The sequence below is a fragment of the Deltaproteobacteria bacterium genome, assembly GCA_016874755.1.
Lineage (GTDB): Bacteria > Desulfobacterota > Binatia > UBA9968 > UBA9968 > DP-20.
In genome coordinates this window covers 1-57149 of sequence record VGTH01000018.1, presented here as the reverse complement: position 1 = coordinate 57149, position 57149 = coordinate 1, and the positions used below count along the sequence as shown (strand labels likewise).

The window sequence follows — 57149 nt, the reverse complement described above, 5'->3', positions numbered from 1 at the left end:
TACCCCTACCCACGTTTTTCCATCGCTGAGCGCGACCGCCGCTGGGCGGCGGTGCGCGCGCACATGCGCAAAGAAAATCTCGATGTCATCGTCACGCCGCAAAACAGCGGCCACTCGGCCGACTATCAGGCCAACACCCGTTACCTGACGCACTGCGGCGGCGGCGAGCCGGATTTGGCGGCGGTGTTTCCCATTGAGGACCAAGTCACGGTGGTCGCCACCTCGGCCGGCCCGCGATGGCCGACGGTGCAGGACTGGGTCAGCGATGTGCGCGAAGCGCGGCGCAACTACGGCAAAGTGATTGTCGAGCGCTTGAAAGAACTAAAGCTCGAGCACGGCCGCATCGGCATCACCGGCCTCGGCGAAGTCGAAGGCACGCGCACGCCGGAAGGGACAATTTTTTACGGCACCTGGAAACAGATTCGCCAGGCGTTTCCAAGCACGCAGCTGGTGGATGCCACGGCGATCCTCGACGAAGTGCGCTACGTCAAGAGTCAGGAAGAGCTCGACGTGCTCGCCAAGTCGAACGAGATCAACGAGCTCGCCGTCGACGCGGAAATCGCCGCCGCCAAAGTCGGCGTGAAAGATTGGGAAGTTTGGGCGGCGATGCACTATGCCATGACGCGCAACGGTTCCGAGCTGCCGGTGCATTGTTTTTGGGTGTCGGGAAAAAATCCCAAACGCACGCTAACCCGCCCGAGCATGCGCCTGCTCGAGCGCGGCGATGTGATCATCAACGAAATCGAAGCCTCATGGATCGGCTATCGCTCTCAGATCGTGCAGCCGGTGTATGTCGAAGTCATCAACCCGGCGCAAGCCGAGTTGATCAAAGTACAGCGGGAAATTTTCAATCGCCTGCTGGAAAACTTAAAACCCGGCGTCACCGTCGGCGAGTTGGCAGAGCTGACCAAGAAAACCGCCGCTGAAGTCGCGCCGCAGACTGGCCCAGCCGCGGGTGCGGTCGGCGAGCTCAACATGCACGGCCGCGGCCAGGGCGACGATGGTCCGATCATCACGCCGCACGCCAAGAGCCCAAAACAACTAGCCGTTGCGATGCGCGAGAATATGGTTTTTATTTTGAAGCCGTCGGCAATTTCAGCGGACGGCGAGTATATTTGCCAGTGGGGCGATACCGTCGCGGTGACGAAAAACGGCGGACGAAGATTTGGCAAACGGCCCCATGAGCTCGCGGTGGCAAGATAATTTCGGCGAGACCAACATGAGCACCCTTCCGGTGAAGATGGTGTCGCAACTGCCATTTTGAGCCGACGGCGAAGAATCTGCTTCACGCAACCGCGCGAAGAGCAGATCCTTCGCTCACGCTCAGGATGACAAATAACGGAGAATTTCCCCATGGCGACACAGTCCCAGTAAGATCGGAGTTTAAGAATGCCTCTATTACTCAGCCGCGACGAACTGTCCCCCTTGCTCGATCTCGCCAAAGCCATCGAGCTGATCGAGGACGCGCACCGGCAACAGGCCGCCGGCCAGCTCGTGCCGCGCGCGCCCTATAATCTCACCGTCGGACCGAGCAAGACTTTGCGCATCGTTTCCGGCGGCGTGCTCAAGCAGCGCCGGGTCGGCGTGCGCATGGGCCCCAACAGCGGGCTCGGCGGCGGCGACAAAATGTACTGCAATTTGTTCGACGCCGACAGCGGTGAGCTGTTGGCGTTCATGGGCTTTCCCTTTGGCACCCTGCGCACCGCGGCAGTCGTCGCCCTTGCCGCCAAGCACATGGCGCGCGAAGATTCCAAGAAGCTTGGCTTGTTCGGCGTCGGCCGCAACGCTTTTGGGATCATCAAAGCGCTGCAGTCGGTGCGACCGATCAGCGAGATTTACGTGTCGAGCCGCGATCCCGAGCGGCGCAAGAAATTCTGCGAGGAAGGCGAAAAACGCCTTGGCATCAGCGTGCGCGGCGTCGACAAGCCGGAACAAGCGGTGCGCGGCATGGATGTGATCCTCACCGCGACCAATTCGCTGACACCGATTTTTCCTGCTGACTGGGTCGAAGCCGGCACGCATGTTAGCAGCATGGGCAAGCCCACCGAGATGAGCCGCGAGCTGCACTTGAAAGCCGCGCGCACCGTGGTCGGCAGCCAGGAACAGGAACGCGAGTATCCCGACAAATCGGCGATGCTGCCATTGCTCGAGCTGGTCGCTGAAGGCAAACTGTCATGGAGCCGCGTGCCGGAGCTCGGCGACGTCGTTTGCGGCCACGCCGCGGGCCGCGCCAGCCGCGACGAGATCAACGTTTTTCGCGAGTCGCAGGGCGGCTACGGCGACATCGCATTTGCAGCGTGGCTATACGATGAAGCGAAGCGCAGAGGCCTCGGAAAAAACATGGAGCTTTAAAATCTTTAAGTCGCACGCCCTTTGTCGAGGCCTGCTCCAACATACTAAAGTCTCTAAGCCGGAGGGTTTTCATGGTTGATAGTAAGAAATTGATCCTCAGCATCCTGTTTTTCTACATCGCGATCCCGACCGCAAACAGTTCGTTTGCCCAAACAAAGGCGCAACTGCTCGAAGGCGCCAAAAAAGAGGGCGAGCTGATCCTCAGCTGGGGCACCGGCACCATGGGCGGTATCGAAGGCGCCGCCGAGATGGAAAAGGCTTTCAACAAAGCCTACGGCTTGAACCTGCCTTTCAAGTTTACCCCGGGACCGGCCATGCCGCAGTTTGCCAGCCGGGTCATTCAAGAGGCCAAGGCCGGCCAGCCGGCGTCGACTGATTTGTTTGTCGGCTCGGAGAATCACGTGGCGCGCATGCCGCTCAAAGGGTTTGAATGGAGCAAAGCGTTTCCCCATATCACCAAACCGATGATCGACTTCGACAACAAAGTCATCATCGTCACGACGCGCACACCGGGCTTTACCTACAATTCCAAAATGGTCGCCGGCAAAGACATTCCGCAGCGCGTCGAAGACGTGCTCAACCCAAAATGGAAAGGCAAGATCGCTTCGACGCCCTACGCCGCGTCGTTCGACCGCTTGTCGATGATCTGGGGCGAAGAAAAAACCACGGCGTTTCTCGGCAAGTTCGTCAAACAAGTCTCGGGTTTGATTCGCTGCGGCGAAGACGACCGCATCGCCGCCGGCGAATTTGCCATGCTGGTTTTTAACTGCGACTTGGCCGCGCCTCAAGAAGCGAAAGAGAAAGGCGGCCCCGTCGACGGCAACGTCTTCAAAGACGCCGGTATTCTGTCCTATTGGTATCTCACGGTGCCGAGCAACGCGCGCAATCCCAACGCCGCGGCGCTGCTGGCGGCTTTTCTGTTGACCAAAGAGGGCCAAGATATTCTCTACAAAACCGACCGCAGCAGCTCCCATTTGGTCAAAGGCACGCAGATGCAGCAGTTCGTTGCCGAACAGGAAAAGCGCGGCGTCAAGTTCACTTCCTATTCTGTCGCCGACGTGATCAAAAATTCCGAAGAGCACACGCGCATCCGGCAGAAGTTCCAAAAAATATTGGCCGGGAATTGACCGCGTAATCGAACTTGAAGGCATACGCCGATGATCAGCCGAGAGGAAAACCAACTACTGACGCAGACCGGGCCCGGCACGCCCTGCGGCGAACTGCTGCGCCGCTATTGGCAGCCGGTGGCGTTATCGGAGGAATTGAAAGCCGACGGTGCGCCGCTGGCGGTCACATTGATGAATGAAGAGTTGGTGATCTTTCGCGATGACAAAGGCCGCGTCGGCGTGCTCGATGCCCACTGCTGCCATCGCGGCGCCGACTTGAGTTACGGTCGGTTGGAAGACGGCGGGCTGCGCTGCATTTATCACGGCTGGCTTTACGACGTGACCGGCAAGATTCTCGAACAGCCCGGCGAACCGAATGGCGGCGAGCACCGCCATGACTTTTGCCAACCGTCGTTCCCCTGCCGGGAAGCCGGCGGCGTGATCTTCGCCTACATCGGCCCGGGGGAACCGCCGCTCTTGCCCAAGTACGAATTTCTCAACGTGCCCGACGACCACCGCTTCGTCTCGAAGATTCACCACTCGTGCAACTATCTGCAATCCAACGAGGGCAATATCGACCCGGTGCATCTGTCGTTTTTGCACCGCAATCTTGAAATGACCGAGTCCGACAAGAAGCGCCGCGTCACCGGCAGCGAGAGCTCGCCCAATTCGCTCTTCGGCGCCGATTTGGCGCCGCGCATCGAGCTCGAACTAACCGACTTCGGCGTGCGCATCTTCACGGTGCGCAACATCGCCGACGATCGGATCTATTTTCGCACGTCCAATTTCATCATGCCCAACTTCAGCACCTTTCCCGGCCAAACGGCGGCGGAAGGCTACTCAGTGAATTGGCATGTGCCCATCGACGATGAAAATCACTGGAAGTTCGTCATCGTCTTTAGCCGCGAGCGGCCGCTGGCGCGCGAGATGATGCTGCGCGGCCGCGACGAATTGACGGCGAACTATCACATGGTCCGCAACAAGGCCAATCGCTACCTGCAAGACCGCGAGTCGATGAAGAACAAATCCTTCAGCGGCATCGGCTACAACTTCCAGGCGCAGGACGCCTGCGTCATCGAAGGCGCCGGCGCCGTCCAAGACCGCAGCAAAGAACATCTGGTGTCGTCGGACAAAGCGATCGTCGCGGCGCGCAAGCTGCTGCTCAAGGGCATCGAAGACGTCAAGGCCGGGCGCGATCCGCTCCATGTCGTGCGCGATCCCAAAGCGAATCATTTCTCACACCTGGCGGTGATCTCGGAAGTGGCGCCGAAGTCGGCCGATATTCGCGCCATCGTGCAGGGAAAAATCAAACGGCAGAACGCGCCGGCGTGATCGCGAAAAGTCAACATCGACCGACTTTCCAAAGCGATTTCAACCTCCGACCCGTTCGCCCTGAGCTCAGTCGAAGGGCTCCGAAGAGTCTTACACGCTGTTAAGATATAGGACCCACCTGAACCCCGCCGCCGGACTCCTGGCCGCGATATTGTAAATCGTACAAGCGCGCGTACAACCCGCCCTGCGCAAGCAGCTCGTCGTGGCTGCCCTGCTCCCAGATTTCTCCTTTGTGAATGACCAGAATCCGGTCGGCGTTTTTGATCGTCGATAAACGATGGGCGATGATCAGCGCCGTGCGATTTTTCAGCAGCTCGTCCAAGGCGCGTTGAATCAAAATCTCCGTCTGTGTGTCCACCGAGCTGGTCGCTTCGTCCAAAATCAAAATGCCGGGATCGAACGCCAACGCGCGCGCGAAGGACAACAGCTGGCGCTGCCCCTGCGACAGCGTCGAGCCGCGCTCCTGCACTTCTTCTTTGAACTGATTGGGCAGTTTTTCGATGAACGGCGTGATCTGCGCCCGGCGCGCGGCGGCAAAGACTTGGTCTTCGGAAATACGCTCGTCGCCAAGCGAGATATTTTCCGCGACGTCGCCGGAAAATAGAAACACGTCCTGCAGTACCAATCCGAGATGGCGCCGCAGCTCCTGCTTGTTCCACTCGCGCACGTCGATGCCGTCGACACGAATGGCGCCGCGCTCGACGTCGTAGAAACGGCAGAGCGCCGAGATGATCGACGTCTTGCCGCCGCCGGTGGCGCCGACGAGAGCGATCTTTTCGCCGGGCCGGGCGCGAAACGACACGCCCTTGAGCACCGGCTCGCCCGGCCGATAGGAAAGCCACACATCGTCGAACTCCACTTCGCCGCGAAACGATTCGACGGTTTTCGGTCTGTCGGGATTGCCGATCGTCTCCGGCGTGTCGAGCAACGTGAAGATGCGCTCCGAAGAGGCCATCGCCGCCTGCATAATGTTGTATTTCTCGGCGAGATCGCGAATCGGCTGGTACATTCGCTGGATGTATTGAATGAACGCAACGAGCACGCCGGGCGCCACGGCATTTTGCAGCGTCAGCCCGCCGCCGTACCAGAGCAGCAGGCCGATGGTGACCGCACTAAAGATTTCCACCACCGGAAAGAAGATCGCGTTGTTGCGGATCGCCTGCAGCTGCACGCCGCGATAGCGCGTGTTGATCTCCTGGAAGCGACCGTACATTTTCGCTTCCTGACCGAAGGCCTGCACGGTGGCGACACCGGCAATGCTTTCCTGCAGACCGGCGTTGAGCTGCGCCAAGATCAGCCGGCTCTCGCGATAGACCTCGCGGGCGCGGCGTCGATAGAAGCGGCTGGCGTAGAGAATCACCGGGAACACGGCCAAACACACCAGGCCCAAACGCCAATCGAGCCAGAGCATCATCCCGGCGATACCGAAGACAATGCAAAGATCACCCAACAGGCCAACCACCCCCGTGCTGAAAAGCTCATTCAATGTCTCGACGTCGTTCACCGTGCGCGTCATCAGGCGGCCGAGCGGATTGCGGTCGAAGTAGGCCAAATCCTGCTTTTGCAGATGCGCAAAGATTTCCATGCGCAAGTCGTGCATGGCGCGCTGGCCGGTGTATTCGGTCGTGTAGGTTTGGACGAACAAGACGATGAAACCGAAAAAGACGTTGGCGAGATAGAAAAGCGCCATGCGGTCGAGCCCCGCTATATCGCTGTTGGCGATGTAGCCGTCGACCGCGACCTTGGTGATATACGGGCCGAGCAGCTGGCTGCCGGTTTGCAGCATCAAGAACGTGAACGAAACCGCCAAGAGCTTCCGGTACGGCTTCAAGTAGCGCAGAATGCGCGCCATCAAGCGCGCATCGTACGCCTTGCCCAGGATCTCGTCTTCGGGATGGACTTCGGTAGCCAAAATCTAAACCTCTTGGAACCAGATCGAGTTGCTACTCGCTTTTTCAAAGGGGGACACATACAGGCTGACTCCGAATTCCCCTCTTTGGAAAAGAGGGGCTAGGGGAGATTTGAGGGGTGCGGTGTGAGCGTTCATAATTTTCCACGGCTCGAGGAGAATTGAGGGGGCCTATTCCTGCGCGAGTAGACAATCTCCCCTTCCCCTCTTTTGCAAAGGGGGTAATCCAGATTCAAGAGTGTGCAACAAGCCCACCGTCGTGACTCATTACCTCCACCTCATGCGCCAACTGCTGCCGATGATAAAGCTCATAATAGGCGCCGCCCTGCGCCACCAGCTCGTCGTGCGTCCCTTGCTCGATGATTTTTCCGTCCTGTAAATAGATGATCATGTCCGCCGCGCGCACGGTCGAAACCCGATGCGAAATGAGCAGCGTCGTGCGCCCATGCATGAACTGCTTGAGCTCTTTGAGAATCTCTTCTTCGGTCTCGACGTCGACGCTGGAAAACGCGTCGTCAAGAATCAAGATCGGCGGGTTCTTGATGATCGCCCGCGCCAACGCGGTGCGCTGCTTTTGCCCGCCCGACAGGCGCACGCCGCGCTCGCCGACGATGGTGTCGAACTTTTCGCTAAACGACTGTATCGCCGGCAAAAGCTGCGCGATGCGCGACGCCTCTTCAACACCGGCGCCGCTGCCGTTTTCGGCGCCGAACTGAATATTTTCGCGGATCGTGCCGGAGAAAAGAAAGATATCCTGCGTCACCAGCCCGACGCCCGCCAAAAGTTGCTTGAGCGGCACCTGATTGACGTCGACACCGTCGATCAAAACGGTTTGCGGCGGCGGATCGTAGAGGCGCACGAGCATATTGACCAGCGTGCTCTTGCCGGAACCGGTGGCGCCGACGATACCGCAAATCTTCCCTGCGGGCACCGCCAGCGAGACATCGTGCAGCACCGGCGCACTGTGCTTATCGTAGGCGAAGGTCAAATGGCGAATCTCGATATTGCCCTTGAGCGCTGGGCGCGAGTCGGTTGTCGGCGCGGGCGCGAAACGCTGCGCCGGTGGCACGTCCAGCACTTCACCGAGACGGCTCAGCGCCGCGATGCCGCGCTGGTAGGAGTTCACCACATAGCCCACCGCCATCAGCGGCCACGCGAGCATCGCGAGATAGCCGTTGAACGCGACAAACTGGCCCAGCGTCATGGTGCCCGTGAGCACCTGCCTGCCGCCGTACCAGAGCACTATCGTCGCTGCGATGCCGGATAGCACCTGAATGAGCGGCCAAAAAATGCCCCAGAGCGTCGCCAGCCACATGGTTTTATGGCGATAGTCCAAACTGCGAGAACGGAACGCCGCGATCTGGTTTTGTTCTTGCGCGTAGGCCTGCACCACGCGCATGCCGGCGAGGTTTTCCTGCACGAAGGCGCTCATCTCGCTCAGCTGCTCTTGGGTCTCGTGCGACCAGCGAAAGATTCGCCGGCCGAAGACGCGCACGGCGACTGAGATCAGCGGCATCGAGCACATCGACCAGAGCGTCAGCCACGGATCGATGGCAATCATCATGGCGACGCTAAAGATAATCACCACCAGCGCGTCGACAATCGCCAGCGTGCCAAAACCGACCAGCTCACGGACCGCCTGGATGTCGTTGGTCAAGCGCGACATCAAGTCGCCGGTCTTGGTGTGTTGAAAATAGCTAACCGGCAGTTTTTGCAGATGGGAAAAAACCAGATCGCGCAGGTCGGCCTCGGAGCGGCGCGACATGCCGTTGATGTTGATGCGCCAGCAGTAGCGAAAAAATCCCTGCAGGCTGGCGGCCAGCAGGATCAGCAGCGGATATTTGAGCAGCGACGCGTCAGCGCCGTTTTTTTGCAGGGCGGTGTCGATGCCGCCCTTGATCAACCACGGCAGCGCCATCCCCGCCAAATCGGTGGCAATCAGCCCGAGAATGCCGAGGATGAGATAGCGGCGATAACGCTCGATGAGAAACCGAATGCGGCGATAATGGCGAAGAATCGGTCGGCCTTTCCATTAACTGCTTAGTCTTTCTTAACCCCGTGCGCGACCGCAACTTCAGCCCACTCCCCCGCCATCAATTTTTCCATCACCGCCGCCATGGCGCTGAGATCGACGCGCACCTGTTGCATGGTCACACGGTCGCGAATCGTAACCTTATTGTCGGCCGCCGATTTGTCGTCGCCGACGGTTTGCACGTCGACGGTCACACAAAACGGCGTGCCGACCTCGTCCTGGCGGCGATAGAGCCTACCTATGGACGCCGTGTCGTCGTAGACCGTGTGCCAGCGCTTACGCAGGTCGGCCATCAATTTTTTCGCGGTCTCGACAATCCGATCGTTTTTCTTCAGCAGCGGCAGCACGGCAATCTTGATCGGCGCCAGCTCAGGATGAAAATTCAGCACCACGCGCTTTTCGTTTTTCACTTCTTCTTCGCTGTAGGCATCGACCAGAAAGGCCAGCGTGCCGCGGTCGGCACCCGCCGAAGGTTCGATCACGTAGGGCACGATTTTTTGCTTCGATTCCTCGTCGAAATACTCCAGCGACTTGCCGCTGAACTGCGCGTGCTGCTTCAAATCGAAATCCGCGCGATTGGCGATACCTTCCAACTCGCTCCAACCCATTGGAAAGAGATACTCAATGTCCGCCGTGCGCTTGGCGTAGTGCGCCAGCTCGTCTTTATCGTGCTCGCGCAGACGGATGTTCTCCTTGCGCATGCCATATTTGGGATACCAGGCGAAGCGCTCGTCAAGCCAACGCTGATGCCACTCCTCGTCGGTGCCCGGCATGACGAAAAACTCGATCTCCATCTGCTCGAATTCTCGCGTGCGAAATGTAAAGTTGCCCGGCGTAATCTCGTTACGAAACGATTTACCGATCTGGGCGATGCCGAAGGGCAGCTTCATGCGCATCGATTGCAAGACGTTTTCGAAGTTGACGAAAATCCCCTGCGCGGTTTCCGGCCGCAGATAGGCCACCGCTGCATCATCCTCCACCGGCCCCATGAAGGTCTTGAACATGAGATTGAACAGCCGTGCTTCGGTGAGCTGGCACGCGTCATGCTGCCCGGGCCGTTTCGACGGCTTTTGCAGGCAATTTGCGTCCTCGAGTTTGTCGGCGCGAAACCGGCCCTTGCAAACTTTGCAATCGACCATCGGGTCGGTGAAGTGATCGAGATGACCGCTGGCTTTCCAGACCCGCGGGTGCATCAGGATGGAAGAATCGAGTCCCACCATGTCGGAGCGAAATTGCACGCAATCGCGCCACCAGGCGTGCTTGACGTTGTTCTTCAGCTCGACGCCCAGCGGCCCGTAGTCCCAACAGGAGCCCGTGCCGCCGTAAATTTCGCTCGATTGAAAAATAAACCCGCGCCGCTTGCACAGCGACACGATCTTGTCCATGTCGACCATCGCTCGTTCCTACCTAAGAATGAATCTCAACAATGTAATGGATAGGGGGGGAGGAGTCAAAAAGCGTCGACCGACGGGAAATGCGAGGCGAAGCCAGTCCGGTCGCGCTACAACCCGAGCATGTCCTGCATGCTATAAAGGCCGGGCTTTTTCTTTGCCAGCCACTGCGCGGCGCGGATAGCGCCGTGGGCGAAGGTGTCGCGGCTGTGGGCGCGGTGGATGAACTCCAGGCGCTCGCCGATGCCGCCAAAGATGACCGTGTGCTCGCCGACGATATCGCCGGCGCGAACGGACAGCAGCGCGATCTCTTTTTTCGAGCGCTCGCCGACAATGCCCTTGCGGCCGTTGAGACTTACCTTATCCAGATCGCGATCAAGCGCCTGCGCCACCGAACGACCGAGTGCTAGCGCCGTGCCGCTCGGCGCGTCTTTTTTGAAGCGGTGGTGCGCTTCGATGATCTCGACGTCGTAGTCGTCGCCGAGCATCTTGGCCGCTTTGCCAAGCAGTGAGACAAGTACGTTGACACCCAAGCTCGTGTTGGCAGACAGCAGAGTGGGAGTTTTTTTGGCAAGCCGCTGAATCTCCGCCAACTGCGAGGCATTGAAACCTGTGGTGGCGATCACCACCGGCGTTTTTACCTTCGCCGCAGCTTGTAGATAGCTCAATGACGCTTCGGGATTGGTAAAGTCGACCATCACCGTCTTCGAGTTGAGAAATGATTCGATGCGATCCGTGATCGCGACGCCGGCAGCGCCCGCACCGGAGCTCTCTCCGGCATCTTTGCCGAGCCGCGCACTGCCGGGCTTGTCGATCGCAGCGACGAGCTTGGCACCGGGGTGCTGTGAGAGTGCACGGATGACCGCGCCACCCATCCGCCCGCCGACGCCGCAGACGATGATGTTCAAGGGCATGGATTAGTGGAGCAATCCGAAATGGGTCATGCTCTCGCGCAATTTCTTGACGTTGCCTTCGGCCATCGCCGTCATTGGCAAGCGCAACTCGCCGGAGCATTTGCCCATCATGGCAAGCGCGGTCTTCACCGGGATCGGATTGGTTTCGATGAAAAGAGCGCGAATCAGCGGAATTAAATCGAACTGGATTTTTCGTCCTATGTTCCAGTCGCCCTTCAGACAGGCTTCCGTCAATTGCGCGGTTTGTTTGGGTGCGACGTTGGCGACGGTGGAAATCACCCCTTTGCCACCGAGCGTCATGAGCGAATAAATCAGCGAATCCTCGCCGGAATAAACCGCGAGCTTGTCACCGCAGAGGCGAATGACATCGATCGCCTGGTCCACCGAGCCGGTGGCTTCTTTCACGCCGGCGATATTTCCAATTTCCGCCATGCGCGCCAGCGTCTCCGGCTCAATCTTTGAGCCGGTGCGGCCAGGGATGTTGTAAACAATGATCGGAATACCGACTTCCGAGGCAACTTTTTTGTAGTGCTGGTAGATGCCTTCTTGAGTAGGCCGGTTGTAATACGGTGAAATCATCAGCGCGCCGCTGGCGCCGGAGCGCTCCGCCTCTTTGGTCAGGCGCACCGCTTCGTCCGTGGAATTGGACCCGGTGCCGGCGATCACCGGCACGCGTCCGCGCACGGACTTGATGACCGTGCGTATGACCTCGTCATGCTCGGCATGGCTGAGCGTGGCCGACTCGCCGGTCGTGCCGCACGGGACGATCCCATGGGTGCCGTTTTGAACATGAAATTCGACCAGGCTTTCCAAGCTCTGCCAATCGACTTTGTCGTTCTTGAACGGCGTGACTAATGCGACCATCGAACCGGTAAACATAACGACTCCTAAACCTTCACGCTCCCGTGAAAAACCTCTTCCGCGCCTCCCGTCATATAAACCCGATTATTGCTCTCGCGCCACTCAATGGAAAGATCGCCGCCCTTGAGATGCAGCGTCAGCTGACGATCGGTCTTGCCAGCTAAGACTCCCGCCACCGCCACGGCCGAAGCGCCGGTACCGCATGCCCAGGTTTCCCCTGCACCGCGCTCCCAGACGCGCATGTTCACTTCGTCACGCTTCAAGACTTTGATGAACTCGGTATTCACCCTTTTGGGAAAGAAAGCATGGTGCTCGAAGCGCGGCCCGATTTTTTCCAGATCGAGGGAATCGATGTCGTCGAGATAAAGCACACAGTGCGGGTTGCCCATGGACACGCAGGTGACCGTGTAGGTCTTGCCGTCAACAGTCAGCGGACGGTTGACAATCTGGCCGTCGGCATCCGCCGGAATTTTGCGGCCATCGAGAATTGGCTCGCCCATGTCGACTTCGACAAGCTCACCAACGATGCGCGGGCGAATGATGCCCGCCAAGGTTTCAACCTCGAGCTCGCGCTTTTTGGTAATGCCATGATCGTAGACGTACTTGGCAAAGCAGCGAATACCGTTGCCGCACATCTCCACCTGGCTGCCGTCGGCGTTGTAGATCTCCATCTTGAAGTCGGCGACCTTGGACGCGTGCACCGTCAAAAGCTGATCTGCACCGATGCCGAAGCGGCGGTCGCAAAGTTTCTTTGCAACGGCTTCGAGCGAGCCATAGTCCTGCTTCAGGCAATCGAGGAAAACAAAATCATTGCCTGCGCCATGCATTTTTGTGAAGAGGATTTCCATGGGGACCTTCGGTCCAGTTTCGAGTTTCGTGTTCCGAGTTACGGGTTTTCGCTCAGTTGATAGCCTCTGATTCGTGTTGAAACAGCGAACCGACTTCTCAAACGCTAAAGGTTTGTTACTGCAGCGTTGCCGGTATCACCTCGCCATTGATCAAGTCATCGAAAGTCTCGCGCTTGCGCACCACGTAATACTTGTCGCCGTCGACCAACACTTCGGGCGGCTTGGGATGCGAATTATAATTCGACGCCATGGTAAAACCGTAGGCGCCGGCGCTCATCACCGAAAGCAGATCGCCGCGCTGCGGCCGGGCGATCTCGCGGTCGTGGGCGAAGAAGTCACCGGTCTCACAGATAGGTCCGACGACGTCGGCGGTGATTCTCTCCGCCCTCGACTCGGCCACCGGCTTGATCGCCATGAATGAGCCGTACAGCGCCGGACGAATCAGATCGTTCATGCCGGCGTCGATGATGACAAACTTTTTCGTATCCGTCTCTTTGATGTACTGCACTTCCGTCAAGAGCACGCCGGCATTGCCGACGATTACGCGGCCCGGCTCCAGCACCAGAGTCACATCCAACCCGTCCAGGCCTTTGATAATCGCGCTGGCGTATTCGTCCGGCAGCGGTGGTTTCTCATCGTTATAGTTGATGCCCAAGCCGCCGCCCAGGTCGAGATATTTGATCTGCGCCCCTTCTTTTTTCATCTCACCGACTAAGACACGGTCGAGATATTCGCGGACTTTGGCCAGCGCATCGACGAAGGGCGTCACCGAAGTCAACTGCGAGCCGATGTGGCAGTCGACGCCGACGACGTCGATATTTTTCATCGCCACCGCTTTCTTGTAGGTGTCGATGGATTTTTTGATATCGACGCCGAACTTGGCCTTCTTCATGCCGGTGGAAATATACGGATGGGTCTGCGGATCGACGTCGGGGTTGACGCGCAAACTGATCGGCGCCTTCTTGCCAATGCCGGCGGCAATCTCGTTCAACGCTGCAAGCTCATGCTCGGACTCGACGTTGAACATCAGAATGCTGCTATTGAGGGCGTACTCAATTTCATCTTTTTTCTTGGCGACGCCCGAGAAGACGATCTTCTTGGGATCGGCGCCTACTTTCAAAGCGCGAAACAGCTCGCCGCCCGAAACGATGTCAAAGCCGCTACCCTGCTTGGCGAAGGCGCGCAGCAAAGCGAGATTGGAATTCGCTTTGATGGAAAAACAGACGATATGCGGCACCTTGGCAAACGCTTGGTCAAAGACGTTGTAATGGCGCTTGAGCGTGGCCAGGCTGTAGACATAAGCCGGCGTGCCGACCTCTTTGGCGATGCGTTTAAGCGGAACCTCTTCCGCGAACATTTCGCCGTTGCGATATTCGAAATGGTTCATTAAGGACCTCGGACTATTTCAATTTCGTTGGACGGCTCGCCCAGCGTGCCGTCGGTTAGCTGCGACGTGACACGATAACGGTAGACCGACTTAGGCTGCACATTGGCGTCGACAAAACGGTACTGCCGCTGTTTGGCGAACTTGTCGCGATCTTCGACGGATACGGTGGTCAACTGCCGATAGGGCACCGGGCAGTCCAGGCAGTTCTGGGGGAGATCCTTGCGGAAAATCACAAAGCTCGCCAGATCTTTGAGCTCACGGCCGTCGACATATTGCGAAGGCCGATTCCATGAAAGACTTATGCCGTCCGCAGCGCTTTGAGCGCGCAAATTGGTGATGCGCTCCGGTGCCGCCAGCTCAGGTGCGCGCGGATCGGCTTTTTTACCGCAGCCGCCGGCGAACAACGCTAATGCAAGGGCCCACACAAATATTCTCATCTACGCCCCCAACTCCTTCAGGCGACGCAATACATTGGCGCGCGCCGTGCCCCCCAGCGAACGGCGCCGCTGCACCATCGCTTCCGCCGAGAGATAACCGTAAACGTCTTTGGCGAACTTAGCAGAAAATGCTTGGAGTTCCGAGAGCGGCAGCTCCTCGATGCGCCGCCGCTGCGCAATGCAGTGCTGCACCACGCGGCCGGCCACTGCGTGGGCCTCGCGAAACGGCACACCGCGCGGCACCAGGTAGTCGGCCAAATCCGTGGCATTCATGAAGCCGTCGCGCACTGCTGCCAGCATGTTGCCGCGCCGCACTTTCATGCCGCCGACGATCTCCGCCATCAGCTGCAAACAGGTTTTCACCGTGTCGACGGTGTCGAACAGCGGCAGCTTGTCCTCTTGTAGATCTCGGTTATACGCCAGCGGCAAGCCCTTCATGATCGTCAAGAGCGCGTTGAGATGGCCGAAGACCCGGCCAGTTTTGCCGCGAATCAACTCCGGCACATCGGGATTTTTTTTCTGCGGCATCATCGAGCTGCCGGTGCAGTAGCGATCGGGCAGCTCGACAAACGAAAACTCCTGACTCGACCAGAGAATCAGCTCTTCGGAAAGCCGGCTCAGGTGGACGAAGAGAATCGAGCTGGCGGCGAGAAACTCTAAAATAAAATCGCGATCGCTGACCGCGTCGATGCTATTGGGCGCCACACGCGGGAAACTCAGCAGCTGCGCCACGTAGTTGCGGTCGATGGGGTGGGTCGTGCCCGCCAGCGCGCCGGCGCCGAGCGGCAATACATTCGTGCGCTCGCGGCAATCTGCAAAGCGCGCGCGATCGCGCGCGAACATGTCGTGATAGGCCAGCAAGTGATGGGCGAACAACACCGGCTGCGCCCGCTGCAAATGGGTATAGCCCGGCATGATGACATCGATATTGCGCTTAGCAGCGCCGGCAAACGCCTGGCACAGCCGGCCCAAGCTTGCACCGATCTGCGCCAACTCTTCCCGCAGGAAGAGCCGCATATCGAGCGCCACCTGATCGTTGCGGCTGCGCGCCGTATGCAGCTTGCCGCCGGCGGCGCCGATTTTTTCGGTGAGCCGGCGCTCGATGTTCATGTGCACATCTTCGTCGGCCTGCGAGAACTTGAAGCGGCCCGACTCGATTTCCTGCTGCACGGCTTTTAAGCCGCGGACAATCTGCGCCGCTTCGCTGGATTTGATAATGCGCTGCTTGGCCAACATCTTCGCATGGGCGATGCTGCCCTCGATATCATGGCGATAGAGCCGCGAGTCGATATCGACCGAGGCGGTAAACGCCTCGACCGCATCGCTAGTCGCAGCCGTAAAGCGGCCGCCCCAAAGCTTTTTGGGCCGCGCCGCACGGCGGACCCCGCCTATTTTAGATTTTGGATTTTGGATTTTGGATTTCACGGAGGCATCTGCCAAGGGGTGGGGGTGGGATGCGCGTTCTCAGGGTTTTTAATCTTGAATTTTTACTTTTTACTTCGACTTTTCGCGATTTTTTGCAATCGCAGCCGCAGCGCATTCAAGCGAATGAAACCATCCGCATCCGCCTGCCGGTAGACCTGATCGGCCTCGAAGGTCGCGATATCGGGATCGTAGAGCGAGTACTCCGACTTTCTTCCGGCAACCATCACGTTGCCTTTGTAAAGCTTTAGCCGCACGCGCCCGGTGACGTTGGCTTGCGCCGCATCGATGGCGCGCTGCAGCACTTCGCGCTCCGGCGCAAACCAGTAGCCGTAGTAAATCATTTCGGCGTAGCGCGGGATCAGCGAGTCGCGCAGCCGCAACACTTCGCGGTCCAGGGTGATCGACTCGAGCGCTCGGTGCGCGGTGTGCAGGATCGTCCCGCCGGGAGTTTCGTAGACGCCGCGCGATTTCATGCCAACGTAGCGGTTCTCCACGAGATCCACACGGCCGACGCCATGCTTGGCGCCAATGTCGTTCAAGCGCGCCAGCAAATTCGCCGGCGAGAGTTTGCGGCCGTTGACGGCGACGGGGTTGCCGCGCAGATAATCGATCTCGACATACTCCGGACGGTTGGGCGCTTTCTCGACCGATTGACACCAGACGAACATGTCCGCCGGCGGCTCCGACCACGGGTCTTCGAGAATGCCGCCTTCGTAGCTAATGTGAAACAGGTTGCGGTCGGTGCTGTAGGGCTTGGCTTTGGTCACCGGCACCGGAATGTTGTGTTTCTTGGCGTAGTCGATCAGCGTCGAGCGCGCGTTCAGAGTCCATAACCGCCAAGGCGCAATGACTTTGATGCCTGGCTTCAGCGCGTAATAGGTCAGCTCGAAGCGCACTTGATCGTTGCCCTTGCCGGTGGCGCCGTGCGACACCGCATCGGCTTTTTCTTTTTGCGCGACGTCAATCTGCCCCTTGGCGATCAACGGCCGGGCAATCGAAGTTCCCAACAGATACGATCCTTCATACACTGCGTTAGCGCGCAGCATCGGAAAGACGTAATCTTTGACAAACTCCTCGCGCAAATCGCCAATGACCACTTTGCTGGCGCCGGTCTTGAATGCTTTTTCGCGCACCGCGCGCAGATCTTCGCCCTGGCCCAGGTCGGCGCAAAAGGCGACGACCTCGCAGCCGTACTCCTCGATCAACCAACGCAAAATCACCGAAGTATCCAACCCACCCGAGTAGGCGAGCACCACTTTCTTGACGTTCATGCTGTCTACTTATTCCCTCAATTATTCTAAGAATCAGAGCCGTGCGGTTAATGGTGTCGGAACGAAGTTTAAGCCGATCCAACCCGGAACTCGAAACTCGCAACCCGAAACCAATCTCACCCCTGCAGCAACCAAACCATGATCGCCTTCTGCACATGCAAGCGATTTTCCGCTTGATCGAAGGCGATCGACTGCGGCCCCTCCAAAACTTCGTGGGTGATTTCTTGGCCGCGGTGGGCCGGCAAGCAGTGCATCACCACCGCGTCTTTCTTGGCCATGGCCACCGTCTTGGCGTTGACTTGATAATCGCGAAACGCCAGCGCGCGCTCGATCGCCTCGCGCTCTTGGCCCATGCTCGCCCACACGTCGGTGTAAACGACGTCGGCGCCCGCCAGCGCCTCTTCGATCGACTGGGTGATCAGAACCTTGGCGCCGTGGGCGCGCGCCTCTTCGACGATCTTGACCGACGGCTCGTACCCCTTCGGGCAGGCCAGCGCAAAGGAGATCGGCAGTTTTTCACAGGCATCGATCCATGAATGGACGATGTTGTTGCCGTCGCCGATAAACGCTACTTTCAATCCGTCCAGACTACCTTTGTGCTCGATCAACGTCATGCAGTCGGCCAGCACCTGGCAGGGGTGCGACTCATCGGACAACGCGTTGATCACCGGCACGGTGGCGTAGTTGGCCATCTCGACCAGCGTCTCCTGAGAAAAGGTTCGCACCGTGATGATATCGACCCAGCGGCTCAAGCTGCGCGCGCAATCCGCCGGGGTTTCGCGCACGCCAAGCTGAACCTCATTGGGCCCCAGAAACACCGCGTGGCCGCCCAACTGGACCATGCCCGCTTCGAATGTCACCCGCGTGCGCAAACTGGGTTTTTCAAAAATCATCGCCAAGCAGCGATGCGCCAGCAGCGGGTGCGCAATGCCGCTTTTGAGCTGGTGCTTCAGGTCCGCGGCCAGCCGAAAAATCGCCTCGATGTCGGCGCGGCTCAGCCGGTGGTAGTTGAGCAAATCTTTTTTTGCCATGAAATCTCGCTGCGCGACGGTTAAATACGCGCCAGCACTCTTTCTAGAATTGCCAACCCGCGATCGATTTCTTTGTTGGTAATCGTCAACGGTGGCACGAAGCGCAAGATCTTGTACGCCGTGCAGTTGAGCAATAGCCCCTCTTTCATGCATTCGTCGACAATTTTCGCCCCTTCGATGTCGAGCTCCAAGCCAAGAATCAGCCCCTTGCCGCGCACGCCGCGTACAAATGGGAACTTGTCTTTGAATTTTTCCAGAGCGTGAGCGAAATACTTACCGGTCTTGATGCTGCTTCTGAGCACACCGCCGGTTATCAACGTCCGCATCACTGCCAACGCGGCGCTGCAAGCCAATGGGTTGCCACCAAAGGTCGAGGCGTGGCTGCCGGGACCGAAACTCTTGGCGACTTTCTCGCGCGCCAGCATCGCTCCCATCGGCACACCGCCCGCCAACGCTTTGGCCAGGGTCATGATGTCGGGAGCAACGCCGAAATGCTCGTAGCCAAAGAGCTTGCCGGTGCGCCCCATGCCGGTCTGCACTTCGTCGAAAATCAGCAAGATGGCGCGCCGATCGCACAGATCACGCAGCCCTTTCATGTAGGCGTCGTCCGGCACATGAACGCCGCCTTCGCCTTGGATCGGCTCGATCATGATACCGACGGTCTTGTTTGCATCGATGGCGTCCTCGGCGGCGGCCAGATCGTTGTAGGGGATCTGCCGGAAGCCCGCCGGCAGCGGATCGTAGCCGGCGCGAACTTTCTCTTGACCGGTGGCCGTCAGCGTCGCCAGCGTGCGCCCATGAAAAGAATTCTGCGCCGTTAGGATTTCATGTTTGCCGCCCAGGTGCTCGCCGCCGTAGCGGCGCGCCAGCTTGATGGCCGCTTCGTTGGCTTCGGCGCCGCTATTGCAAAAGAACACGCGGTCGGCAAACGAGTGGCGGCACAGCTCACGCGCCAGCTCGGACTGCGGTGGAATATGGTAGAGATTAGAAACGTGAATCAGCGTCTTGGCTTGCTGCTGGATCGCCCGCACCACCGCCGGGTGGCAATGGCCGAGGCTATTGACCGCGATACCGGCGAGAAAGTCGATGTACTCTTTGCCGTCGGCGTCCCAGACGCGCGCGCCTTTGCCGCGCACGAGCGCGATCGGATAACGTCCGTAGGTTTGCGCGACATATTGATCGGTGAGCTTGGCGACATCGCGGTTCTTCATCATTTCCGCACCACTTCCGTCCCGACTCCCTGCTTGGTAAAGGCTTCGAGCAGCACGGCGTGCTTTACGCGGCCATCGATGATGTGAGTCTTCTCGACGCCGCCCTTGAGCGCTTCCATGCAGCATTCGACTTTGGGGATCATGCCCGAGGCGATAACACCGTCCTCGATCATCTTTTTCGCTTGATTGACTTTGAGCGTGCTCAAGAGCTCGCCCTTCTTGTCTTTGACACCGGCAACATCCGTCATGAGTATTAGCTTCTCGGCATGCAGCGCTTCGGCGATTTCGCCGGCGACCAAATCGGCGTTGATATTGTAGGTCTCGCCCTCGCGCCCGGCTCCCACCGGTGCGATCACGGGGATAAATTTGTTCTGATCGAGCGACTCGATGATCAGCGGATTGATGCCAATGATTTCCCCGACCATGCCGATATCGATGATTTCGGGCGGCGCGCCGTTCTCAGAGACGGTCACGTTCATTTTGCGCGCGACTACGAGGCTGCCGTCTTTGCCGCTCAAGCCCACCGCCATACCGCCATGTTTGTTGATGAGCATGACAATCTCTTTATTGAGCTTGCCAACCAACACCATCTCGACAATGTCGAGCGTCTGCTGATCGGTCACGCGCATGCCGCGGACAAACTGGCTCTTGATGCCCATCTTGACCAGCACTTCGTCGATCTGCGGGCCGCCGCCGTGGACCACCACCGGATTGACGCCGACGTACTTGAGCAAGACGATGTCCTGGGCAAAGCTCGCTTTGAGCTCTTCGTCAATCATGGCGTTGCCGCCATATTTTATGACGAATGTCTTCCCATAAAAGCGCCGAATGAACGGCAGCGCTTCCATAAGAACTTCTGCTTTGCCGATAAAATCTTCCATGGTCAGCGGTCGTTTCGAGTTTCGTGTTCCAGGTTTCGCACTGCCAATCGCTCCAACAGCCAAAACGGCGCGCCAGCGGCGCGCTCCATTTTACAACTGGAACTTTGAACGTTGAACTAGAGGATATAGCGCGAGAGGTCTTCGTTTTTCAAGATCGGCGCCAGGCGGTCTTTGACGTATTGGGCGTCGATGGCGACATTCTTGCCGGGCATCTCCGGTGCCGTAAAGGAAACCTCGTCGAGCAATCGTTCAAGAATGGTGTGGAGCCGGCGCGCACCGATGTTTTCCGTGCGCTCGTTCACGTCGGCAGCGATGCGCGCGATCTCTTCGATCGCGTCATCGCCGAAACTCAAGTGAACTTTTTCGGTTTCGAGCAACGCGGCATATTGGCGAATGAGCGCGTTTTTCGGCTCGGTCAATATCCGCACGAAATCGTCTTTGCCCAGCGGCGAAAGCTCGACGCGAATCGGAAAACGGCCCTGAAATTCAGGAATCAGATCGGAGGGCTTGGCGGTGTGAAAAGCGCCCGAAGCGACGAAGAGAATATGATCGGTTTTCACCATGCCGTACTTGGTGTTGACTGTGGAACCTTCCACGATTGGCAAGAGATCGCGCTGCACGCCTTCGCGCGAAACGTCCGGGCCGTGGCTCGACTCCCGCCCGGCGATCTTGTCGATCTCGTCCAAAAAAACGATGCCCGATTGCTCGACCCGGCGCACGGCCTCCGCCGTCACTTTGTCCATATCGATCAGCTTGGCCGCTTCTTCCTGGGTGAGAATCTCCATCGCCTCGGGAATTTTGGCGGTCTTCTTTTTGGTTTTCTTCGGCAGCATGTTGGAGAACATCTCTTTCAAGTTGAACTCCATGCCTTCCATGCCCTGCGGCGTCATCACTTCGATCATCGGCATCATGTTCTGTGTCATCTCGATGTCGACGAAGCGATCGTCCAGCTTGCCGTCGCGCAGCATTTTTTTGAACTTCTCCCGCGTCCCCTGCAGACGCGGCGCGTCGATCGCTTCGCCATCGCCGCTCTCGCTCGAGCTGGACGGCAGCAAAAGATCCAAGATGCGTTCCTCGGCAATTTCCCGGGCGCGAATTTCGACCTTTTTCTTCTCCTCTTCTTTCACCATGTTGACCGCCAGATCGGTCAAATCGCGAATGATCGATTCGACATCGCGTCCGACGTAACCCACTTCGGTAAACTTGGAAGCTTCGACTTTGATAAAAGGCGCCTGCGCCAGCTTGGCCAGGCGGCGGGAAATTTCGGTTTTGCCCACGCCCGTCGGTCCGATCATGATGATGTTTTTCGGCGCAATCTCGTCGCGCAGGTCCTCCGGCACCAGTTGCCGGCGCCAGCGATTGCGCAGCGCAATCGCCACGGCCCGCTTCGCATCCTTCTGTCCGACGATGTAACGGTCGAGCTCTGAAACGATTTCCCGAGGTGTCATCACCGGCGCAGGGGAAGAACCCGCGTCGAGCGGAATTATTTTTGCTACATCGTTCATGAGAATAGGATAACACCTAGCAAGTTCGCCAGGAAATGCAATCAATTCGGCACCGTAGGCGCGCCTACGGCAATTGCTCAAAGGTGAGCTGCGAATTGGTGTAAATGCAGATGTCCGCCGCCTGGCGCATCGCCTCTTCGGCGATGGCACGGGCGTCGAGCTGAGAGTGTTTGACGAGCACCCGCGCGGCGGCCAGCGCATAGTTGCCACCGGAGCCGATGGCGATCACGCCATCGTCCGGCTCGATCACATCGCCGCTGCCCGAGATCACCAGCAAATCGTTGACGTCCGCGATGATCAACAGCGCCTCAAGACGGCGCAGCATGCGGTCAGTGCGCCAATCTTTGGCCAATTCGACCGCCGCGCGCTTGAGATTACCGTTGAACTGTTCGAGCTTGCCTTCGAACTTTTCGAACAACGTAAACGCATCCGCCGTCGCGCCGGCAAAACCGGCAATGACTTTGTCATGATAAAGCTTGCGCACCTTGCGAGCGCTGCGCTTCATCACCGTCTGGCCAAGGCTTACCTGCCCGTCGCCGACGACGACGACTTTACCGTTGTGTTTGATCGCTAATATGGTTGTGCCGTGGAACATTGTTCGATTCCTTAGCCGTTAAGCCACTAGCAGAGTAACACGCAAGTCGCCCAAACAAAATGATGGAGGATGCGCCCCAGTTGGTCTCCGGCAACCGAATCGCCCTTGTCTACGCAACCATTCCGTTATAAGCGGACTGCGAAGGTGAAATTATTTCATCGGGAGGAGTTTCATGATCAAGCTGGGCCGGTATCAACCTGGAGAAGTCATCGTAAAGGAAAACGACCAAGGGGGAACGGCCTATGTTATCGAGGAAGGAACGGTCGAAGTAAGCAAACAACGTGATGGCCGAGAGGTTTACCTTGCTTACCTTGAAGCAGGCGAATAATAGTCAATTCATTTTGCGGATAGCGCCAGCGAGCATATTGACGGTTGGTCGAGCTAACTCCACAAAGTGTTGAGCAAAGCCGAAGAGCCGGTCACGACCGAGAACGTCCGCACCGTTGACGCCCCCCATCTTGCCTCTGCAAAACCTTCCGGGATTCTCTCCTTGTGCCTCTAACTTTGTCAACGCCCATGAAAGGCAATTCACAGCCGCGTAACATTCCAAACCGCGCGTGATCGCGATCGCACAAAGGGCACATAGCCAGTCCATGAGGTCTGACTGATCTCTCACGCCCTCGGATGAGCCTTATCGTAGACTGCCGTGAGCTGATCGAGATTTAGATGCGTATACTTTTGCGTGGTTGACAAGCTCGCATGACCAAGCAGTTCTTGGATCACGCGCAGGTCGGCGCCGCTGTTGAGTAAATGCGTCGCGAAGGTATGGCGCAGGCCGTGCGGCCCCATTCTGACGGCGATGCCGGCTTTCTTGAGATGCTTTTCGACGATGCGCGCGACGCTGCGGGTGCTGATGCGCTGGCCTGAATGGTTCAAAAAAACTGGCGCGGCGCCTTTGCTCTCCACGTGCCACTTCTTGCGTTGCTCCGCGCCATAGTCGCGCAGCGCCTGCAGCGCCACTGCGCCGATCGGCACGATGCGCTCTTTCGAGCCCTTGCCGAGCACGCGCACAATGCCGAGATTAGAATCGATATCCGCCCAATTGAGACCAACCAGCTCGCTGACACGAATACCGGTGGAATAAAAAACCTCCAGCGCCGCCCGGTCGCGGGTGTCGAGAATCTTTTCGACCTTGACGCCATTTAACAAATGAAAGACATCGTCGACTGATAAAAACACCGGCAGCGGCTTTTCTTGCTTCGGCGTCTCGATCAACAGCAGCGGGTCTTTGTCGATTTCATGAGTCGCAAGTAAGTAGCCAAAGAAGCTTTTCAGCGCCGCCAGCTTGCGGCCAATGGAGCTTTTCTTACGATCCTTGGCCAACGACGCCAAGAACGCACGAATGACGTGAATATCGATTTTGCCAACATCGACGACATCGGGAGCCGCAAGGCAGAATGTGGCGTCGACTAGAAATCCCCGCAGCTGCGCCACGTCGCTGACGTAGTTGCGCTGGGTGTGCGGCGAGACGTTCCGCTGATTGCGCAGGTGCTCGCCGTAGCTTTTGATAAGTTCGTCCATGGCGTGCGGCGACTTAAGATACCACGGCGCCATGGCGAATTGAATTAGCGGGTGAAACTCTTGGCTGACTTAGCGCCGCTTCGGATTTGCATTGACCACCGTCGCGTTCACCGGCGCCGCCGGAGCGATGGTGGTTTGCGCCGTCGCACTCGTGCCGTCACTGAAACCTATCGTCAGCGTAAAGCCAGCTCCCGTACGAAAAATAAGCCGTTCGGAAAGCTCGTCGTGTCCAAGTACCACTCGGATGCGAATAGGTTGAAACTAGTGCCGGGATTTACTGCGAAGCTCACTCCGTCATTGGCACCGTTGTAAAGCGCCGTGTCCAAGCCTGCCGCCGCTCCTAACGTCCAGTAGAACGACCCGCCGTTGGTATCCCAAACCCCGCCGTCGCTGCTATCCAAACGCAGCGACGTCACCGTGCGCGTCGTCCCACCTGCTGGAAACGTCACGGTGAACGTCGGATCGGGCCGCCCATCGCCGAAGCCAAATTGATTGTTCTGCCCTACTCGATCGCGCAGCATGCCGTTGTACGTCAAGACAATCGGCCCCGTAGCGACGTTTACGGTAAATGCGTGCGTCGCGGGCGTCGTATCCTCGTTCCCGGCTTGGTCTCGCGCTTTTACAACAAAGGTGTAGTTGCCATTAGGTAAATTGCTGTAAGCCCGGCTGGTTGCCGCTCCAAATGCCGAGAAGTTCGGCTCGATTGGATCGAGCCGGTAGGCATAAACGAGGTTGCCAGTCGTCGTCGCGTTGTCTGAGCCGCTCCAACCAAACGTCGCGCTATTGGCGGTGATCGTGCCGCTCGGTCCGGCCGTAATGTTGGTGTCCGGCGCCGTGGTGTCGGATGGCGGCCCTGTGATGGTGGTCTGTGCTGTCGCGCTCGAACCGTCGCTGAAGCCCACCGTCAACGTAAATTCCGCGTCGGCATGAAACAATCCGTTGGGAAAGCTCGTCGTGTTTAAGTGCCACTCTGAGGCGAACAAATTAAAGCTCCCAGCCGGCGCTACGGCAAAACTAACCGCATCGTTGCCAGCATTATAGAGCCCAGCGTCCAAACTGCTCGCCGCCCCCAATGTCCAAAACCCGGTTCCCGCGTTAGTGTCCCACACCCCGCCGTCGCTGCTGTCCAATCGCAGCAACGTCACCGTCCGCGTCGTCCCACCCGCGGGGAAAGTCACGGTGAACGTCGGATCGGGCCGCCCATCGCCGAAACCAAATTGGTTGTTCTGGCCGACGCGGTCACGCAGCATGCCGTTGTACGCCAAGACAATCGGGCCCGCTGCCACGATGTTCACCGCGAAGGATCTAGTCGCCGGAGTGGCATCTTCGTTGCCGGCTTGATCTTTGGCTTTTACGATAAATGTGTAGTTGCCGTTGGCCAGCCCGCTGTAAGATTTCTCGGTCACAGCGCCAAAGGCTGAGAAATTCGGCTCGATCGGATCGAGACGGTAGGCATAAACTAAGTTTCCTGCAGTGCTCACGTTATCAGAACCGGTCCAATTGAAGGTCGTGCTATTCTGCGTGATCGATTGTGCCGGACCATTTGTAATACTCGTGTCCGGCGCAATGTTGTCGATGGTCCAAGTAAAAATTGCCGGTGTCGGGTCGGTGCTGCCGCCTTGATCGGTCGCCTGGACAGAAAACGTGTGACTACCCGCCACCAATCCACTGTAGCTCTTCGGGCTCGTGCAGGACGCAAAAGCGCCGCCGTCAAGCTTGCAGGCAAATGTGCTATTGGCCTTGCTCGACGTGAAAGTGAAGTCTGCGTTTGTCGCGCTCGTCAGTGCTTGCGGGCTGCCACTGATCAGAGTGTCCGGCGGGCCGTTATCAAGACCGCTAAGCGTCGCGGTGGCCACTCCGTTTGCAACGCCAATCGCGGTCACGCTCACACCGCTCGGGGCGCCGCTGTAGAAGTTGCTGTTGGGCAGCGATAAAGCGGTAAAGTTGGCGTTGCCGGAAGAGCCGGGCCAGGGGTCGCCGGCATCGCCACTATTCATATTGCGCTCCAAGTTGAACAAGTTGTCCGCCGGCACCACCGCTACTTTGTAGTGCGCGACAGCGCAGGAGGGGCCGCCGGGGAAACATTCCGCGTCGTTGTTGCTCTTGCTTGCGTCGATGCGCCATATCAGCAGTCCGGTTCCCGGGATCGCCGCGTCATAGTTGACGCGTTGCCGGTTCTCGATGAGAAAATATTCTCCCGACGAGGGCGTGCCGGGGAGCAATTGATATACCTGCGGCGTCGCCGCCGAGGCCGCAATCGACTGGTTGGCGAGCGTGCCGGTGACCAGCGTCGGGCTTGTCCATCCTTGAAAAAATTTGCTCCAGGGATCGAAATGGGCCGGTGAGTCGCCGGGACGCGCAATGCCGTTCCAGCTCCCGCCCGCCATGATGCTCCAGGCGCCAACGCCGCGCGAGCTGCCGTCGGTATCGTAAAGGTCTGGCAGGCCGAGATCATGTCCGAGCTCGTGCGCCATGATACCGATGGTCGCCTCGTGTCCCGGCGTGTTACTAGTGCTGCAATGCCATTCGCCAAAAGCCGCGTAGGTGCGCCCAACGATTTTTCCGTCGAGCGTGGGCGCCGGCACGCTGCCGCTCAATCCCCATCGATGGCCCCAGGTACTGGCGCCGCAGGGACTAGAAGTATACGAGCGCTCGTAGCCGGCAACCACGATAATAATATGTAGCTCCGTCGGCGAGAGAACGCCGTCACCGTTTAGATCGAATTGGGAGAAATCGACGTATTGATTGGCCGCGATCAAAGCATCGCGCGTAATATTGCGGTTGCGGTTGTCGATGGCGCTGCCGGTGTTGGGGTGAGTGTAATTGAGCGTCACGCTAACGATGCCGTCGTTGACTAGCCCGCCAAGCGCCACGTTATTTTCCGGCGCCGGCTCAATTGAGAAGTTGCCGTAGGATGCCGTTTGGTAATAGTGCCTAACACTGCCCGTGGCGCCGAAAAACTTGTTATGCAGGCTTGCCGCAGTGCTGCCAACGCGCACCGACGGGGTGAAATCTGCATGGATGACCAGTAGCGGCTGACTGCCCAAATTCGCCGTCAAACTTGGCGCCGCGAATGGCGCCGCCTCAGCGGCAAGCCCCGGCGCGCGCGCCGGCCTTTCGCGGATGAATTTACGGATCCCCGTCGGCGCATGGCGTCCGACAATCCGATTTGATCGGCGCATTCCGCCACTGGGTGCGTCTTCGGCAAACATCCAGTAGCCCGTGCGATCGTCTTTCAGTATCGTGTAGCCGTCGGGCGTGCGCAGGCCATTGCTCCATTCATCGCCGAATTGCCGCACGGTGATAACCGTTCCATCCGGCTGGCGCAAGTCCTCGGGCGTGGTTCGTGCCGGCACCGCGAGCAGTTCAGCCGGTGGCAACAAGCCGATGACAATCCAAGCAGCGACAAGTAGTGCAAACTCTCTATATCCCATCCATTTCATGACCCACCTCACTGCGCCCGCGGTATGAGAGCCGATTCGAGTATCCAGTAGTGGCCACGGCGCTCATCGCCTTGAAAGCTGATTCGTACCTTTACCTTTTGCCCTTTCACCGCGTCACTCCCAAGCGGCTCGCGCGTCAGGGCCTCAATGGTCCGGCCCTCATAGCCGCGCAAGACATTGTCCGCGCCGGGAACCGCCTCGACGTTCGTTATACGAAGTTGATAGCGAAATAGTTTTTGCTGCGGTTGGATATCGAGCGTGGAGGAGTCGACAACGGCAATCGCCACGACCGCAGCGACCACCCAGCTTTCATTGGGCGCCATCGGCACCGCCTCGACCGCAAGCCTGGAGAACGCTATCGAGAACAACAATAGCTGCGCTGTCAGCACGCGCCGGATGATCCGTGCCTTCATAAGCTCACCAGGTAATTCACAACGCACCTAAAACTCGATCGAGACCCGAATACAGCCCAGATAACGTTGGACTTTCGCGTAGCCTCTTTGCCTCCCTTTGGCTGAGTTGGCCAAGTCGAGGCAGATATATCGAATGTCCATCGGGAGGGCAAGCCAATGTTCCACTGTGAGATCCGGGGCTTGCGCTCCACAACAACCGGTCGCCCGACAGCCGCGCTTTTTTATTCTTGAGATAGCCGCAATTCTAAGCAACAGTACAGTTTATGCCGCAAGAGAAGATCCTGTTCGCCAACGAACGCGGTGCGACCTTGTCCGGCGTCTGGCATCACCCGTTCGGGGGGCCGCGCGGCGCCGCGATTCTCTGCCATGGCATGGAGTCGACCAAGAACAGTGAAAAATTGATGCAGCTCGCCGACGCGTTGGCCGAGCGCGGCATACTCGCGCTGCGTTTCGATTTTTCCTACGTCGGCGACTCTAGCGGAAACTTGGCCGACATTACCTACAGCGGCGAAGTCGCGGATCTGCGCGCCGCGTTTGAGTTGATCGCGCGCCGCAGCGCCGGCAAGGTCGCGCTCTTTGGCTCGAGTATGGGCGGCACTGTGGCGTTGTTGTTTGCCGCTCAGGAAGCGGCCATTGCCGGCGTCGCGACGCTCGCCGCACCGCTCCACCCGGAAAAATTTCCCAAACGAATATTGACGCCGGAGGAACTGCGACAGTGGCGCACCAGCGGCTTTACGATCTACCACGGCCAGCGGTTGAATGTTTCGCTGCTTGAAGATTTGGAAAAAATCGACGTGCCTGCCGCGGCGCGACGGATCGCTTGCCCGGTGCTGATTCTGCACGGCGACCGCGACGAGATCGTGCCGGTAGAAGAGGCTTATGAGCTTTATGCCTGCCTGCCCGGCGCCAAACAGTTGTCGATCTTTCGCGGCGCCGATCATCGCTTGTCGGGCGCCGGCGACATGCGCTTGGCCATGCAAGAAGCTTTGACTTGGATCGTGGATAGCGTAGGCTGATTAGCTCATGAAACGTCTCTGGACGAAACACTTAAGCGTGCTAATTTGGTTTTCGCTTTTCTTTGCCTGCAACCGCGATCTGAGCGGCCCCCAGGGAGTCGTCGAAGAATTTATCGATCAACACTACGTGCAGATCAATTTGTCTAAAGCCAAAGCCTACGCGGTCAGTCTCGCCCTCGACAAGATCAACGAGGAGATTCGCCTGACCGAGGGCCATAAGATCGACGCTGCCACACAAAAACCCAGGGTCAACTACAAACTGCTGGAAAAAAGAGAGAGCGACAAACGGGCGTCCTTTCTGTACGAAGGCACCATTCAATCCGACGACGGCAGCGTATTTACCCGCAAATGGCTCATCGCGGCGCGCAAAGACGGTGCTCACTGGCGCGTCTCAAACTTCAGCGAATCGGAATAGCCGGCGATTGGTTCTTTATGGGCGTTGGCGCTACGGGATCACTGCGTTCTGCGTCGCCGACGTGCCATCGGCGAAGGTTGCGCCGAGCGTGAAAACCGGCGTTTCCGCTTTCACCGTCACGCTCCCGCCGGCGCGGTCACCGGGGCTGGTGTCGATTCCTTCGGCTTGGGCTTGATTTGCAACGCCAGCCCAGCGGCGATCATTGCAATAAACCCTCCGGCGAGAAAAGCGACGTTGTAGTCGCCGAGATAATCGCGCACCGCTCCTGCCGCCGAAGCCATGATCGCCGCGCCGATCTGATGCGACATGAATATCCAACCGTAGACCTTGCCGACGTTTTGCCGGCCAAAAGTATCGGCGGTGATCGCCATCGACGGCGGCACCGTGGCAAACCAATCGAGGCCATAGACGATCGCGAACAACACTAAGCCGTTGAAGTCTTTGACGAAGGGCAAAATCAACAGCGACACGCCGCGCAGCGCATATACCAAGGCTAACCATTTGTGAGCTGCCACCCGATCGATCATCCAGCCGGAAAACGTCGTGCCGACGATGTTCAGCGTGCCCATAATCCCGACCAGCGACGCCGCCATGACTTGCGGAATGCCGATTTCAACTTCGTGCGGAATCAAATGTGTCCCGATCAAACCATTGGCCGTGCCGCCGCACACAAAAAAACTGCCGCACAGCAGCCAGAAGGTTGGATGGCTCACGACTTCGCGAGCGGTAATCGTGGCGTTTTTTGCCGAAGTCCCCCGCAGCGAAGCTGCGCCGGCTTTGGCTGTAGCATTCGGATCGCCGGCGCCGTAGGGTTCGAGCCCCACTTCGGCCGGATCGTCGCGCATGAAAAGAAAAAGCAGCGGCAAGAGAATAATCGCGATGATGATCAAAGCCGACGAGCCGAAGCGCCACCCGGAAGTGGCGATGAGCCACATAAAAAGCGGCAGAAAAATCAACTGCCCCGTGGAACTGGCGCTGCCGAGAATGCCCAGCGCCAAACCGCGGTGCGCGACAAACCAGCGATTGCCGACAGTGGCGGTCAACACCGAACCAACACCGCCGGCGCCAAGGCCAACGATGACGCCCCAGACCAAAAAGAACTGCCAAAACTGGTCCATCACCACGGTGCCGCTGACCCCGGCGATCAATAGGATCAAGCTGCCGAGCATCACCTTGCGCGGCCCATACTTGTCGATCAAATAACCGCTGATCGGCGCAGCCACGCCGAACAAGAGCAAATTCATGCTGATTGCCGACGCGATCAGCGCCCGGCTCCAGCCGAATTCAGCTTCTAAAGGATGGATCAACACCGACGGCGAAGAACGCACGCCAGCGCTCGTCAAAGTGGTTAGAAAACAAAGCGCAACAACGAACCAACCGTAGTAGAAAGGTAACGAGAGTGGCGGTCGTTTACCGGAGTTAGCCGGGGTGTCAATTGCCATCTCCCATAGATAGTCTGCTTTCGCAGAAATGACAACCACGTTTGTTTTCGCCTCTTCGCTGCGTCATATTTGCTGCCATGAAACCGAGATTCTCTCTGACACCGCCCGTTTTCCTGCTCATCGTCCTGTGCGTCATGGCCGGCGTCGCTCATAGCCAAGGCCCGCGCGAAGAGATCCCTTTCGTGCCGACGCCGGTGGAAGTCATCGACCGCATGCTGGAGTTGGCCGAAGTGAAAAAAGGCGATGTCGTCTATGACCTCGGCAGCGGCGACGGCCGCATCGTCATTCGCGCTGCGCAGAAATACCGCGTCAAAGCCGTGGGCATTGAGATGGACCAGTTGCTGCTGGCAAAAGCGAGAAAAGACGCCAAAGCCGCCGGCGTCAGCCACCTAGTCGAGTTCCGCGCCGAAGACGCGCTCAAAGCCGACATCTCCCGCGCCACAGTGGTCACGCTCTACATGCTGCCCTGGTTCAACCAAGCGATGAAGCCAAGCTTCAAAAAACAGCTCAAACCCGGCACGAGAATCGTCGCCCACGACTTCGGCATTGAAGGCTGGGAGCCGGATAACTCAATCAAACTACCCACGCCGGAGAAGAAGGGAAAAGACATTCTGCACTATCACACGATCCACCTGTGGCGGATGGGCGAGAAGTATCGGTGAGTTTCTGTGAGAAGCGATACCGATCGGTATCACTTCCCCATTGCGAATTTTAGTGCGCCAGCTGCACCATTCCCCCCTTAACAGCACATGCGCGGCGGCGCCGGCGTGACATTGGAACTCGGTCGGGCTCGCAGTCGTTTCATTGCGGAAATAGCTCACGATATTGACCACGGCGTCGGCGCCCGCTCTTTGCGCTCGCTTTTGCAGCGCTTGCAGAGCTTCGCGAAAGGCGGCTTTGCACGATTCTTCATCGCGTTCCGGACGGGTTGATACCTTCTCATGCACCGAAGCGCTGCCCAAGCGCTTAGCCACGGCTGGGGCCTTCTGCTGGGCAAAGAAAAACCGCACCGAGCCATCGATGTTGGCGCTTTGCATGGCGTCATTAATCGAAACAATGGGCTTGACATTGCGCGCGTCAACAACGCGCGCAATGACGCACGTTAGCAGCACAGCCAGCGTCACCGCGATCCATCGTGTCACGGTCGGGTCTTTTTGTTGCGCCTCACCCGGTGAGATACCAGCCTACTTATCGGCGACCGTTGCGTACTCGCCGCGCAGCACGACTCCGGCAATCAGCGCGCCGGCATGGCACTCGAACTCCGACTGGCTCGACATGATTTTCCTGTCGTAGTAGCTCACAATGTTAACCACGGCATTGGCACCGAGTGACTAACAAGGCGCCGGCAAGAAAACGCGGCTCAATATGCCCATCGCCGAGCCAAATCGCCAAGGGATATGCCAGCGTGATCGGCACCGCCAAGATCGCAGCCATGCGGCGCACGAGAACTACCCGACCATCAATCCGGCCAACGCATCGACCACGTCCTGCACCGTGCGCACGCTCTTGAAAGTTTCCGGCGCCAGCCGTTTGCCGGTGAGCTCTTTGAATTTAACCGCCAGGTCCACGGCGTCGATGCTATCGATATCAAGGTCGGTGTAGAGGTTGGCCTGCGGCGTGATCCGCGTCTTGTCCAATTCGAACATTTCGCTCAGCAGGCCGACCAGCCAGGGATAAATTTCGTCTTGGGTCTGCGGTAAGGCCGCGCTCATTTCGCCTGATCCCCATTTTTGCGCTGCGTTTCGATCATGCTAGCAAGCGCGCGCACCGAGCTAAAATGCCGCCGGTTCTCTTCTGCGCTCGCCGACAGCACAATGCCGTAGCGCTTCTGAATCGCCACGCCCAACTCGAGCGCATCGATAGAATCTAACCCCAACCCAGCGACAAACAGCGGCGCCGCGCTGTCGATGTCGGCCGCCGTGATGTCTTCGAGCTGCAAGACATCGATGATCATTTGCTTGATCTCGTCCTCAAACGGCTGCATGAATACGATTCTCCCTCGTGAAAAACTCGCGCAAATAGTCGGTCAGATGGCGCGCCGCCAAACCATCGCCAGCCGGCTGCGCCGCGAACTGCGCCACAGCAATGTCCTCTCTGACTTCGATATCATATTGCGATCGCTGCGGCGTCATCTTCCACCAGCGAACATCGCGCGCCAGCATCACCGGCCGGCAGCGGATCAGCACGGGCGTGATATCGCGGCGTGCCCGCAGCGCGACGTGAGCAGCGCCGCGCTGCAACTTGAAAGTGCCGTCGGAGGCAGTGCGCGTCCCTTCGGGAAAAATAATCAAATTTTCCCCGCGCTCCAAGGCCGCTACACAGTCGGCCAGCAGCGCTTCGCTATCGTCGTTGCGAATATAGTCGGCGGCCGCCACCGGGGCGCGGAAAAACGGGTTGCGCCAGAGCGCCCCTTTGACAATGCAATCCGCCCGCCGCACCAGCGACATCAGAAACACGATATCGAGAAACGTCGGATGATTGGCAAGATCAACAGACCGCGGCGCTCAAGTCTCTCGGCTCCCATCACTTTATAATCCAATACCCGCGTCAAGCGCAAAAAGCCGATCAACGAAGCAAAGCTCCAACCGATGAAATCGCGCGCAAGATTGGCGCGCTCCTGGCGATCGCGGACAAAAAGCCGGATGATGGGAAAGGCGACCAGTTGGATCAAGCCACCGACGCCGAACGCAAAAAACCCCACCGCGACAAAAAAACCCGCGACCAGCGGGCGAATACGCTAAGCATCGCGCGACCACAGCCAGCGCCGTCCGTCGCAGACGCGTTCCGTGCGGGAGTCGCCAAGCAGATAAAAGCGCAGCACGGCCAACCCCCCTGACAATGCGCTGGCGTCCGCCGGCGCGCTCTCCGCCGCAGCCCAGGCAAGTGTGATCCTGTTGGCGGCGGCGGGCTCCATCAACCAGGCCCAAGCGAAGGGTTGTTCGTGACAGTCGTGAAAGGATCGATACACCGCCGGCAGCGGGCAATCGTAAACCACCAGCAAAACCGCAGGCTCGCCGTCAGCCAACAGGCCGCAAGCTTCGATCACGCCGTGCTCCACGCTGCTTTGGCCCGCGGCCATGGCGATATGATTAGCGCGGTCGCGCCGCGCCATGGAAAAGAGTCCGCCCACCGCATTGTGCACCGACAGAGCGAAGGAAGTCGGCGACAACGGCTGATCTTTCGCGAGATCCGCGAGCATTGTCGCCGAGCGCTCCGCCTCGCCGTGGCGCGAGCAAAAGACGATCGGCACATCGCGCCGTTCGTCCAAACAGCGATAAGCGACTTCCAGCGCCATTTTCGCTAGCGTGCCGGCGCGGCGCCGCAGCATGGCGGGCATCGCCTTGAGCGGCGGCTCGCCAGCGCTGGCGATCTCGACTGCGCCTTTTGCCCACGCTTGCCAAGCCGCCGGGCTCTCCAGCCCCGGAGCCCAGGCTGCGTGGGCGCCGATCGAGAACGAAACTTCGCTGCTCATTTGGGCAACAACGACGGCAGCGCCTCGGCCAACTTTTGCAGGGCTTTGCCGCGATGGCTCACCGTGGCTTTGAGCTCGCGCTCGATCTCGCCGAAGGTCTCGCCAAAGGGCGCAAAGAAAAACAGCGGATCGTAGCCAAAGCCGTGCGCGCCTTTGGGCGCAAAGGCAATGCGCCCCTCGCAGGATTGGCGCACCGTCCAATCCGCCATGCCGCGATTTCTCGGCGCGCACAAGGCTAAGGCGCAAACAAACCGCGCCGTTCGCCGTTTCTCTGGCACCCCGCGCAACTCGTGCAGCAGCTTGCGATTATTTTCGTCGTCGTCGAATTCCGGACCGGCATAGCGGGCCGAATAGATTCCTGGCGCGCCGCCGAGCGCGTCGACTTCCAAGCCCGAGTCGTCAGCCAGCGTCAGCAATCCGGAAAAATCCGCCAGCGTGCGCGCTTTCTTGAGCGCGTTGGCTTCAAAGGTCGCGCCGTCTTCGACCACGTTGGGATAACTTGCCAAACTTTTGAGCGAAATAATTTGCAGCGGCAGTTTGCTCAGGTAAGCCTGAACTTCGGCAAATTTTCCTTGATTGGTAGTCGCGATCAATAATTCCGTCATCGCAGGAGGGCTCAGCCGAGCGACGCCAGGATCCTTTTTTGTGCTTTAAGCAATTCCTTAATACCGCCCTGAGCGATCTCCGCCATCTGTTCCATCTGTTTGCGGCTAAACGGCTCGTGCTCGGCGGTGCCTTGCACTTCGATGAATTTGCCCGAACCGGTCATGACGAAATTCATGTCGACTTCGGCGCGGCTGTCTTCTTCGTAGCAGAGATCGAGGAGAATCTTGCCATCGATGATGCCGATGCTGACCGCCGCCACCGCATCTTTGAGCGGGTCGCGGTTCATCAAGCCTTTGTTGAGCCATTTGCTCAGCGCCTCTGCGACGGCGATATAGGCGCCGGTGATCGACGCCGTGCGGGTGCCGCCGTCGGCTTGAATGACGTCGCAGTCGATCCAAATGGTCCGCTCGCCGAGTAATGTTAGATCCGCCACCGCGCGCAAACTGCGGCCGATCAGCCGTTGGATCTCATGAGTCCGCCCGCCAACTTTGCCGCGCGACGATTCGCGGCCGATGCGCTGCTGCGACGAGCCCGGCAGCATGCCGTACTCGGCGGTGATCCAGCCCTTGCCGCTGTTGCGCAAAAACGGCGGCACCCGCTCTTCCAATTTTGCCGTGCAAATGACCTTGGTGTCGCCCATCTCAATCAGCACCGAGCCATCGGCGGTCTTAATGTAGCTCGGCGTAATCTTCACCGGCCTCAACTCTTTTGGCTTGCGCCCATCACTTCGCATTTTTCTTAACTCGTTCAAACTGTTCCAATCGGTTCACGCCGCTCAAAGCGTGACAAACCAAGCCCCGTTCCGGCTGCTGCCGGTTGCCTCAAGCCTCACGCCTGCAAATGAAACACCACCATCTTCAACTCGGTCATCTCTTGCACCGCGTATTTCGGCCCTTCTTTGCCGAAACCAGAATCTTTGAGGCCGCCGTAGGGCATGAGATCGACGCGCCACTGCGAGCCCCAGTTGACATGGAGATTGCCCGCCTCTGCTTCGCGGGCAAACTTCATCGCCCATTCGACGTTATCGGTAAAAATGCCCGCTGCCAGTCCGTAGACGCTATCGTTGGCCAGCGCGATGGCCTCGTCAATGGTGTCGAACGGCGTCACCGCAACTGCCGGACCAAAGAGCTCGTCGCGCGAAATGCGCATATCCGGATGTACATCGGCGACCACCGCCGGCAAATAGATCGCGCCGCGGCGCCCGCCGCCGGCGACTAACCTCGCGCCGCCGCTGACCGCTTCGTTAACCCATTCATCGACGCGCACAGCCTCGCTCTCTTTGACCATCGGACCGACTTTGTTCTTTTCGTCGAGTTGATTGCCGGTGGTGAGCGCTTCAACTTTCGGCTTTAGGACCTTTAGCAAATCGCCATAGATTTTCTTGCCCGCTAACACGCGCTGCGTCGAGATGCAGGTTTGGCCGGCATTGCCGTAGCCGGTCATCGCCAAAACTGTCGCAACCTTCTCCAAATCGGCATCGGGCATCACAATCACCGGGCTGTTCGAACCGAGCTCCATGGTGACTTTTTTTATGCCCGCCGTGCGGCAAATGCGATCGCCGATTTCCCGACTTCCAGTGAACGTAACCTTGCGCACGCGCCGGTCCGCAACGAGGGCATCGCCAATTTCACCGCCAGAACCGGTCAGACATTGAATCCCTTCGGGCGGCAGTCCCGCTTCGAGTAGAATTTCCGTCAGCTTCAACGCCGAGAGCGGCGTATCCGACGCCGGCTTGACGATCACCGAGTTGCCCGCCGCCAAAGCCGGCCCGACTTTGTGCGTGACCAGATTGAGCGGAAAATTAAACGGCGCAATCGCCGCGACAACGCCGCAGGGAACCCGCAGCGTAAAGCCCAATTTTTTGCTGCCGGTGGGGTCGGCATCCAACGGCACCGTTTCGCCGTGCAGCCGCTTGGCCTCTTCCGCCGACCCCATCATAGTTTCCACTGCGCGGCTCGCTTCGCCGCGCCCTTCAGCAATGATTTTGCCCTCTTCCTTGGAGATGATTTGACCGAGCTCTTCGTTGCGCGCCGCCATCATGTCAGCCGCCTTGCGCAGAATCTTCCAGCGCTCGTAGGAAGACAGCTTAGCCATGACCTTCGCGCCCCGCTCGGCAAACGCCAAGGCGTTCTCTAAATCATTGGCATCCGCCTTCGGCACCGCATCGATGACCGAACTATCGAAAGGATTGGTGACTTCGATTTTTTGGGATTTGTCGATCCACGCTCCAGCGATGAAATCCTTCATAACACCTTCTCACTTCTCGGTTCTGTCATGCGGCCGAAAAAAGCTCCGGCCGTAAGCGCGATGAAACGCCGTCCATTTCGAGCCGGCTTCTTTCTCCGGCATGTTTTGAATCGCCTGAATCTTGCCGTCGAGGTCGTCGAGCGAGTGCAAAATCACCGCTTCTAAAGTCTGCGGCAACTTCGGCGAGCCAAATTCATATTCACCATGATGGCTCACAAGCATATGCTTGACCAGCAGCGCCAGCTCTTTTGGAAAGTCGGGAATCGTCGCGATCTTCTGATTGACCATCTCGACTTCCATGACCAAGTGACCGAGCAGTTGCCCCTCATCGGTGTATTCGACGGCGCGGTCGTAGGAGAATTCGTAAACTTTGCCAATGTCATGGAGAAAACCGCCGACCAGCAGCAAGTCGACGTCGATGTTGCGATAGTTCTCGACGACTTTGAGAATCAGCTTGAGCAGCGACAGGGTGTGCTCCAAAAGCCCGCTAATATAAGGATGATGAATGGTCTTGGCACCCGGCGCTTGCTTCAACCGGTTCATCAAATCTTCGTCGGCGAACCACGCTTCGACCAGCGCCAGTAAGTGGGGATTTTTGATACCGCGCAAAATCGTTTGCAGCTCGGCGACCATCGCCTCCGGATCGAGCGCGCTCTTTGGCAAAAAATCCTCCGGCGCCACCGTCTTCTCATCGACCCGCGAAACATCCTGCACACGGATCTGCATCTTACCCTGATAAAGCGTCGCCTGGCCGCGCACCCGGACAAAATCGTTTTTGTCGAAACCGCGCGCCAAGTCATCGGCCCGGTCCCACACCCGCCCTTCGATCTCACCGGTGCGGTCGAGCAGCTTCAAAATCAGATAGCCGTTGCCGTTCTTGGTGACACCATGGTTTTTGGTCGCCACCAAAAACAGCGAATCGACTAGCTGGTTATCGCGAATATCCGCGGCGAAGAGCGATTCCATAGCGAGACTCCTGTTGTCTATCTCAACGCGTGCGCTATATCGAAAAGCGTGCGCACCAGAAAATGCTGCAAGAAAAGCACGGCCAGCCAAACTACGATCGGCGACAAGTCAAAGCCGGCCGCGGTCATCGGCAGCTTTGCGCGCACTCGATCCAATATCGGATCGGTAGCCAGATGCAGAAAGCGCACCAGCGGATTGTACGGGTCGGCGTTGACGTAGGAAATCACCACCCGGCCAATCAAAATCCAGACATACGCCCACAGCACATAGTCCAAGATTTGCGCAAAGGCGATGATCAAGTTTGCCAAAACGAACATCAGCTCTTTCTCGGCCCGAACAGCGCCGTGCCAATACGCACGATCGTCGCGCCTTCTTCGATCGCGACTGAAAAATCGTGGGTCATGCCCATGGATAGCTCAGTTGGATGCACGTTGGCGATTTTCTGCGCTCTGAGTTTTTCGCTCAGCTCCCGTAACTCGCGAAAGAATGGCCTGACTTCCTCTGAGTTTTCACGAAACGGCGGCACGGTCATCAAACCCTCAACGCAAAGATTCGGCAGCTCGGCGATGCCGTCGAGCAACGCCGTCAACTGGCTCCTCGCGACGCCAGTCTTACTCTCTTCGCCGGCCAGGTTCACCTCAATAAACGTGCGAACAATCTTGCCCCGCTTCTTGCCTTCCTTGTCCAACTCGCGCGCCAGAGCAAGATTATCCAAGGACTCGACGACGTCGAACAAATCCACCGCCATCTTGGCTTTGTTGCGCTGCAAGTGACCGATCATGTGCCACTCGGCTGGCACCGTGATTTGCTGAATCTTCTCCTGCGCTTCTTGAACATAGTTTTCACCGATTAACGAAACACCCGCGGCGATCGCAGCACGAACCGCGTGAGCGCTCTGCGACTTGGCGGCGGCTAACAGCCTAACAGCAGTCCCTGGTCGGCCAGATCGAAGCGCAGCTTGTGCGATCCGATCCGAGACCTTCCGGTAATTCGCGGCGACATCTATCATGAGGGATTTTGCTTATCATAAGGGGATTCACAATTCACCCTCGGCTTGACAATCTTGAGCTGCGCGGTTTGGCACAAGATTTTCTCCGTGAACATCCCTGCCTAAATCTCATTCCTCGGCCAGAAGCCGCCCATTTGCAGCTGCTCGCGATCGCCGCAGCACTGGTGGAATTGCTCGCTCTGAGAACCAAACAGCCCGCACCTAGCTGGACCGCGGAGATCGAGGCAATTTCAGAGCCGATGTATCTTGTTCAAGCCGCCTCTCGAATGAGACGTCTGCGCATACTTTGCGAAACAGAGTCGCCAGAACCGCTTCGGCAGCGCGGCCTTTATGTCCCCCCAGAATTTCTTAGCTTTGCTTGATCGCCTGAAGCCTCATCATGAACAACTATTTTCCGCTGGCGCATCGCTTCAACATCGGCACATTAGCAGCCCCGGGCAAGCTTGTGCTACGTTACTTCGACGCAAAGGAGATGCTATGCCCTTCGAATATCTTCCGATCATGGCGCAAAACTCGGCGCCCAAACCACCGCGGGTTTTGGTTAAACCATCCAAGCCGGCGTGGTGCCCGGCAACCAAGCCGTTGAATCAGTCGCGCGTGGCGCTGCTGACCAGCGCTGCGCTGCGCCTGACGCAGCAAGAGCCGTTCATTCCTCGCGAAGATTTCGGCTATCGCAAAGTTCCATCCGATCCAACAGCGGGAGAAATCATCATCGATCACCACTCGGGCATCGGCCGCGTACCCAAGCAGGACCCAGAGATCGTCTTTCCGCGCACCGCGCTGGCCAATCTCGTCAAGCGCGGATTGGTCGGCAGCTTGGCGCCGTTTCATTTCTCGTGCATGGGCGGCTTGCGCGATCATGCTAAGATAGAGAACGAGCTGGCGACAGCCATTGCCAGAGATATGAAGGAGGCACGAGTCGACCTTGCCCTGCTCGTCCCCTATTGACCGTTCTGCCATGAGACCGTCGGTCTCATCGCCCACGTGATCGAAGGCCAAGGCATTCCCACGCTGCTAATCGGCACCGCGCACGACATCATCAGCAAAGTAACCGCGCCGCGTGTCGTTTTCGTCGACCATCCGGTCGGCCGCACCTTCGGCCCGCCGCATGATCGTGGCCGCAACGAAGCGGTGCTCGAACGCGCGCTTGCCGAGTTGCCTAAATTCACCCGCGCTGGCGAAATTCGCGACCCCGGCTTCCAGTGGCTGCCCGACGGCAGCCGCGCATGGGAACGAGAGCTAATAGCCGAGATGCGCCAAGACCGTTGATGTGCAGAACGGGCGTGATAAATCACGCCCCTGCAAAACACATTGCTCCGCGGGTAGAGGCGCAATTTATTGCGCCCGTTCTCCGCGCCCGTTGACACCACTCTAAAAGCTGCTAGTTAATTTCCTCTAAATCTCCTCGGTGTGCGAAGGAGCCTGCATGATCAAACTCTTTAGCAAGTTCTTTCTTGTGCTAGCGTTCCTCGGCACGACAGCGCTGTCGGCCGTAGCGGCGGCGCCCTTTTACGAGGGCAAAACCATTAAACTGATCGTCGGCTTCTCCGCCGGCGGCGGCTTCGACACCTACTCGCGTTTGATCTCGCGCCATCTGGGCCGCCATATTCCCGGTAATCCGGCGATCGTCGTCGAGAACATGACCGGCGCGGCGAGCCTGCTCGCGGCCAATCACGTCTACAAGGTCGCGAGACCAGACGGCCTGACGATTCTCAATTTCCACGGCAACCAGGTCATCAACCAGGTCGTCGGCAAGCCTGGCATCGAATTCGACGCTCGCAAATTCGGATACATCGGCATTCCGACTCAAGACAACGTCGCCTGCGCCTTCACCAAAGCCAGCGGCATCACCACGTTCGACGCGCTGCGCAATTCCAAAACGCCGGTGAAGGTCGGCGGCGTTGCGCCCGGCGATACCACTTATAATACCGCCAAGCTATTGCTGGCGGCTTTGAAGCTGCCGATCCAACTGGTCGCTGGTTATAAAGGCACCGCCGAAGTCCGCTTGGCAGCTGAGGCAGGCGAAGTCGCCGGCGGCTGTTGGCAGTGGGAGTCAATCAAATCGATTTGGCGCCAAGGGCTGGACTCCGGCAACGTATTCGTCGTCCTGCAGGTTAACCCGAAAGCCCATCCGGAGTTGCCGAAGGTACCCAACGCGACAGACTTTGCGCCGGACAACAACGCCAAGCAGATTCTCAAGTTCGGCGGCCACGACCCAGCGATGATCACCCGCCCCTACGCGGTCGCACCAGGCACGCCGAAAGATCGCGTGCTGCTATTGCGCAAGGCTTTCACTGAAACCCTCAAAGACCCCGAGTTCATCGCCGACGCCAAACGCTCGCGCCTCGACACCGATCCCCTCACCGGCGAGGAGATCGAAAAGATCGTTCACCAGCTTTTCAAGATCGAGCCGGCGATCGTCAGCCAGCTCAAAGAGATACTGAAGTAAGCACACCCGGTGCACGTCTAAGGGACGCCACGAGGAGGATTCATGGCCAGAGGTTCGTTGAAACTTGTTTTCGCCGCTTTACTGATTGTGCCCTTCGCGTCCCTGCAGGCGCAGGCCCAGGATAACTTCTACCGCGGCAAGACCGTGCGCATCATCGTCGGCGCCACCGCCGGCGGCGGCTACGACACCTACGCGCGCACCATGGCACGTCACATGGGCAAACACATCGCCGGCAACCCGAACTTGATCGTCGACAACATGCCCGGCGCGGGATTCTTGATCTCCGCCAATCACATGTACAAGGTCGCCAAACCCGACGGCCTCACCATCGGCCATTTCATCGGCGGCCTGTTCCTGCAGCAGTTCCTCGGCAAACCCGGCGTCGAGTTCGAATCGAAAAAGTTCGAGTACATTGGCGTGCCGGCGCAGGACAACTACATGATCGGCGTGCACAAAAGCACCGGCATCACCAGCATCGAACAGTGGTTATCCAGCAAGACAATAATCAAATTCGGCGGCGTCGGTGCCGGCTCGGCCACCGATGACATTCCGAAAGTCTTGGCGCCGGCGATTGGTTTACCCTTTCAATTAGTAACTGGCTACAAAGGCACCGCCGACGTCCGGCTCGCCTTCGGCAGCGGCGAAGTGAACGGCATTTGTAACTCTTGGGAATCGCTCAAAGCCACCTGGAGCAAAGAGCTCGCCTCGGGCGAGCTCGTGATGATTCTGCAAAACATTCCAAAGGCTCATCCTGACCAGCCAAAGCTGCCACTCGCGATCAACTACGCCAAAACCGAGGAAGGTCAAAAGCTCGTCAAAGCGATTGTCCACAGTGTTGGCCCGACCGCGCGGCCCTTCGTGCTGCCGCCGAACACGCCGAAGGACCGCGTGCAGATACTGCGCAAAGCGTTCATGGACACGATGAGAGATCCGGAATTCATCGCCGACGCCACCAAGGCGCGCTTGGATATAAACCCGCTCGATGGAGCGGAATTGGAACGCAACGTCAGGGACGTTTTCAATCTCGACCCGAAATTGATCCCACGGGCGAAAGAAATCCTAAAGTAATCGCCGGGTATGATTTTTTTGAGATTTGAAATCTGAGATTTGAGATACGCGTCGCCGCCATCAGCGCGGTGACGCGTCAAACCCGCAATCCTCCGGCGTCACGTCGATCGTCGCAACATGCTGCTTGTCCTTGTCGAAATACGAGTAGCGTAGACTTATCCCTTTTTTGAGAAAGTCATCGCGCGTGCCCGGCGTCGCGCAAGAGGCGAGCCTGAGCTTCGGCCCAGATTCGGCGGCAAAGCGCTCGTGATCCAAACGGCCGACCGCAACGTTGATCAATCGGTACTTGTAGATCAACATGCGATCCGCGCCTTCGGTAATAGTCAGCTCGGTCTCTTTATCGAGCAGGGACGGCAACGATCGGTTGAGCTGCGCCGCCTCGCGATTCATATGCTCGATGGATCCCGTAACTTCATTGCGCTTGGAAAACGTCGGCAGATCAAAGAATATGAGATAGCCGGCAATGATGCCGCCCAAGACAAAGATAATGGCTTTGACAGTAGATGACTTGAACATTCGTGGTCGCAATCTCCTCAAGTTATGCAGATAGTAAAAGATACCTTGGCCGGCTCGCCATTTTCAATTTCTTAGATCCGCAGTTTCGGATCGAGCGCATCGCGCAAGGAGTCGCCAAATAGGTTGAACGCAAAAACTGACAAACTGATGGCAATGCCCGCATAGATCGCCATCCACGGCGCGCGTTCGGCGAAGTCGACGGCGGCGCCGCGCAGCATTAATCCCAGGCGGCCTGGGGCTCGGCAACGCCGAGGCCAAGGAACGATAACGACGCCTCCAGCAAAATCGCTTGGCCGAGAAAGGCCGTGAGCATGATCAGATCGGGCGCCATCACGTTGGGCAGCATATGGCGCAGAATAATATGCATCGGCCCAAACCCCAGAGCGAGCGCGGCTTCGACGAAGGGCATCTCACGCAGCGCCAGCGCGCTGCTACGCGGCACCAGCGCGCAGCGAGGAATCATCGGCACGGTGATGGCAAAAATAACGTCGGTCATGCCGGAGCCAAGCAGAGAAACCACCACCAGCGCGAGAATGATCAGGGGAAACGACAATAGCAGGTCCATGAAGCGCTGCAGCAAGAGATCGACCTTGCCGCCAAAGTAAGCGCTCGCCACGCCGATCAGCGCGCCCAGGGAGGCACCCAACAAAGATGAAGCAAAGCCAACCCAAAGCGCGGTGCGCGCGCCGTAGATAACTCTTGAGAGCACGTCGCGCTCGAATGCATAATCAATCCAAGTGTCCTGCTTCACCGCTGCGAGAACGCCGAGCGGCAACAACAGCAGCACGGCGACAAATGTCGCCAGCAGCGCTAACTCGATGCTCAGCTCGAGGCGAATCGCGATCTCATGCGCCACCGGCTGGCCAGTCCACATCGACGCGCCGAAATCCAACCGCGTCATGCCCCATATCCAGTCGCTGAATTGCTTCCACACCGGCTGATCGAGACCATTGTGTCAACGCATTCGATGCGCCGCTACGGTTTCGGCTCAAGCGGCAAGAGATACCACCAACGCCCAGGCGCACGTTGGTCGACGGCGATTTTCCTGTCAATCAGATCCTGATTCTGCCCGCCCAGCTCGCGTAGATCTTTGTGTTTGACTAAAAGAAACCCCGAACCCGCCTCCTGCCTGAGCTTGTCCAAGCGGTCGGCTGTGGAAATCACCGGAATCAATTTCCGTCCGGCATAAAAATTATAATCGTGCATCGAATCGGCATAGATATAGAGCGGCGTCGCCGCGATATGGCCCGCGACCGCCGCGGCAACCGGCCGTGGCGACTTAAAGCGATCGACGAATGGAAAAATCGAATACGCCAGCGCAACGATGCCGGTGGCCATCGTGCCGGCAACAGCGCAACACATGATTGGTATCGGCTTTCGCCAGGCCGCGTATGCCGTCAGCAGGGTGCCTGCGCCCATCACGCTGCCAGCGATAAGGGCCGGAACAAAAGCATCTGGCCGGACAAACCGGGCAGCCATCGGCGAAGCCATACAGGCAATCGCCATGATGCCAAAACTGGTGACCACAATGCCGCGGTACCAACGGTGTTGAGCAAAGCTGTCATCCGCCCACGCCGTGATGAAGTTGGCGATGAACAGTGCCACCACCGGAAAAAGCGGCAGCAGATAAAGATCCGGCTTGGTGTCCGAGGCGGAGAAAAAAACAAAAATCGCCGCAAACCACAGGAACAAAAACAGCCGTGCCGGTTGGCGCAACCACTTCCAGTCGATCCGATAGACAAACAGAGACGGCACTGCGACGATTGTCCAGGGCAAGAAGTCTACCGGTAGAGTCCGCAAATAGTAATACACGGGTTCCCTATGGCCCAGTCCGTCGGTGTAGCGCTGAATATGGTGGAGATAGATAAAATCGTAGAGCCACTTACCGTCGGTCGCATGGTTGACGAGCACGAACCAGGGCGCGGCGATGGCGAGAAAGACAAAGATTCCCGGCACCAGGCGCGCTTCGAGAATCAACCGCCATTCGCGCCTAATCATCACGAAGCTCGCAAGGACTAGCCCAGGCAAGACAATGCCAATCAATCCCTTGGTCAGGGTTGCCAGGGCCATGCACGCGTAGGCAAACAAAAACTGGTTGCGCTGCGCTTTGTCGAGCACCGCTCGTGCCGCGAACAACATCGACAGCGTAAAGAAACACGTAAACAGCGTGTCGAGATGCGCCCAACGCGCCTCCCAGATCACGCGCACACAAGTCGCCATGACAACACCGGCCCACAGGCCGACTCGTGGAGTGTAGAATTCCTTGCCGAGCTTGTAGGTAGCCAGCACCAAGCCGATGCCGCCGAGGGCGGCGGGCAAACGCACCGTCCATTCGTTGACCGCGCCGACGAGTTTGGAAAAAAAGTGCACCAGCCAGAAGTAGAGAATCGGCTTATCTGTGTAGAGATCCCCGTTGACGGCGGGGACGATCCACTCGCCTTTGAGAAACATGATGCGCGCGATCTCACCATAGCGCGGCTCCACCGGCGCCCAGAAATCACGCGAGCCCAGGCCAGTAAAAAAAATCAGCGAGCTAAGGACCAACAAGAAGACCGGATAATTTTTAGGCGTGTTTAGTTGGCGCCATCCTGCCGCCGTTGAGCTCCCAGGCGTAGGAAAGAGAGAGGAACCCATCACCCGCCAAAATACCAACCACCCGATGGATTTTCTAGCAAATCGATAGCTGCGCAATCGAAAAACGCTACAGCATGAATGCGATTGAGTTAAAACTGGCTGCTTACAACCAAAAAAAGAGCAGCCGAAGCTGCTCCTTTTTTGGTTCTAACAGGAGGCAAGCAAGTTAGAACGTGTAAAGCAATTGCATGCCGAGAGTCGTTTGGTTGCTGTCGGCGTTGTTGCGGCCTTTTGATAGACGCCCTTGTTGGCCCAGTCTTGGCGCACTTCGGCCCGACCGATAAACATTTTCGTAAACTTGTAGCTCGTGGTTAAGGTCAACTCGCCGAGCGTGACGCTCCGCGGCGCGGTCGCAGCGAAGAAGCCGAAGGTACGCGCCGCTTCGTTGTCCAAGAACACTTCGCCGCGCAGCGCCGTATTGAAGCGCTCAGTCCAGTTGTACGACGCGATGGCGGCAATAGCATGCCAATAAGCATCGTCCTTGGACCGAGTCGGCGTGGCGATATTGGACTCCCTACCCAAGGTATATTCCACGAGCAGAGTCAGCGGATCGATCGGCTTGATGGTCGCGACATTGCTCCAGGCCAGCCGTTTCGAGCCGCTGGTGCCCGTCTGCTCTGGGCCCCAGATCAGATTGCTTGCCAAACCGAAAGCATCGGCCGGAGTCCAATTGATGCCCGTCAAGAGCGACGGCGCATGATTATTGTCGCGCGGATTGTCCCAGCCGGTGACTACGCCAAGACTCGCCGTCACGGTTTTGTGAAACGGATAGCTGAACAACATGCCTAAATGGCGTAGCGGCACACCATAGTTGAACGCGAACGAGCGCGAGATGTTATCGTTGTACGCACCCGGCGCATTGAGAATTTCCGTGCCCAGCGGCGTGACGAACAAACCGCCTTTGATGCCGATGCCGGCGCCGAGCGGGATGGTCGTGGTCAGAAAAGCTTCGCGCAATTCCGCCGAGGGTTCATCCTTCAGGCGACTGCCCCATAAGGTAGCTTCGCGCAACAATTCACCACCGCGGCCGAAATCGCCGGACAGCTTGAAGCCCACGCCCCAATCCTTTTCCGGCTTCTCAATCGCCAGATGAAAATAGTTAAACGAAATCTTGTTGTGATCTTTGTCGAAATAGCGACCGGTGATGTTGCGCGCACTCTTCGGATGGTTGGAACTCCACTCATAGCTGGTATCGATAAAACCACCGATCGATATGCCAACTGCTTTCTCCAGCGCCGACTTGCCATTGGCAATGCCTTTGTCGAGGACACCGACACTACTGTCCAGGCTCAACCAGCCCGGCGCCAACGGCTTGTCCTCCTGAGCGAAACTATGCCCAGCGACAAAAAGAAAACCCGAAATACCTAACGCGAACCAGCGCAGCCTCATTGAACCCTACCTCCAAGAGAATTTTTCATCTGAAAATCTCACACAATGGCGTCAACTCTTGCCAGAAATATGAAATCATGTAACTCCAACGCAATCTTGGTGCCATGTAGTTTTCTGTTCGTGCCACGAGAGAGCGTTTGAAAAATAACAAGAATTTGCTGCCTTGGGGTGCTTTCTGGCATAAAATTAGGCAAAACCAGCCTGCGAATTGGGCAGTTGCCAATTCTGTTCATTTACGACAACAAATGGGAGCCAATCCGGCAGGGCAAACCGACCCAAGCGCTCAGTGGGGCTCCCGACGCCCATGACCACGCTTGCCAGCCCGATGATGACTTGACGGCCACCCATGGTACTGAGGCCGATTGCAGGTAGGATTTCTACGTTAGAATCGATTTTGTCCGACAAATTCTCGGATCGCCTCGGCAACAACGCGGTTACCTTCGATGTTCCAATGGCCGTCGGTGCGAAAGTAGAGCTGTTTGTTCTGGCCCGCGTCGCGCTTGAGCGCGGGCGAAAGATCGAAGCAGGCGATCGCCTTGCTGCCGCAGTATTCCAGCACTTTACGACGCACGCGATTCATGTCGAGATGGCTCGGAAAATCGAGCGGCGCCTTGATCTGCTCCCAGTGAACTTCCCAACGGGAAGGAAAATACAGAAGCACGAACTTGACCCCTGCCCCCTGGCTGACTCTGATCGCTTCGTCGACTTCCCGGCTGACGGCAGCCCAGCGTTCATCGAACTTCTCCGCTTGTCGTTCGAGTTCACGGCGCAGCCCTTCGGGCTCCAATGCCAACTCGATCCCCGGCGCTTTGAAAAACACTGGTTTCTGGGCCTTCGCCGATTTGCCGCTGCGCGTGAGATTGTAGACGATCGAGTGTTCGCGCAAGTAACGGCGAACCGGTATGCCGCGCTGGTTGCGCTGAAAGCGCACTGCGCTATCAAGATCGTTGAAATAAAAGCCATAGAAAACCACCCGCGGACGCTGCGCCAATCCATAGCGTTTGAGGATGCGCGTATACTGTGACGGGCCCTGAGCCGGCACGCCCATGTTAATCACTTCTCTACCGATCGATTTCGCCAGCAGCGTCGTCCACACAACCTCGTGATCAACCCCCTGGCCGAAAGTAAAAGAATCTCCCACCGCTATCGCCCATGGCGGCCCGCCGACGCTGCCGCCGCGAAAGCCGATGTCCGGCAAATTGAGGTGCGTCACGACGCGCATCTGATAGTCGGGATGCTTCACTATCATGTCCTGGTTAGGCTTGATCTTGAAAATCAGCTCCGAGTCGGGCGCAATAAAACTGTCGGCTTTGAGATTGCGATCGAGCTGATCGCGCAAATCGCGCAGGCGCGCTGGCAGCACGCCGTCGGGCGCAAACCAAGCAAAGCCTTCCACCATCAAAAGAGTGAAGAGAACCGCGAAAAAAACCAGGCAGAAATTTTGGAAAAGTTTTTTCATCAGGCGCCAGCCGACGATCCCACCGCGACCGCCTCGCGCAGACGAAATGCCTTATTATAAAGCGCACGGCCGACGATGACGCCCTCGATGCCTTCTTTTTCGAGCGGCAATAAGCGGCGGACATCGTCGAGGGTCGCCACACCGCCGGATGCGATAATCGGAATCTTCACTGCGCGGGCAAGCTTCACCGTCTCATCGAGATTCACGCCGCTGCTCGCGCCGTCTCGGTTGATATCGGTGTAAATAATGCGCGCTGCGCCAGCTTGTTCGCAGCGCCGCGCCAGCTCGACCGCGTCCTGGGCAGTGGTCTCTTTCCAGCCCTTGATCGCGACTTTGCCCTGGCGCGCGTCGATGCCGACGACAATTCTTCCCGGAAATTTCTCGCACAACGTTCGCAGAAATGCGGCATCATCATAGGCAGCCGTGCCGATAACGGCGCGGTCGACGCCGAGTCCCAACGCGGTCTCCACCGCGGCGACCGTACGCAAACCGCCGCCCAGCTCGACCCGCAGTCCCGGCTGCGCGCAAATCGCCGCGACCTCTTTCGTGTGCACCGGACGCCCTTCGACAGCACCGTTCAGATCGACGATGTGCAGAAAGCTCGCGCCCTCGGCGAGCCAATGTTTGGCCGCCGCCACCGGCTCCTCGAAATAGACGGTCTCATTGTCCATTTCACCTTGAAACAGCCGCACGCACTTGCCGTCTTTGAGATCGATGGCGGGAATGATCTGCATAAAAATAATTGAAAATTAAAAATTGAAAATTGAAAAGAACTGAGGGCAGAAGGCCTGATCTGATTGCGGCATTTTCAATTTCCATTATCCATATCAACTGTTTTCAGCGAAGCGGCCAAAATTAGCCAGTATTCTCAGGCCAAGTTCCTGGCTCTTCTCCGGATGGAACTGGCAGGCGAACAGCCGCTCGGTGGCGATGCTCGAAGCAAAGGCTCGCCCGTAATCTGTGGTCGTCGCTATCAGCGAATCATCCTGCGGCGCAACGTAAAAAGAATGGACAAAGTAAACGTAGTCGCCGCTGGAGATACCTTGCAAAAACGGCGAGTCTTTTTCTTTGGCGATCGCGTTCCAGCCCATGTGCGGCACTTTCAACTCGTTGTGCGGAAAGCCGAGCACGCGTCCGGGGAAGAGGTCCAAGCCCTTTTGAATGCCGAACTCCTCGCTCTCAGAAAACAACAATTGAAAACCCAGGCAGATGCCAAGAAATGGCTTTTGCGACCGGACCGTCTGGCGAATCGGATCGACCAAACCAAACTTGGCGAGATTTTCCATGCACGCGCTAAACGCGCCGACCCCGGGCAGCACCACGGCTCGGGCTGAGTGAATTTGGCCCGCGTCGCGTGTCACAGTGGCGGCGCAGCCGACGCGCTCGAACCCCTTCTGCACGCTGCGTAAGTTGCCCATGCCGTAGTCGATGATGGCGATCATGGTCGTAATGGCCGTTTAAACGGCTGGAACGGTTTTCAATGAGTTTTGGTTTACAGACTACCCTTGGTCGAAAGTATCCCTTCGATGCGCGGATCGACCTGCGTCGCGAAATCCATCGCCCGCGCAAACGCCTTGAAGCATGCTTCGATAATATGATGCGGATTCTCACCGCGCACGACGTCGATGTGCAGGTTCATGCCCAATTGATTTGCGAACGCTGCGTAAAACTCATGGGGCAAGTCGGTATCGAAATCGCCGACCCGACCCGGACGAATTTTCACGTTGTAAGAAAGATAGGGCCGGCCGCTGAGATCGACCACCACTTTGGCCAACGTTTCATCCAACGGACAACTCGCTTCGCCGAAACGCCGAATGCCATGCTTGTCGCCCAGCGCGTCTTTGAACGCTTGGCCCAGCGTCAAACCGACGTCCTCGACGGTGTGATGATAATCGACTTCAAGGTCGCCCTTGGCGCGAATCTTGGTGTCGAACAAGCCATGGCGCGAAAAGGCATCGAGCATGTGATTGAAGAACGGCATGCCGGTTTCAATCTCCGCCTGACCCGTGCCGTCGAGATTCACAGAAACTGAAATGTCAGTCTCTTTGGTTTTGCGATCAACTTTCGCGGTTCGCCCCATAAAACCTCTTCAGTCACGAGACTCGTAACTCGGAAACCAATACTCGAAACTATTTATTAAACCGCACCTCCACCGAGCGCGCATGGTCGTCGAGGCCTTCGAGCCGCGCCAGATGGGTAATCTTCGGCGCCAAACTGCGCAGCGCTTTCTTCTCGGCGTGGATAATCGTGGTGCGTTTGAGAAAGTCGTAGGTGCCCAACGGCGAAAAAAAGCGCGCGCTACCGCCCGTCGGCAGGACGTGATTGGGTCCCGCCATGTAATCGCCCAGCGGCGGCGCTGAGTAAGCGCCAAGAAACATCGCGCCCGCGTTGCGAATCTGCGCCGCCAATTTTTCTGGCCGCTTGACGATCAGCTCGATGTGCTCCGGCGCAATGGCGTTGGCCAACTCGACCATTTCCGCCTCGCCGCGGGCGACAATGATGGCGCCATATTTCGTTAAGGACTTGAGCGAAATCGTCTGTCGTTTGGTTTGAGCGATTTGCAGTTCCAGCGCGGTTTGAATCCGCTGCGCCATTGCCACGGACGTCGTCACGCACAGCGCCGCCGCCATCTCGTCATGCTCCGCTTGCGAGAGGAGATCGGCAGCGACATGCGCCGGTTCTGCGCTTTCGTCGGCGAGCAAAAGAATTTCACTAGGCCCGGCGATGGAATCGATATTGACCTCGCCAAACACCATGCGTTTGGCCGTCGCGACAAAGATATTTCCAGGGCCGACAATCTTGTCGACTTTCGGAATCGACGCGGTGCCAAACGCCAACGCGGCAATCGCCTGTGCGCCGCCCACGCGAAAGATGCGATCGACGCCGGCGAGCTTGGCGGCGGCAAGAATGATCGCGCTCTGCTCACCCATGGGCGAGGTCATGATGATCTCTTTGACCCCGGCGACTTTCGCCGGCATCGCATTCATCAAAACCGTCGACGGATAAGAAGCCTTGCCGCCCGGCACGTAGACCCCGACTCGTTCCAGCGGCGTGATGCGCTGGCCGAGAATCATGCCGATGGGGTCGCGGTACTGCCAGCTCTTCTGCAGCTGCTTCTTGTGAAAGTTGGCGATGCGCTTGGCGGCCAGGCGCAACGTCGACAGGTCTTGCGCCGAGACTTGCGCCAGCGCCCTGTCGATTTCGCCCTGCGTGACTTCCACTGTCGCCGCAGTGACCGTAACGCGATCGAACATCTGCGTGTAGCGAAACAACGCGCGGTCGCCCTGTTGGCGCACCGCGCTGACGATCTCCTCGACGCGTTTCTCAACGTCGCCCTCGCGGCTGCCACGCCGATCGAGCACCTTCGAGACAAAGTCGGCAAAGCCGCTGTCGGTAGTTTTAAGCAGTCTAACTTTCACTGTTATTCTTTGACCCTGGCAATTTGCGCACCGAGGTTCGAGAGCTTTTGCTCGATGCGCTCGTAACCGCGATCCAGATGATAGACGCGCGAGACCTCGGTCGTGCCGCTGGCCACCAGGCCGGCGAGAACCAACGCCACGCTGGCGCGCAGGTCGCTCGCCATCACCGGCGCGCCCGATAGTTCGCGCACGCCGCGCACCACGGCGCGGTTGCCTTCGAGCTTGATCTGCGCCCCCATGCGGTCAAGCTCCTGGGCATGCATGAAACGATTCTCAAAAATCGTCTCGGTGATCACGCTGACGCCGTTGGCCACCGCCATCAACACCATCATCTGGGCTTGCAAATCCGTAGCGAAGCCGGGATAGGGCAGCGTCTTCACGTCGACGCTCTTGATCTTGCCGTTGGTCTTGACGCGAATTCCATCGGCTTCGGTTTCGAGCATCACACCCGCTTCCTTGAGCTTGATCAGAAACGAGTCGAGGTGGCCGGGACGAGCGCCTTTGACCAACACATCGCCGCCGGTCAAGGCTGCGGCGATCACGAAGCTGCCCGCTTCGATGCGGTCGGGAATCACCCGGTGCGTTACGCCATGCAGCCGCTCGACGCCTTCGATGATAATGATATCGCTGCCCGCGCCATCGACGTTGGCACCCATGGCGTTGAGCGCCGCTGCCAGGTCTTCGATCTCGGGTTCTTTGGCGGCATTTTCAATAACCGTGATGCCTTCGGCCAGCGCCGCCGCCATCATGAGATTTTCCGTGGCACCCACCGACGGGAAATCGAGATAGATCTTTGCGCCGCGCAGCTTGGTCGCGCGTGCTTCGATATAGCCGTGGCTCTGCTCGATGCTCGCCCCCAGCGCTTCCAGACCCTTGAGATGAATGTCGATGGGCCGCGCGCCGATGGCACAGCCGCCCGGCGTCGACACCCGCGCTTCGCCAAAACGCGCCACCAACGGGCCGATGACCAAAAACGAAGCGCGCATCGTCTTGACCAAGTCGTAGGACGCTTCGAAATTCGTGATCCGCCCAGCCTGGATCGTCAAATCACCGCTGCCGTCATTCCAAGCGTCGCGGTCGACTCGCGCGCCCAGCCCCACCAGCAATCGCAACGTCGTACGAATATCGGCAAGCTTGGGAATGTCTTGATAACTGCAGGGCTCGCCGGTCAACAACGACGAAATGAGAATCGGCAGCGCGGCGTTCTTCGAACCGCTCACCGAGACTTCGCCGTGGAGCCGCCGGCCGCCTTGGATAACGATCTTATCCACCGGCGCCGCCTTTCGTCGCGATCACTACACGATCCTTGCCTGCCAGATCCTGGTGGATCTCCGGGGCGTCGAAGCCATCCGCGTGAACGATCAGCCCCGCAACGGCCTGTCCCTGGTCCGCACCGATTTCACAGAGGAGAGAACCGCCGGGCGCTAACCATCGCGCCGCGCCCGCAACAATGCGGCGATAATACGCCAATCCATCCTTGCCGCCATTTAAGGCACCGACCGGTTCATAGTCGCGAACCTCGGGTGGCAAGCCGGCCAACTCCCGGCTCGCTATGTAGGGCGGGTTTGACACCATGAGATCAAACCGAATATCGTGATCCATCAGCGGCTCGAACAAATCGCCGCTAAGAAAATTTATTTGCCGCTCCACCCCATGCCGTTTTGCGTTGCTCCTTGCCACTGCGAGCGCCGCCGGCGAAACATCGCTGGCCCACATCTGCGCCTCGGGCAGCTCCGTCGCCAAAGCCACCGCAATCGCGCCGCTGCCCGTGCCCAGATCGAGAATCTTAAGCGACCGCCCATCGCCGAGCTTGCGCGCCCGTGACAACGTCCATTCGACCAAGAGCTCAGTCTCGGGCCGAGGAATCAATACGCTAGTATCGACGGCAAACTCGAGAGACCAGAACTCCTTTGCCCCGCTGATGTACGCTGCCGGCTCATGGCGCGCGCGCCGCTGCAACGATTCTTGGAATGCATTGATTTCGTGGGGCGCTAGCAATTGTTCAAAGCGCACGTACAGTTCGGTCCTACTTGCCGCGAGCGCATGGCACATTAAAACCTCGGCATCGAGGCGCGCGCTTTCGATGCCGGCGCGCCGCAGAATCTCAACGCCGCAGAAGAGCTCGGCCCGGACCGTGCGCGGCGAAGAATCCTTAAATGCCTGTTCGTTCATGCGAACCGACCGAATCTTTGAACTTTTGAACGGCGTACAAAATTAACTTGTCGCCTTCAACGCCTCGGCTTGATAGTGCGTGATCAGCCCCTCCACCACTTCATCGATCTGACCTTCCATCAGCCGATCCAACTGGTAGATCGTCAAGTTGATGCGATGATCGGTCAAACGTCCCTGCGGAAAATTGTAGGTGCGGATGCGCTCGCTACGGTCACCGCTGCCAACCATCGATTTTCTGGTAGCAGCGATCTCAGAGGCTAGTTCCTCCTGCTTCTTTTCCAACAAGCGGGCGCGCAAAATCTTCATGCCCTTGGCGCGGTTCTTATGCTGCGACTTTTCGTCCTGGCAGGAGATGACGATGCCGGTGGGAATATGGGTGATACGCACCGCCGAGTCCGTGGTATTGACGCTCTGTCCGCCGGGTCCCGATGAACGAAACACGTCGACGCGCAAATCCTTCGGGTCGATGGCGATTTCGACTTCGTCAGCCTCCGGCAGCACCGCCACGGTCACCGCCGAGGTGTGAATGCGCCCCGAGCCCTCGGTGACCGGCACCCGCTGCACCCGGTGCACGCCGCCTTCAAATTTCAACCGGCTGTAGGCGCCCTGCCCTTCGATGCTGACGATTATTTCTTTGAAGCCACCCAGCCCGGTTGGGTTCGAGCTCATGATTTCAACGCGCCAACCGCGCCCTTCGGCGTAACGGCTGTACATTCTAAATAGCTCGCCGGCGAACAAGGCCGCTTCGTCACCGCCGGTGCCGGCGCGGATTTCCAAAATGACGTTTTTGCTATCGTTAGGATCCTTCGGCAAGATGAGAAATTTCAGTTTGCTCTCAAGTTCTTCCTTGCGTTGGCGCAGATGGGCCAGCTCTGCTTTGGCCATCTCTCGCAACGCTTCGTCTTTCTCTTCGAGCAGCTCGCGGTTGTCGGCAATCTCCTGCTCCACCTTGCGCCATTCGCGAAAGCAGCTGACGATTTCCTCCAGTTCCGAGCGTTCTTTGGCGACCTTGGAATACTCGCGCTGCTGATTGAGCAGCCGCGGATCGGCCATCAGCCGTTCCAGTTCGACGTAGCGCTTTTCTACTTCGGCTAATTTATCAAGCATACTTCAATCGAATCGCTGGAAGAAAATTTCTGCCAATAAAAAAGGGCAAAGGGTGATCACTGCCCTTTGCCCTTCGTACCGACCTGGATACCTAGTAGTTCAGATTCAGCGCAAGTCCCACGCAAACGTCAGTTCTTGAGGCCATATTTCTTGCGGAATTTCTCAACCCGGCCAGCCGAGTCGATGAACTTTTGCTTTCCCGTAAAAAATGGGTGGCAGTTTGAGCAGATTTCCACATGGATCGTGCCTTGGGTCGAGCGGGTCTCGACCTGCGAGCCGCACGCACAGGCGATAACTGCCTTCTTGTACTCTGGATGGATGCCTTCTTTCATGAGTTACCTCGGAGTCCAGTTTAATAACATATCGGCCCGGCCGGTTCAAATCGCCGTCCGGCCAAGTCAGCGACACACAGGACTTGCGCAATATTTCCGACGCTGCAGTAATGCGCTATGATGGCCAGCCATGAAACTCCGTCACTATAGGCTGATAGCCCCTTGGGTCCTAATGTCATTGCTAGGGTGCGCCACCCAAGAGCCCACCTTCGTCTCCCAGCCAGACGTCGAACACAAGCTCAGCCGGATCGTGGTTGGCCAGACGCACAAGAATGAAGTCGAAGCCGTTCTGGGTGTGGCCAAGCCCAAAGAGCAGACTTTCTGGGTTTATAATATCGCCGACACCGCGACGGAATACCAAAACATAAGAAGTCCGATCATGGAAGGCGCGATTCCACCCCTACCGACTACGGTCATCACCAACACACGAGTCTTGGCAACATTCCATTTCGACTCCGCCGGCATCGTGAAAGCGATGGAGACTGCGCGCTATTTTTCTGTGCCGTACATCAACGAGTATCGTTATCGGACCAAGGGCGCGCCCGACAAAATCTTGGAATCGGTCGCCAAACTGGGCGAAAGCGCCGGCTTCAAAGTTACCGCCCTACAAAAAAACGCCGGCACGTTCACCCTCGAAGACGCCGGCAGCAAAGCCCGCATGGCCGTCAGCCTCGCCGATGAGTTCCTGCAGATCACCTCGACCAATCCGCATGACCGCATGTCGAACGAGTATCGAGCTTACACCAAGAGGGAAGTGGCTTTTACGGAGCGGCTGGCCTATGCAGAATGGGCACAATAAGTAGAGTGCGGCAACCACCCAAGAACTTACTGGCTCTTTGGCGGAACCGCTCTCAGTGAAGCGCGCTGCAGATATTCGGTAACTCTTGCGTTGGCTTCTTCGTTGGACATACCAAAAGCAAAATCGAAGACGCTGCCATACTGGTCTTTACCGACGCCGATATTGCCCTGCTCCGACCGGGAGTACGAAACATTGATGACCCTGCCGTTCGCGCACAGCAGCACCCCGCCACTGGTCTGCTCCGCCGACACCACAGTTCGCAGCGAATTATTGACGCTCGCCGGCCCACCACACCGGACTTTGGATATGAGCCCTTCGGCTTCTACCTGCCCTCGACCGGTGATCGGATTCACGAATAGGGTGCCGGAAATAACCTCATGGTAGGCCTTATCTGCCCCGACCAGATTGTAAGTGCAGCCGGGAGCGAACAGCAGCAAAAACCCCAACAATGTAACGTGGCGCTTCATACTTTAATGCATCGGCGCTTTGGGCAAACGCTTTTGCCCGACGAAAATTTGACGGCGAATTTTGCTGGAGCCGATTGGAATCTCACGCACGGGATTACGCCAAGAAATCCAGCCACGCTAGACGGTCGCCGCTTGCTTCGCCGGCGGCCTCAGGAGTAAAGGATGGTGCCGAAGGGAATCGAATTTTTCCTCTAACATCTTAATATCTCATTAGATGTTGAGTTCAAAAAAACAGTACTGCCCCCAAAGTTGCCCCCACACTCTCGGTATCACTCACGATTTGCGCTCACAAGATCGATT

54 protein-coding genes and 2 pseudogenes (1 of these 56 running past the window's edge) are annotated in these 57149 nt (G+C 58.0%); 13 read left to right on the top strand and 43 right to left on the bottom strand.

Annotation, left to right across the window (positions count from 1 at the left end; all coding sequences use genetic code 11):
* The 4 genes from FJ145_12825 to FJ145_12810 form a co-directional block, all read left to right on the top strand.
* Positions 1 to 1203, top strand: partial view of an aminopeptidase P family protein gene (locus FJ145_12825; protein ID MBM4262297.1) — the 3' portion only. It extends 12 nt beyond the left edge of the window; the window shows 1203 of its 1215 coding nt (coding positions 13-1215); its start codon lies beyond the left edge, outside the window; the stop codon is at positions 1201 to 1203.
* A gap of 186 nt (positions 1204 to 1389) precedes the next feature.
* On the top strand, positions 1390 to 2352 hold the full coding sequence (locus FJ145_12820; GenBank protein ID MBM4262296.1) for an ornithine cyclodeaminase family protein: 963 nt from the start codon (positions 1390 to 1392) through the stop codon (positions 2350 to 2352).
* 71 nt (positions 2353 to 2423) lie between these two features.
* A complete protein-coding gene (locus FJ145_12815) occupies positions 2424 to 3479 on the top strand; it encodes an extracellular solute-binding protein (GenBank protein MBM4262295.1) in 1056 nt (351 codons plus the stop codon).
* A gap of 30 nt (positions 3480 to 3509) precedes the next feature.
* Positions 3510 to 4790 carry a Rieske 2Fe-2S domain-containing protein gene (locus FJ145_12810; protein ID MBM4262294.1) on the top strand — a complete coding sequence of 427 codons (1281 nt, stop codon included), beginning with the start codon at positions 3510 to 3512 and terminating at the stop codon, positions 4788 to 4790.
* A gap of 100 nt (positions 4791 to 4890) precedes the next feature.
* On the opposite strand, the gene FJ145_12805 is transcribed toward FJ145_12810, so the two are convergent.
* From FJ145_12805 to hslV, 15 genes are all read right to left on the bottom strand, one after another.
* Positions 4891 to 6705, bottom strand: coding sequence for an ABC transporter ATP-binding protein (locus tag FJ145_12805; GenBank protein MBM4262293.1), 1815 nt, complete (start codon positions 6703 to 6705; stop codon positions 4891 to 4893).
* A 226-nt stretch (positions 6706 to 6931) separates the two neighbouring features.
* Positions 6932 to 8617, bottom strand: a complete 1686-nt coding sequence (locus FJ145_12800) for an ABC transporter ATP-binding protein (protein ID MBM4262292.1) — start codon at positions 8615 to 8617, stop codon at positions 6932 to 6934.
* 122 nt (positions 8618 to 8739) lie between these two features.
* Positions 8740 to 10125, bottom strand: coding sequence for a glycine--tRNA ligase (locus FJ145_12795; protein ID MBM4262291.1), 1386 nt, complete (start codon positions 10123 to 10125; stop codon positions 8740 to 8742).
* 107 nt (positions 10126 to 10232) lie between these two features.
* A complete protein-coding gene (dapB, locus tag FJ145_12790; protein ID MBM4262290.1) occupies positions 10233 to 11036 on the bottom strand; it encodes a 4-hydroxy-tetrahydrodipicolinate reductase in 804 nt (267 codons plus the stop codon).
* Positions 11037 to 11039: 3 nt separating this feature from the next.
* Positions 11040 to 11915, bottom strand: a complete 876-nt coding sequence (locus FJ145_12785; GenBank protein ID MBM4262289.1) for a 4-hydroxy-tetrahydrodipicolinate synthase — start codon at positions 11913 to 11915, stop codon at positions 11040 to 11042.
* Between the two features lie 8 nt (positions 11916 to 11923).
* Positions 11924 to 12745: a diaminopimelate epimerase gene (locus tag FJ145_12780; protein ID MBM4262288.1), complete on the bottom strand. Its 822-nt coding sequence runs from the start codon at positions 12743 to 12745 to the stop codon at positions 11924 to 11926.
* Positions 12746 to 12860: 115 nt separating this feature from the next.
* Complete coding sequence (lysA, locus tag FJ145_12775) at positions 12861 to 14132, bottom strand: diaminopimelate decarboxylase (protein MBM4262287.1); 1272 nt, start codon at positions 14130 to 14132, stop codon at positions 12861 to 12863.
* The gene (locus tag FJ145_12770; GenBank protein ID MBM4262286.1) at positions 14132 to 14569 is read right to left on the bottom strand and encodes a hypothetical protein; all 438 of its coding nucleotides are present in this window, start codon (positions 14567 to 14569) and stop codon (positions 14132 to 14134) included. Before FJ145_12770 ends, lysA begins: the two co-directional genes overlap by 1 nt.
* Positions 14570 to 15961: an argininosuccinate lyase gene (gene argH, locus FJ145_12765; GenBank protein ID MBM4262285.1), complete on the bottom strand. Its 1392-nt coding sequence runs from the start codon at positions 15959 to 15961 to the stop codon at positions 14570 to 14572.
* Between the two features lie 95 nt (positions 15962 to 16056).
* On the bottom strand, positions 16057 to 17265 hold the full coding sequence (locus FJ145_12760; GenBank protein MBM4262284.1) for an argininosuccinate synthase: 1209 nt from the start codon (positions 17263 to 17265) through the stop codon (positions 16057 to 16059).
* 116 nt (positions 17266 to 17381) lie between these two features.
* Positions 17382 to 18296: an ornithine carbamoyltransferase gene (gene argF / locus FJ145_12755; GenBank protein MBM4262283.1), complete on the bottom strand. Its 915-nt coding sequence runs from the start codon at positions 18294 to 18296 to the stop codon at positions 17382 to 17384.
* A 20-nt stretch (positions 18297 to 18316) separates the two neighbouring features.
* Positions 18317 to 19507, bottom strand: coding sequence for an acetylornithine transaminase (locus tag FJ145_12750; GenBank protein ID MBM4262282.1), 1191 nt, complete (start codon positions 19505 to 19507; stop codon positions 18317 to 18319).
* Positions 19507 to 20388: an acetylglutamate kinase gene (gene argB, locus FJ145_12745; GenBank protein MBM4262281.1), complete on the bottom strand. Its 882-nt coding sequence runs from the start codon at positions 20386 to 20388 to the stop codon at positions 19507 to 19509. The genes FJ145_12750 and argB overlap by 1 nt, the downstream gene beginning before the upstream one ends.
* Before the next feature lie 116 nt (positions 20389 to 20504).
* The gene (hslU, locus tag FJ145_12740) at positions 20505 to 21836 is read right to left on the bottom strand and encodes an ATP-dependent protease ATPase subunit HslU (GenBank protein MBM4262280.1); all 1332 of its coding nucleotides are present in this window, start codon (positions 21834 to 21836) and stop codon (positions 20505 to 20507) included.
* A 121-nt stretch (positions 21837 to 21957) separates the two neighbouring features.
* A complete protein-coding gene (gene hslV / locus FJ145_12735) occupies positions 21958 to 22488 on the bottom strand; it encodes an ATP-dependent protease subunit HslV (protein MBM4262279.1) in 531 nt (176 codons plus the stop codon).
* A 172-nt stretch (positions 22489 to 22660) separates the two neighbouring features.
* On the opposite strand from hslV, the gene FJ145_12730 reads away from it, so the two are divergent.
* Entirely contained in the window at positions 22661 to 22816 is a 156-nt protein-coding gene (locus FJ145_12730; GenBank protein MBM4262278.1) for a cyclic nucleotide-binding domain-containing protein, read from the top strand.
* A 284-nt stretch (positions 22817 to 23100) separates the two neighbouring features.
* On the opposite strand, the gene FJ145_12725 is transcribed toward FJ145_12730, so the two are convergent.
* The 3 genes from FJ145_12725 to FJ145_12715 form a co-directional block, all read right to left on the bottom strand.
* A complete protein-coding gene (locus tag FJ145_12725; GenBank protein MBM4262277.1) occupies positions 23101 to 24009 on the bottom strand; it encodes a tyrosine recombinase XerC in 909 nt (302 codons plus the stop codon).
* 173 nt (positions 24010 to 24182) lie between these two features.
* Positions 24183 to 27452, bottom strand: a complete 3270-nt coding sequence (locus FJ145_12720) for a M6 family metalloprotease domain-containing protein (GenBank protein ID MBM4262276.1) — start codon at positions 27450 to 27452, stop codon at positions 24183 to 24185.
* A gap of 8 nt (positions 27453 to 27460) precedes the next feature.
* A complete protein-coding gene (locus tag FJ145_12715) occupies positions 27461 to 27865 on the bottom strand; it encodes a hypothetical protein (GenBank protein MBM4262275.1) in 405 nt (134 codons plus the stop codon).
* A 263-nt stretch (positions 27866 to 28128) separates the two neighbouring features.
* Here FJ145_12715 and FJ145_12710 point away from each other — a divergent pair, with 263 nt between their 5' ends.
* A complete protein-coding gene (locus FJ145_12710) occupies positions 28129 to 28881 on the top strand; it encodes an alpha/beta hydrolase (GenBank protein MBM4262274.1) in 753 nt (250 codons plus the stop codon).
* A 7-nt stretch (positions 28882 to 28888) separates the two neighbouring features.
* Positions 28889 to 29296, top strand: a complete 408-nt coding sequence (locus tag FJ145_12705; protein MBM4262273.1) for a hypothetical protein — start codon at positions 28889 to 28891, stop codon at positions 29294 to 29296.
* Between the two features lie 116 nt (positions 29297 to 29412).
* On the opposite strand, the gene FJ145_12700 is transcribed toward FJ145_12705, so the two are convergent.
* Positions 29413 to 30738: an MFS transporter gene (locus FJ145_12700; GenBank protein ID MBM4262272.1), complete on the bottom strand. Its 1326-nt coding sequence runs from the start codon at positions 30736 to 30738 to the stop codon at positions 29413 to 29415.
* A 173-nt stretch (positions 30739 to 30911) separates the two neighbouring features.
* Here FJ145_12700 and FJ145_12695 point away from each other — a divergent pair, with 173 nt between their 5' ends.
* On the top strand, positions 30912 to 31400 hold the full coding sequence (locus FJ145_12695) for a methyltransferase domain-containing protein (GenBank protein MBM4262271.1): 489 nt from the start codon (positions 30912 to 30914) through the stop codon (positions 31398 to 31400).
* A gap of 786 nt (positions 31401 to 32186) precedes the next feature.
* On the opposite strand, the gene FJ145_12690 is transcribed toward FJ145_12695, so the two are convergent.
* The 10 genes and pseudogenes from FJ145_12690 to FJ145_12645 all read right to left on the bottom strand — a co-directional run bounded on the left by FJ145_12690 (position 32187) and on the right by FJ145_12645 (position 39038).
* Positions 32187 to 32450: an acyl carrier protein gene (locus tag FJ145_12690; protein ID MBM4262270.1), complete on the bottom strand. Its 264-nt coding sequence runs from the start codon at positions 32448 to 32450 to the stop codon at positions 32187 to 32189.
* Positions 32447 to 32722: an acyl carrier protein gene (locus tag FJ145_12685; protein MBM4262269.1), complete on the bottom strand. Its 276-nt coding sequence runs from the start codon at positions 32720 to 32722 to the stop codon at positions 32447 to 32449. The genes FJ145_12690 and FJ145_12685 overlap by 4 nt, the downstream gene beginning before the upstream one ends.
* A pseudogene (locus FJ145_12680) lies at positions 32709 to 33472 on the bottom strand (1-acyl-sn-glycerol-3-phosphate acyltransferase). Before FJ145_12680 ends, FJ145_12685 begins: the two are co-directional and overlap by 14 nt.
* A 3-nt stretch (positions 33473 to 33475) precedes the next feature.
* Positions 33476 to 34210: a beta-ketoacyl synthase chain length factor gene (locus FJ145_12675; GenBank protein MBM4262268.1), complete on the bottom strand. Its 735-nt coding sequence runs from the start codon at positions 34208 to 34210 to the stop codon at positions 33476 to 33478.
* On the bottom strand, positions 34207 to 34815 hold the full coding sequence (locus FJ145_12670; GenBank protein MBM4262267.1) for an XTP/dITP diphosphatase: 609 nt from the start codon (positions 34813 to 34815) through the stop codon (positions 34207 to 34209). Before FJ145_12670 ends, FJ145_12675 begins: the two co-directional genes overlap by 4 nt.
* 11 nt (positions 34816 to 34826) lie before the next feature.
* On the bottom strand, positions 34827 to 35549 hold the full coding sequence (locus FJ145_12665; protein ID MBM4262266.1) for a ribonuclease PH: 723 nt from the start codon (positions 35547 to 35549) through the stop codon (positions 34827 to 34829).
* 95 nt (positions 35550 to 35644) lie between these two features.
* Positions 35645 to 37063 carry an aldehyde dehydrogenase family protein gene (locus FJ145_12660; protein ID MBM4262265.1) on the bottom strand — a complete coding sequence of 473 codons (1419 nt, stop codon included), beginning with the start codon at positions 37061 to 37063 and terminating at the stop codon, positions 35645 to 35647.
* 9 nt (positions 37064 to 37072) lie between these two features.
* The gene (locus FJ145_12655) at positions 37073 to 38029 is read right to left on the bottom strand and encodes an HD domain-containing protein (protein ID MBM4262264.1); all 957 of its coding nucleotides are present in this window, start codon (positions 38027 to 38029) and stop codon (positions 37073 to 37075) included.
* Between the two features lie 17 nt (positions 38030 to 38046).
* A complete protein-coding gene (locus tag FJ145_12650; GenBank protein MBM4262263.1) occupies positions 38047 to 38346 on the bottom strand; it encodes a YggT family protein in 300 nt (99 codons plus the stop codon).
* Positions 38346 to 39038, bottom strand: a complete 693-nt coding sequence (locus tag FJ145_12645; protein MBM4262262.1) for a YggS family pyridoxal phosphate-dependent enzyme — start codon at positions 39036 to 39038, stop codon at positions 38346 to 38348. The genes FJ145_12650 and FJ145_12645 overlap by 1 nt, the downstream gene beginning before the upstream one ends.
* A 477-nt stretch (positions 39039 to 39515) precedes the next feature.
* Between FJ145_12645 and FJ145_12640 the strand changes: the two genes are divergently transcribed.
* The 4 genes from FJ145_12640 to FJ145_12625 all read left to right on the top strand — a co-directional run bounded on the left by FJ145_12640 (position 39516) and on the right by FJ145_12625 (position 42555).
* Positions 39516 to 39986, top strand: a complete 471-nt coding sequence (locus FJ145_12640; protein ID MBM4262261.1) for a hypothetical protein — start codon at positions 39516 to 39518, stop codon at positions 39984 to 39986.
* 36 nt (positions 39987 to 40022) lie between these two features.
* A complete protein-coding gene (locus tag FJ145_12635) occupies positions 40023 to 40307 on the top strand; it encodes a hypothetical protein (protein ID MBM4262260.1) in 285 nt (94 codons plus the stop codon).
* Between the two features lie 157 nt (positions 40308 to 40464).
* Complete coding sequence (locus tag FJ145_12630; protein ID MBM4262259.1) at positions 40465 to 41487, top strand: hypothetical protein; 1023 nt, start codon at positions 40465 to 40467, stop codon at positions 41485 to 41487.
* A 42-nt stretch (positions 41488 to 41529) separates the two neighbouring features.
* Entirely contained in the window at positions 41530 to 42555 is a 1026-nt protein-coding gene (locus FJ145_12625) for a hypothetical protein (GenBank protein MBM4262258.1), read from the top strand.
* Between the two features lie 60 nt (positions 42556 to 42615).
* On the opposite strand, the gene FJ145_12620 is transcribed toward FJ145_12625, so the two are convergent.
* From FJ145_12620 to rpmE, 13 genes and pseudogenes are all read right to left on the bottom strand, one after another.
* Entirely contained in the window at positions 42616 to 43071 is a 456-nt protein-coding gene (locus tag FJ145_12620) for a hypothetical protein (protein MBM4262257.1), read from the bottom strand.
* Positions 43072 to 43142: 71 nt separating this feature from the next.
* Positions 43143 to 43972, bottom strand: a pseudogene (locus FJ145_12615) (ABC transporter permease).
* Positions 43973 to 44046: 74 nt separating this feature from the next.
* Positions 44047 to 45705, bottom strand: a complete 1659-nt coding sequence (locus FJ145_12610; GenBank protein ID MBM4262256.1) for a glycosyltransferase family 39 protein — start codon at positions 45703 to 45705, stop codon at positions 44047 to 44049.
* Positions 45706 to 45852: 147 nt separating this feature from the next.
* A complete protein-coding gene (locus FJ145_12605; protein MBM4262255.1) occupies positions 45853 to 47094 on the bottom strand; it encodes a hypothetical protein in 1242 nt (413 codons plus the stop codon).
* Positions 47095 to 47476: 382 nt separating this feature from the next.
* Positions 47477 to 48553 (bottom strand): hypothetical protein, encoded by a 1077-nt coding sequence (locus FJ145_12600; protein ID MBM4262254.1) that lies wholly within the window; start codon positions 48551 to 48553, stop codon positions 47477 to 47479.
* Complete coding sequence (gene hisA / locus FJ145_12595; GenBank protein MBM4262253.1) at positions 48553 to 49287, bottom strand: 1-(5-phosphoribosyl)-5-[(5-phosphoribosylamino)methylideneamino]imidazole-4-carboxamide isomerase; 735 nt, start codon at positions 49285 to 49287, stop codon at positions 48553 to 48555. The genes FJ145_12600 and hisA overlap by 1 nt, the downstream gene beginning before the upstream one ends.
* 93 nt (positions 49288 to 49380) lie before the next feature.
* A complete protein-coding gene (gene hisH / locus FJ145_12590) occupies positions 49381 to 49995 on the bottom strand; it encodes an imidazole glycerol phosphate synthase subunit HisH (GenBank protein MBM4262252.1) in 615 nt (204 codons plus the stop codon).
* 50 nt (positions 49996 to 50045) lie between these two features.
* Complete coding sequence (gene hisB, locus FJ145_12585) at positions 50046 to 50633, bottom strand: imidazoleglycerol-phosphate dehydratase HisB (GenBank protein ID MBM4262251.1); 588 nt, start codon at positions 50631 to 50633, stop codon at positions 50046 to 50048.
* 49 nt (positions 50634 to 50682) lie between these two features.
* Positions 50683 to 51972 carry a histidinol dehydrogenase gene (gene hisD, locus FJ145_12580; protein ID MBM4262250.1) on the bottom strand — a complete coding sequence of 430 codons (1290 nt, stop codon included), beginning with the start codon at positions 51970 to 51972 and terminating at the stop codon, positions 50683 to 50685.
* Between the two features lie 2 nt (positions 51973 to 51974).
* A complete protein-coding gene (gene murA / locus FJ145_12575) occupies positions 51975 to 53243 on the bottom strand; it encodes a UDP-N-acetylglucosamine 1-carboxyvinyltransferase (protein MBM4262249.1) in 1269 nt (422 codons plus the stop codon).
* Positions 53236 to 54144, bottom strand: a complete 909-nt coding sequence (gene prmC, locus FJ145_12570; GenBank protein ID MBM4262248.1) for a peptide chain release factor N(5)-glutamine methyltransferase — start codon at positions 54142 to 54144, stop codon at positions 53236 to 53238. The genes murA and prmC overlap by 8 nt, the downstream gene beginning before the upstream one ends.
* A gap of 42 nt (positions 54145 to 54186) precedes the next feature.
* Positions 54187 to 55251, bottom strand: a complete 1065-nt coding sequence (gene prfA, locus FJ145_12565; protein ID MBM4262247.1) for a peptide chain release factor 1 — start codon at positions 55249 to 55251, stop codon at positions 54187 to 54189.
* Positions 55252 to 55379: 128 nt separating this feature from the next.
* Positions 55380 to 55583: a 50S ribosomal protein L31 gene (rpmE, locus tag FJ145_12560; protein MBM4262246.1), complete on the bottom strand. Its 204-nt coding sequence runs from the start codon at positions 55581 to 55583 to the stop codon at positions 55380 to 55382.
* Between the two features lie 172 nt (positions 55584 to 55755).
* On the opposite strand from rpmE, the gene FJ145_12555 reads away from it, so the two are divergent.
* A complete protein-coding gene (locus FJ145_12555) occupies positions 55756 to 56382 on the top strand; it encodes a hypothetical protein (protein MBM4262245.1) in 627 nt (208 codons plus the stop codon).
* A gap of 26 nt (positions 56383 to 56408) precedes the next feature.
* Here the strand turns inward: FJ145_12555 and FJ145_12550 are convergent, their stop codons facing one another.
* The gene (locus tag FJ145_12550) at positions 56409 to 56849 is read right to left on the bottom strand and encodes a hypothetical protein (protein MBM4262244.1); all 441 of its coding nucleotides are present in this window, start codon (positions 56847 to 56849) and stop codon (positions 56409 to 56411) included.
* Positions 56850 to 57149 lie beyond the last annotated feature (300 nt).

What these genes read in the sequence shown, in the direction of transcription:
- FJ145_12820 (MBM4262296.1), top strand. Translation starts at nt 1,390, where the DNA reads ATGCCTCTATTACTCAGCCGCGACGAACTGTCCCCCTTGCTCGATCTC.
- FJ145_12815 (MBM4262295.1), top strand. Translation starts at nt 2,424, where the DNA reads ATGGTTGATAGTAAGAAATTGATCCTCAGCATCCTGTTTTTCTACATC.
- FJ145_12810 (MBM4262294.1), top strand. Translation starts at nt 3,510, where the DNA reads ATGATCAGCCGAGAGGAAAACCAACTACTGACGCAGACCGGGCCCGGC.
- FJ145_12800 (MBM4262292.1), bottom strand. Translation starts at nt 8,617, where the DNA reads ATGGCGCTGCCGTGGTTGATCAAGGGCGGCATCGACACCGCCCTGCAA.
- FJ145_12795 (MBM4262291.1), bottom strand. Translation starts at nt 10,125, where the DNA reads ATGGTCGACATGGACAAGATCGTGTCGCTGTGCAAGCGGCGCGGGTTT.
- dapB (MBM4262290.1), bottom strand. Translation starts at nt 11,036, where the DNA reads ATGCCCTTGAACATCATCGTCTGCGGCGTCGGCGGGCGGATGGGTGGC.
- FJ145_12785 (MBM4262289.1), bottom strand. Translation starts at nt 11,915, where the DNA reads ATGTTTACCGGTTCGATGGTCGCATTAGTCACGCCGTTCAAGAACGAC.
- FJ145_12780 (MBM4262288.1), bottom strand. Translation starts at nt 12,745, where the DNA reads ATGGAAATCCTCTTCACAAAAATGCATGGCGCAGGCAATGATTTTGTT.
- lysA (MBM4262287.1), bottom strand. Translation starts at nt 14,132, where the DNA reads ATGAACCATTTCGAATATCGCAACGGCGAAATGTTCGCGGAAGAGGTT.
- FJ145_12770 (MBM4262286.1), bottom strand. Translation starts at nt 14,569, where the DNA reads ATGAGAATATTTGTGTGGGCCCTTGCATTAGCGTTGTTCGCCGGCGGC.
- FJ145_12760 (MBM4262284.1), bottom strand. Translation starts at nt 17,265, where the DNA reads ATGAACGTCAAGAAAGTGGTGCTCGCCTACTCGGGTGGGTTGGATACT.
- argF (MBM4262283.1), bottom strand. Translation starts at nt 18,296, where the DNA reads ATGGCAAAAAAAGATTTGCTCAACTACCACCGGCTGAGCCGCGCCGAC.
- FJ145_12750 (MBM4262282.1), bottom strand. Translation starts at nt 19,507, where the DNA reads ATGAAGAACCGCGATGTCGCCAAGCTCACCGATCAATATGTCGCGCAA.
- argB (MBM4262281.1), bottom strand. Translation starts at nt 20,388, where the DNA reads ATGGAAGATTTTATCGGCAAAGCAGAAGTTCTTATGGAAGCGCTGCCG.
- hslU (MBM4262280.1), bottom strand. Translation starts at nt 21,836, where the DNA reads ATGACACCTCGGGAAATCGTTTCAGAGCTCGACCGTTACATCGTCGGA.
- hslV (MBM4262279.1), bottom strand. Translation starts at nt 22,488, where the DNA reads ATGTTCCACGGCACAACCATATTAGCGATCAAACACAACGGTAAAGTC.
- FJ145_12730 (MBM4262278.1), top strand. Translation starts at nt 22,661, where the DNA reads ATGATCAAGCTGGGCCGGTATCAACCTGGAGAAGTCATCGTAAAGGAA.
- FJ145_12725 (MBM4262277.1), bottom strand. Translation starts at nt 24,009, where the DNA reads ATGGACGAACTTATCAAAAGCTACGGCGAGCACCTGCGCAATCAGCGG.
- FJ145_12720 (MBM4262276.1), bottom strand. Translation starts at nt 27,452, where the DNA reads ATGAAATGGATGGGATATAGAGAGTTTGCACTACTTGTCGCTGCTTGG.
- FJ145_12715 (MBM4262275.1), bottom strand. Translation starts at nt 27,865, where the DNA reads ATGAAGGCACGGATCATCCGGCGCGTGCTGACAGCGCAGCTATTGTTG.
- FJ145_12710 (MBM4262274.1), top strand. Translation starts at nt 28,129, where the DNA reads ATGCCGCAAGAGAAGATCCTGTTCGCCAACGAACGCGGTGCGACCTTG.
- FJ145_12705 (MBM4262273.1), top strand. Translation starts at nt 28,889, where the DNA reads ATGAAACGTCTCTGGACGAAACACTTAAGCGTGCTAATTTGGTTTTCG.
- FJ145_12700 (MBM4262272.1), bottom strand. Translation starts at nt 30,738, where the DNA reads ATGGCAATTGACACCCCGGCTAACTCCGGTAAACGACCGCCACTCTCG.
- FJ145_12690 (MBM4262270.1), bottom strand. Translation starts at nt 32,450, where the DNA reads ATGAGCGCGGCCTTACCGCAGACCCAAGACGAAATTTATCCCTGGCTG.
- FJ145_12685 (MBM4262269.1), bottom strand. Translation starts at nt 32,722, where the DNA reads ATGCAGCCGTTTGAGGACGAGATCAAGCAAATGATCATCGATGTCTTG.
- FJ145_12675 (MBM4262268.1), bottom strand. Translation starts at nt 34,210, where the DNA reads ATGAGCAGCGAAGTTTCGTTCTCGATCGGCGCCCACGCAGCCTGGGCT.
- FJ145_12670 (MBM4262267.1), bottom strand. Translation starts at nt 34,815, where the DNA reads ATGACGGAATTATTGATCGCGACTACCAATCAAGGAAAATTTGCCGAA.
- FJ145_12665 (MBM4262266.1), bottom strand. Translation starts at nt 35,549, where the DNA reads ATGCGAAGTGATGGGCGCAAGCCAAAAGAGTTGAGGCCGGTGAAGATT.
- FJ145_12660 (MBM4262265.1), bottom strand. Translation starts at nt 37,063, where the DNA reads ATGAAGGATTTCATCGCTGGAGCGTGGATCGACAAATCCCAAAAAATC.
- FJ145_12655 (MBM4262264.1), bottom strand. Translation starts at nt 38,029, where the DNA reads ATGGAATCGCTCTTCGCCGCGGATATTCGCGATAACCAGCTAGTCGAT.
- FJ145_12650 (MBM4262263.1), bottom strand. Translation starts at nt 38,346, where the DNA reads ATGTTCGTTTTGGCAAACTTGATCATCGCCTTTGCGCAAATCTTGGAC.
- FJ145_12645 (MBM4262262.1), bottom strand. Translation starts at nt 39,038, where the DNA reads ATGATAGATGTCGCCGCGAATTACCGGAAGGTCTCGGATCGGATCGCA.
- FJ145_12640 (MBM4262261.1), top strand. Translation starts at nt 39,516, where the DNA reads ATGCCCTTCGAATATCTTCCGATCATGGCGCAAAACTCGGCGCCCAAA.
- FJ145_12630 (MBM4262259.1), top strand. Translation starts at nt 40,465, where the DNA reads ATGATCAAACTCTTTAGCAAGTTCTTTCTTGTGCTAGCGTTCCTCGGC.
- FJ145_12625 (MBM4262258.1), top strand. Translation starts at nt 41,530, where the DNA reads ATGGCCAGAGGTTCGTTGAAACTTGTTTTCGCCGCTTTACTGATTGTG.
- FJ145_12620 (MBM4262257.1), bottom strand. Translation starts at nt 43,071, where the DNA reads ATGTTCAAGTCATCTACTGTCAAAGCCATTATCTTTGTCTTGGGCGGC.
- FJ145_12610 (MBM4262256.1), bottom strand. Translation starts at nt 45,705, where the DNA reads ATGGGTTCCTCTCTCTTTCCTACGCCTGGGAGCTCAACGGCGGCAGGA.
- FJ145_12605 (MBM4262255.1), bottom strand. Translation starts at nt 47,094, where the DNA reads ATGAGGCTGCGCTGGTTCGCGTTAGGTATTTCGGGTTTTCTTTTTGTC.
- FJ145_12600 (MBM4262254.1), bottom strand. Translation starts at nt 48,553, where the DNA reads ATGAAAAAACTTTTCCAAAATTTCTGCCTGGTTTTTTTCGCGGTTCTC.
- hisA (MBM4262253.1), bottom strand. Translation starts at nt 49,287, where the DNA reads ATGCAGATCATTCCCGCCATCGATCTCAAAGACGGCAAGTGCGTGCGG.
- hisH (MBM4262252.1), bottom strand. Translation starts at nt 49,995, where the DNA reads ATGATCGCCATCATCGACTACGGCATGGGCAACTTACGCAGCGTGCAG.
- hisB (MBM4262251.1), bottom strand. Translation starts at nt 50,633, where the DNA reads ATGGGGCGAACCGCGAAAGTTGATCGCAAAACCAAAGAGACTGACATT.
- prmC (MBM4262248.1), bottom strand. Translation starts at nt 54,144, where the DNA reads ATGAACGAACAGGCATTTAAGGATTCTTCGCCGCGCACGGTCCGGGCC.
- prfA (MBM4262247.1), bottom strand. Translation starts at nt 55,251, where the DNA reads ATGCTTGATAAATTAGCCGAAGTAGAAAAGCGCTACGTCGAACTGGAA.
- rpmE (MBM4262246.1), bottom strand. Translation starts at nt 55,583, where the DNA reads ATGAAAGAAGGCATCCATCCAGAGTACAAGAAGGCAGTTATCGCCTGT.
- FJ145_12555 (MBM4262245.1), top strand. Translation starts at nt 55,756, where the DNA reads ATGTCATTGCTAGGGTGCGCCACCCAAGAGCCCACCTTCGTCTCCCAG.
- FJ145_12550 (MBM4262244.1), bottom strand. Translation starts at nt 56,849, where the DNA reads ATGAAGCGCCACGTTACATTGTTGGGGTTTTTGCTGCTGTTCGCTCCC.